53 protein-coding genes, 2 tRNA genes and 1 riboswitch (1 of these 56 cut by a window edge) are annotated in these 56,101 nt (G+C 65.3%); of the genes, 10 read left to right on the top strand and 45 right to left on the bottom strand.

Going from position 1 to position 56,101, the window contains the following annotated elements; translation table 11 throughout:
- Positions 1-58: 58 nt before the first annotated feature.
- The 7 genes from PMI04_RS02745 to PMI04_RS02775 all read right to left on the bottom strand — a co-directional run bounded on the left by PMI04_RS02745 (position 59) and on the right by PMI04_RS02775 (position 4,987).
- Positions 59-1,405 (bottom strand): ammonium transporter, encoded by a 1,347-nt coding sequence (locus PMI04_RS02745; RefSeq protein ID WP_007709513.1) that lies wholly within the window; start codon positions 1,403-1,405, stop codon positions 59-61.
- Between the two features lie 13 nt (positions 1,406-1,418).
- Positions 1,419-1,757 (bottom strand): P-II family nitrogen regulator, encoded by a 339-nt coding sequence (locus tag PMI04_RS02750; protein ID WP_004209785.1) that lies wholly within the window; start codon positions 1,755-1,757, stop codon positions 1,419-1,421.
- Between the two features lie 156 nt (positions 1,758-1,913).
- Positions 1,914-2,489: a DUF924 family protein gene (locus PMI04_RS02755; RefSeq protein WP_037486362.1), complete on the bottom strand. Its 576-nt coding sequence runs from the start codon at positions 2,487-2,489 to the stop codon at positions 1,914-1,916.
- An 89-nt stretch (positions 2,490-2,578) separates the two neighbouring features.
- The gene (gene tldD / locus PMI04_RS02760; RefSeq protein WP_007709510.1) at positions 2,579-4,021 is read right to left on the bottom strand and encodes a metalloprotease TldD; all 1,443 of its coding nucleotides are present in this window, start codon (positions 4,019-4,021) and stop codon (positions 2,579-2,581) included.
- Between the two features lie 180 nt (positions 4,022-4,201).
- Positions 4,202-4,429: a zinc-finger domain-containing protein gene (locus PMI04_RS02765; RefSeq protein ID WP_007709509.1), complete on the bottom strand. Its 228-nt coding sequence runs from the start codon at positions 4,427-4,429 to the stop codon at positions 4,202-4,204.
- 53 nt (positions 4,430-4,482) lie between these two features.
- Positions 4,483-4,662, bottom strand: coding sequence for a hypothetical protein (locus tag PMI04_RS02770; RefSeq protein ID WP_007709508.1), 180 nt, complete (start codon positions 4,660-4,662; stop codon positions 4,483-4,485).
- A 249-nt stretch (positions 4,663-4,911) separates the two neighbouring features.
- Positions 4,912-4,987, bottom strand: a tRNA-Val gene (locus PMI04_RS02775).
- A gap of 250 nt (positions 4,988-5,237) precedes the next feature.
- On the opposite strand from PMI04_RS02775, the gene PMI04_RS02780 reads away from it, so the two are divergent.
- Positions 5,238-5,372: a hypothetical protein gene (locus PMI04_RS02780; protein ID WP_274517624.1), complete on the top strand. Its 135-nt coding sequence runs from the start codon at positions 5,238-5,240 to the stop codon at positions 5,370-5,372.
- A gap of 65 nt (positions 5,373-5,437) precedes the next feature.
- Here the strand turns inward: PMI04_RS02780 and PMI04_RS02785 are convergent, their stop codons facing one another.
- Entirely contained in the window at positions 5,438-5,860 is a 423-nt protein-coding gene (locus PMI04_RS02785) for a winged helix DNA-binding protein (RefSeq protein WP_007709506.1), read from the bottom strand.
- A 22-nt stretch (positions 5,861-5,882) separates the two neighbouring features.
- Between PMI04_RS02785 and PMI04_RS02790 the strand changes: the two genes are divergently transcribed.
- Complete coding sequence (locus PMI04_RS02790; RefSeq protein WP_238535911.1) at positions 5,883-6,572, top strand: hypothetical protein; 690 nt, start codon at positions 5,883-5,885, stop codon at positions 6,570-6,572.
- 45 nt (positions 6,573-6,617) lie between these two features.
- Here the strand turns inward: PMI04_RS02790 and PMI04_RS02795 are convergent, their stop codons facing one another.
- The 10 genes from PMI04_RS02795 to PMI04_RS02840 form a co-directional block, all read right to left on the bottom strand.
- A complete protein-coding gene (locus PMI04_RS02795; protein WP_007709505.1) occupies positions 6,618-7,469 on the bottom strand; it encodes a D-amino-acid transaminase in 852 nt (283 codons plus the stop codon).
- A 207-nt stretch (positions 7,470-7,676) separates the two neighbouring features.
- Complete coding sequence (rpoN, locus tag PMI04_RS02800; protein ID WP_007709504.1) at positions 7,677-9,191, bottom strand: RNA polymerase factor sigma-54; 1,515 nt, start codon at positions 9,189-9,191, stop codon at positions 7,677-7,679.
- Between the two features lie 45 nt (positions 9,192-9,236).
- Positions 9,237-10,022, bottom strand: coding sequence for an LPS export ABC transporter ATP-binding protein (gene lptB / locus PMI04_RS02805; protein ID WP_007709503.1), 786 nt, complete (start codon positions 10,020-10,022; stop codon positions 9,237-9,239).
- Positions 10,023-10,172: 150 nt separating this feature from the next.
- Positions 10,173-11,807, bottom strand: coding sequence for an arylsulfatase (locus PMI04_RS02810; protein WP_007709502.1), 1,635 nt, complete (start codon positions 11,805-11,807; stop codon positions 10,173-10,175).
- Between the two features lie 91 nt (positions 11,808-11,898).
- Positions 11,899-12,834, bottom strand: coding sequence for a TauD/TfdA family dioxygenase (locus PMI04_RS02815; RefSeq protein WP_007709501.1), 936 nt, complete (start codon positions 12,832-12,834; stop codon positions 11,899-11,901).
- A gap of 31 nt (positions 12,835-12,865) precedes the next feature.
- Positions 12,866-14,275, bottom strand: coding sequence for an MFS transporter (locus PMI04_RS02820; protein ID WP_007709500.1), 1,410 nt, complete (start codon positions 14,273-14,275; stop codon positions 12,866-12,868).
- Between the two features lie 22 nt (positions 14,276-14,297).
- Complete coding sequence (locus PMI04_RS02825) at positions 14,298-16,733, bottom strand: TonB-dependent receptor (RefSeq protein ID WP_007709499.1); 2,436 nt, start codon at positions 16,731-16,733, stop codon at positions 14,298-14,300.
- Between the two features lie 531 nt (positions 16,734-17,264).
- The gene (gene fdhD, locus PMI04_RS02830) at positions 17,265-18,047 is read right to left on the bottom strand and encodes a formate dehydrogenase accessory sulfurtransferase FdhD (RefSeq protein WP_007709497.1); all 783 of its coding nucleotides are present in this window, start codon (positions 18,045-18,047) and stop codon (positions 17,265-17,267) included.
- A complete protein-coding gene (locus tag PMI04_RS02835) occupies positions 18,044-20,311 on the bottom strand; it encodes an FdhF/YdeP family oxidoreductase (protein WP_007709496.1) in 2,268 nt (755 codons plus the stop codon). The genes fdhD and PMI04_RS02835 overlap by 4 nt, the downstream gene beginning before the upstream one ends.
- A gap of 135 nt (positions 20,312-20,446) precedes the next feature.
- Positions 20,447-20,533: transfer RNA gene (locus tag PMI04_RS02840), tRNA-Leu, on the bottom strand.
- A gap of 140 nt (positions 20,534-20,673) precedes the next feature.
- Here PMI04_RS02840 and PMI04_RS02845 point away from each other — a divergent pair.
- On the top strand, positions 20,674-21,186 hold the full coding sequence (locus PMI04_RS02845) for a hypothetical protein (RefSeq protein WP_007709481.1): 513 nt from the start codon (positions 20,674-20,676) through the stop codon (positions 21,184-21,186).
- Between the two features lie 7 nt (positions 21,187-21,193).
- Here PMI04_RS02845 and gltB read toward each other — a convergent pair whose 3' ends face one another.
- The 5 genes from gltB to PMI04_RS02870 all read right to left on the bottom strand — a co-directional run bounded on the left by gltB (position 21,194) and on the right by PMI04_RS02870 (position 30,048).
- Positions 21,194-25,729 carry a glutamate synthase large subunit gene (gene gltB, locus PMI04_RS02850; RefSeq protein WP_283184845.1) on the bottom strand — a complete coding sequence of 1,512 codons (4,536 nt, stop codon included), beginning with the start codon at positions 25,727-25,729 and terminating at the stop codon, positions 21,194-21,196.
- A 49-nt stretch (positions 25,730-25,778) separates the two neighbouring features.
- Positions 25,779-27,230 (bottom strand): NAD(P)-dependent oxidoreductase, encoded by a 1,452-nt coding sequence (locus tag PMI04_RS02855; protein WP_007708072.1) that lies wholly within the window; start codon positions 27,228-27,230, stop codon positions 25,779-25,781.
- 166 nt (positions 27,231-27,396) lie between these two features.
- Positions 27,397-28,206 carry an undecaprenyl-diphosphate phosphatase gene (locus tag PMI04_RS02860; RefSeq protein ID WP_007708069.1) on the bottom strand — a complete coding sequence of 270 codons (810 nt, stop codon included), beginning with the start codon at positions 28,204-28,206 and terminating at the stop codon, positions 27,397-27,399.
- A gap of 183 nt (positions 28,207-28,389) precedes the next feature.
- Complete coding sequence (locus PMI04_RS02865; RefSeq protein ID WP_007708065.1) at positions 28,390-29,319, bottom strand: complex I NDUFA9 subunit family protein; 930 nt, start codon at positions 29,317-29,319, stop codon at positions 28,390-28,392.
- 150 nt (positions 29,320-29,469) lie between these two features.
- The gene (locus tag PMI04_RS02870; RefSeq protein WP_007708061.1) at positions 29,470-30,048 is read right to left on the bottom strand and encodes a TMEM165/GDT1 family protein; all 579 of its coding nucleotides are present in this window, start codon (positions 30,046-30,048) and stop codon (positions 29,470-29,472) included.
- A 7-nt stretch (positions 30,049-30,055) separates the two neighbouring features.
- Positions 30,056-30,249, bottom strand: a riboswitch (yybP-ykoY riboswitch).
- 34 nt (positions 30,250-30,283) lie between these two features.
- On the opposite strand from PMI04_RS02870, the gene PMI04_RS02875 reads away from it, so the two are divergent.
- Positions 30,284-30,700, top strand: coding sequence for a DUF1801 domain-containing protein (locus PMI04_RS02875; protein WP_007708058.1), 417 nt, complete (start codon positions 30,284-30,286; stop codon positions 30,698-30,700).
- 7 nt (positions 30,701-30,707) lie between these two features.
- On the opposite strand, the gene PMI04_RS02880 is transcribed toward PMI04_RS02875, so the two are convergent.
- From PMI04_RS02880 to PMI04_RS02930, 11 genes are all read right to left on the bottom strand, one after another.
- Positions 30,708-31,112 carry a hypothetical protein gene (locus PMI04_RS02880; protein ID WP_007708055.1) on the bottom strand — a complete coding sequence of 135 codons (405 nt, stop codon included), beginning with the start codon at positions 31,110-31,112 and terminating at the stop codon, positions 30,708-30,710.
- A gap of 111 nt (positions 31,113-31,223) precedes the next feature.
- The gene (locus PMI04_RS02885) at positions 31,224-31,784 is read right to left on the bottom strand and encodes a hypothetical protein (RefSeq protein WP_037485904.1); all 561 of its coding nucleotides are present in this window, start codon (positions 31,782-31,784) and stop codon (positions 31,224-31,226) included.
- 15 nt (positions 31,785-31,799) lie between these two features.
- Positions 31,800-32,354, bottom strand: a complete 555-nt coding sequence (locus PMI04_RS02890; RefSeq protein WP_007708049.1) for a demethoxyubiquinone hydroxylase family protein — start codon at positions 32,352-32,354, stop codon at positions 31,800-31,802.
- On the bottom strand, positions 32,351-32,845 hold the full coding sequence (locus PMI04_RS02895) for a disulfide bond formation protein B (protein WP_007708047.1): 495 nt from the start codon (positions 32,843-32,845) through the stop codon (positions 32,351-32,353). The genes PMI04_RS02890 and PMI04_RS02895 overlap by 4 nt, the downstream gene beginning before the upstream one ends.
- 73 nt (positions 32,846-32,918) lie before the next feature.
- A complete protein-coding gene (locus PMI04_RS02900; protein WP_007708045.1) occupies positions 32,919-34,274 on the bottom strand; it encodes a S41 family peptidase in 1,356 nt (451 codons plus the stop codon).
- 103 nt (positions 34,275-34,377) lie between these two features.
- Positions 34,378-34,755 (bottom strand): type II toxin-antitoxin system VapC family toxin, encoded by a 378-nt coding sequence (locus PMI04_RS02905; protein ID WP_007708043.1) that lies wholly within the window; start codon positions 34,753-34,755, stop codon positions 34,378-34,380.
- A gap of 12 nt (positions 34,756-34,767) precedes the next feature.
- Entirely contained in the window at positions 34,768-34,965 is a 198-nt protein-coding gene (locus PMI04_RS02910; protein WP_007708040.1) for a type II toxin-antitoxin system VapB family antitoxin, read from the bottom strand.
- Positions 34,966-35,020: 55 nt separating this feature from the next.
- Positions 35,021-36,259, bottom strand: a complete 1,239-nt coding sequence (locus PMI04_RS02915; RefSeq protein ID WP_037485902.1) for a peptidoglycan DD-metalloendopeptidase family protein — start codon at positions 36,257-36,259, stop codon at positions 35,021-35,023.
- A 57-nt stretch (positions 36,260-36,316) separates the two neighbouring features.
- On the bottom strand, positions 36,317-36,739 hold the full coding sequence (locus PMI04_RS02920; RefSeq protein ID WP_007708032.1) for a 23S rRNA (pseudouridine(1915)-N(3))-methyltransferase RlmH: 423 nt from the start codon (positions 36,737-36,739) through the stop codon (positions 36,317-36,319).
- Positions 36,740-36,792: 53 nt separating this feature from the next.
- Entirely contained in the window at positions 36,793-37,182 is a 390-nt protein-coding gene (gene rsfS, locus PMI04_RS02925; RefSeq protein WP_007708029.1) for a ribosome silencing factor, read from the bottom strand.
- A gap of 12 nt (positions 37,183-37,194) precedes the next feature.
- On the bottom strand, positions 37,195-37,824 hold the full coding sequence (locus PMI04_RS02930; RefSeq protein WP_007708025.1) for a nicotinate-nucleotide adenylyltransferase: 630 nt from the start codon (positions 37,822-37,824) through the stop codon (positions 37,195-37,197).
- Positions 37,825-38,035: 211 nt separating this feature from the next.
- On the opposite strand from PMI04_RS02930, the gene PMI04_RS02935 reads away from it, so the two are divergent.
- Positions 38,036-39,271, top strand: a complete 1,236-nt coding sequence (locus PMI04_RS02935) for a tetracycline resistance MFS efflux pump (protein WP_037485921.1) — start codon at positions 38,036-38,038, stop codon at positions 39,269-39,271.
- Between the two features lie 80 nt (positions 39,272-39,351).
- On the top strand, positions 39,352-40,923 hold the full coding sequence (gene guaA / locus PMI04_RS02940; protein ID WP_007708017.1) for a glutamine-hydrolyzing GMP synthase: 1,572 nt from the start codon (positions 39,352-39,354) through the stop codon (positions 40,921-40,923).
- 165 nt (positions 40,924-41,088) lie between these two features.
- Here the strand turns inward: guaA and PMI04_RS02945 are convergent, their stop codons facing one another.
- On the bottom strand, positions 41,089-41,925 hold the full coding sequence (locus PMI04_RS02945; protein ID WP_007708014.1) for a LysR family transcriptional regulator: 837 nt from the start codon (positions 41,923-41,925) through the stop codon (positions 41,089-41,091).
- A 102-nt stretch (positions 41,926-42,027) separates the two neighbouring features.
- Here PMI04_RS02945 and PMI04_RS02950 point away from each other — a divergent pair, with 102 nt between their 5' ends.
- Positions 42,028-43,488, top strand: a complete 1,461-nt coding sequence (locus PMI04_RS02950; RefSeq protein ID WP_007708011.1) for an amidohydrolase family protein — start codon at positions 42,028-42,030, stop codon at positions 43,486-43,488.
- Between the two features lie 4 nt (positions 43,489-43,492).
- Here the strand turns inward: PMI04_RS02950 and PMI04_RS02955 are convergent, their stop codons facing one another.
- Positions 43,493-44,269: a carbonic anhydrase gene (locus tag PMI04_RS02955; RefSeq protein ID WP_007708007.1), complete on the bottom strand. Its 777-nt coding sequence runs from the start codon at positions 44,267-44,269 to the stop codon at positions 43,493-43,495.
- 169 nt (positions 44,270-44,438) lie between these two features.
- Between PMI04_RS02955 and PMI04_RS02960 the strand changes: the two genes are divergently transcribed.
- Positions 44,439-45,623, top strand: a complete 1,185-nt coding sequence (locus PMI04_RS02960) for an aminotransferase (RefSeq protein ID WP_037485899.1) — start codon at positions 44,439-44,441, stop codon at positions 45,621-45,623.
- On the opposite strand, the gene PMI04_RS02965 is transcribed toward PMI04_RS02960, so the two are convergent.
- From PMI04_RS02965 to PMI04_RS02975, 3 genes are all read right to left on the bottom strand, one after another.
- Positions 45,578-46,090: a hypothetical protein gene (locus PMI04_RS02965; RefSeq protein ID WP_007708001.1), complete on the bottom strand. Its 513-nt coding sequence runs from the start codon at positions 46,088-46,090 to the stop codon at positions 45,578-45,580. The genes PMI04_RS02960 and PMI04_RS02965 overlap by 46 nt on opposite strands.
- A 66-nt stretch (positions 46,091-46,156) precedes the next feature.
- A complete protein-coding gene (locus tag PMI04_RS02970) occupies positions 46,157-46,936 on the bottom strand; it encodes an SDR family oxidoreductase (protein ID WP_007707998.1) in 780 nt (259 codons plus the stop codon).
- A 133-nt stretch (positions 46,937-47,069) separates the two neighbouring features.
- Positions 47,070-47,900, bottom strand: a complete 831-nt coding sequence (locus tag PMI04_RS02975; RefSeq protein WP_007707995.1) for an alpha/beta hydrolase — start codon at positions 47,898-47,900, stop codon at positions 47,070-47,072.
- A 130-nt stretch (positions 47,901-48,030) separates the two neighbouring features.
- Here PMI04_RS02975 and PMI04_RS02980 point away from each other — a divergent pair, with 130 nt between their 5' ends.
- Both PMI04_RS02980 and rmuC read left to right on the top strand, forming a co-directional pair.
- Positions 48,031-49,014, top strand: coding sequence for a GlxA family transcriptional regulator (locus PMI04_RS02980; protein WP_007707990.1), 984 nt, complete (start codon positions 48,031-48,033; stop codon positions 49,012-49,014).
- A 77-nt stretch (positions 49,015-49,091) separates the two neighbouring features.
- Complete coding sequence (gene rmuC, locus PMI04_RS02985; protein WP_007707989.1) at positions 49,092-50,573, top strand: DNA recombination protein RmuC; 1,482 nt, start codon at positions 49,092-49,094, stop codon at positions 50,571-50,573.
- A 23-nt stretch (positions 50,574-50,596) separates the two neighbouring features.
- Here rmuC and PMI04_RS02990 read toward each other — a convergent pair whose 3' ends face one another.
- The 6 genes from PMI04_RS02990 to rpsM all read right to left on the bottom strand — a co-directional run.
- Positions 50,597-51,223, bottom strand: a complete 627-nt coding sequence (locus PMI04_RS02990; RefSeq protein ID WP_007707988.1) for a hypothetical protein — start codon at positions 51,221-51,223, stop codon at positions 50,597-50,599.
- 67 nt (positions 51,224-51,290) lie between these two features.
- The gene (locus PMI04_RS02995; RefSeq protein WP_007707986.1) at positions 51,291-53,489 is read right to left on the bottom strand and encodes a prolyl oligopeptidase family serine peptidase; all 2,199 of its coding nucleotides are present in this window, start codon (positions 53,487-53,489) and stop codon (positions 51,291-51,293) included.
- Between the two features lie 102 nt (positions 53,490-53,591).
- Positions 53,592-54,017, bottom strand: a complete 426-nt coding sequence (gene rplQ, locus PMI04_RS03000) for a 50S ribosomal protein L17 (protein WP_007707983.1) — start codon at positions 54,015-54,017, stop codon at positions 53,592-53,594.
- Between the two features lie 121 nt (positions 54,018-54,138).
- Positions 54,139-55,200, bottom strand: a complete 1,062-nt coding sequence (locus PMI04_RS03005; RefSeq protein ID WP_007707981.1) for a DNA-directed RNA polymerase subunit alpha — start codon at positions 55,198-55,200, stop codon at positions 54,139-54,141.
- Between the two features lie 125 nt (positions 55,201-55,325).
- Positions 55,326-55,715, bottom strand: a complete 390-nt coding sequence (gene rpsK / locus PMI04_RS03010) for a 30S ribosomal protein S11 (RefSeq protein WP_004208752.1) — start codon at positions 55,713-55,715, stop codon at positions 55,326-55,328.
- 77 nt (positions 55,716-55,792) lie between these two features.
- A protein-coding gene (rpsM, locus tag PMI04_RS03015; RefSeq protein WP_007707977.1) for a 30S ribosomal protein S13 crosses the window boundary here: on the bottom strand, positions 55,793-56,101 show its 3' portion. The gene runs 60 nt beyond the window's last position; only the last 309 of its 369 coding nucleotides appear in the window; its start codon lies off the right edge, out of view; its stop codon occupies positions 55,793-55,795.

Consider the following 56,101-nt stretch of genomic DNA (forward strand, 5'->3'; position numbering starts at 1 on the left):
AGGAGGAACAAGGTGAGGCGGGCGGCCCTTGCCCGTTTGGCGGGCCGCCCTGCCAATCTCAGTAATTATAGGCGCGCTCGCCATGTTCGCCGAGGTCGAGGCCTTCATATTCGACCTCCTGGCTGACCCGCAGGCCGGTGATGGCCTTGGCGATGAAGATAGCGATGGCGGTGCCGATCGAGGCCCAGATGATGGTCACGGCGACCGCTTCGATCTGGACGAGCAGCTTGGCGCCGATTTCATAATCTTCCGCGCCGGGACCACCCAGGGCGGGCGAGTAGACGATCGCGGTGCCGATGGCGCCGATCATGCCGCCGATGCCGTGGATGCCGAAGGCGTCCAGGCTGTCGTCATAGCCAAGCTTGGGCTTGAGCACGGTGACGGCATAGAAGCAGACGATCGAGGCGACGGCGCCCAGGACGATCGCACCGAACGGACCCGAGTTGCCGGCGGCCGGCGTGACCGCGACGAGGCCGGCGATGATGCCCGAGCAGAAGCCCAGAGCCGAACCCTTGTGGCCATTGACCTTTTCGGCAAGCATCCAGAACAGACCGGCCGATGCGGTGGCGACGAAGGTGTTGATCATCGCGAGAGCCGCCGAGCCATTGGCTTCGAGTGCCGAACCGGCGTTGAAGCCGAACCAGCCGACCCACAGCAGGCCGGTGCCGACGGCGGTCAGCGTCAGGCTGTGCGGGGCCATCGGTTCCTTGGGATAGCCGATACGCTTGCCCAGGATGATGCAGGCCACCAGAGCCGAAACGCCCGCATTGATGTGGACGACGGTACCGCCCGCGAAATCGAGCGCGCCGGCCTTGAAGAAATAGCCCGAAGCGGCCCAGACCATGTGCGCGATCGGGAAATAGACGATCGTCAGCCACACGGCGGCAAAGACCATCACGGCCGAGAATTTGATGCGTTCGACCACCGAACCCAGCACCAGCGCGACGGTGATCGCGGCGAAGGTCATCTGGAAGGAGACGAAGACATATTCCGGGATCTCGACGCCGGCGGTGAAGGTTGCGGCCTGCGAAGCGGGCGTGATGCCCTTCAGGAAGGCCTTGTCGAAGGTCGAGATGAAGTTGGAGAGGCCGCTGGTATAATCGGGGCCGAAGGCCATCGAATAGCCATACATGACCCAGATCAGCATGGCGAGACAGGCGGCGGCGCCGATCTGCGTCATCACCGAGAGCATGTTCTTGCTGCGGACGAGACCGCCATAGAACAGGGCGAGGCCCGGCAGGATCATCGCCAGGACCAGGATGGTCGAGGTCATCATCCAGGCGGTATCGCCCTTGTCCACGGTCGCGGCCGGCGCGGCCGCGTCCTGTGCCCAGGCGGGCAGCGCGGCGAACAGCGAGAGGCCACCAGCCCCCAGCGCGCCGCAGAATTTCTTGGAAAAGGTCATTATTCCCCCCTTCTTACAGCGCGGTTTCGCCGGTCTCGCCGGTGCGGATGCGCACGGCCTGGCCGACATCGAGGACGAAGATCTTGCCATCGCCGATGGCGCCCGAATTGGCGGCGGCCTGCGTCGCTTCCACCACGCGCGGCGCGAGGTCGTCATCGCAGACCACCTCGATCTTGATCTTGGGAACCATGTTGGTGGAATATTCGGCGCCGCGATAGATTTCGGTCTGGCCCTTCTGGCGACCAAAGCCCTTCACTTCGCTGACCGTCATACCGGCGATGCCAAGCGAGGAAAGAGCCTCGCGGACATCGTCAAGCTTGAACGGCTTGATGATAGCCATGACAAGTTTCATGTCGCCCCCTTATTTGGTGTGCGGACGACTACCAGCAAGAGGCGTGCCAATTTGCTAATGACGCATTAACGCGGAATTTCCACTAGGGGAGATTGTTGCGCCGCCGAAAAAATGTGCAGATGCGCAGGCGTGCCTAAAAAACAGGCATGTTCCCGCCTACCATTGCGATCCTTCGACGACCGCTGCCGCCTCGGCGGGCAGGGTGGCGCGGCCGAGCGCGGCGTTGCGATGAGGGAAACGGCCAAAGCGCGCGATGGTTGCGTGATGTTGGCGCGCGAAGTCGAGCGACTGGACGTCGCCGGCGCCCTCGAACAGCGCTAGCGACAGTTCCTGGTCGGCCAGATCCTCACTATGCTGGAAGGGCATGTAGAAGAAGAGCCGGCCAGCGCCGCCGATCTGGACGTCATAGCCCAGAGCAATGGCGCCGCGCGCCACATTACGGGCGAGCCCGTCGCTGGCAAAAGCCTGCGCCTGGCCGCGGAACATGTTGCGGGGCAATTGGTCGAACAGCAGCACGGCGGCGAGGGCATCGTCGGCGCGGTCGAGGAAGGTTTCGGGGGCAAATGCCCGCTTTTCGTTCCACAGGACGGCAAACCGATCGACGCAATGCTGGTCGAGCGCCGGATCATGGCTGTACCAGCCTTTCTCGCCCACCTGGTTGAACCAGAAGTCGAGCAGGGCGGCCGCCCAGTCGGCGGTCACGGCATCATGGCTGTCGGTCAGCATGTTCATGACCTTGATAAGTGCCGGAAAAGGCCAAGGGTTCCTCGGCCCGTGGCAGCGCTGCGTCAGCTTGCCGCGCTACCACGGAGCGGAGCGGGTCAGGCGGCGGTACCGCCGACCGTAAGGCCTTCCAGCAGCAGTGTCGGCTGGCCGACGCCGGCGGGGACGCTCTGGCCACCCTTGCCGCACATGCCGATGCCTTCGTCCAGCGCCCAGTCATGGCCGATGCCAATCACCTTCGTGAGCGCGGTCGGGCCATCGCCGATCAGGGTTGCACCCTTGATCGGATCGGTGAGCTTGCCATTCTCGACCTTGTAGGCTTCGGTGCAGGAGAAGACGAACTTGCCCGAGACAATGTCGACCTGACCGCCGCCGAAGCTCTTGGCGAAGATGCCGGACTTGACGCGCGACAGCAGCTCTTCCGGATCGTCCTGCCCGCCCTTGATGAAGGTGTTGGTCATGCGCGGCATCGGGGCGTGGGCGTAGGATTCACGGCGGCCATTGCCCGTCGGCGCCACGCCCATCAGCCGGGCGTTGAGGCGATCCTGCATATAGCCCTTGAGGATGCCGTCCTCGATCAGGACATTTTCCTGGGTCGGCGTGCCTTCGTCGTCGATCGACAGCGAGCCGCGACGATCGAGGATGCTGCCATCGTCGACCACGGTGACGCCGGGGGCAGCGACGCGCTGGCCGATGCGGCCGGAAAAGGCGCTGGTGCCCTTGCGGTTGAAGTCGCCTTCCAGGCCATGGCCGATCGCTTCATGCACCAGCACACCGGGCCATCCCGGCCCACACAGGACCGTCATCTCGCCGGCGGGTGCGGCGACCGAGCGGAGATTGACCTGCGCCTGGGCCAGCGCCTCGTCGATGGCGCGGTTCCAGACCTTGGGGTCCATCACCTGGTCGTAGAGATAGCGGCCGCCAATGCCGAACACGCCGGTCTCGCGCCGGCCATTTTCTTCCAGGATGACCGAGACGTTGAGGCGGACGAGCGGGCGGATGTCGCTGGCGGTGAAACCATCGGCGCGGACGATCTCGACCACCGACCAGCTACCGGCCAGGCTGACGGACACCTGCGCGACGCGCGGGTCGCGGGCGCGGGCGGCGGCGTCGATTGCGGCGCATAGCGTCACCTTCTCGGCGAAGGGCACCAGTTCGAGCGGATTGGCGTCGGTGTAGAGGTGGCGGTTGGTGCGCTGGGGCGGCGGCGCGGGCTGGCCCTTGGCCGGATCGAGCAGGGTCAGCGTCTCCGCCGCCTTCCGGATTGCCGCTTCGCTGAGGTCGTTGGCATGGGCAAAGCCGGTCATCTCGCCCGACACACCGCGCAGGCCGAAACCGGCGTCGGTCGAATAATCGGCGGTTTTGAGGCGGCCGTCGTCGAAGCCGAAGCTCTCGCTGGCACGATATTGGAGATACAGCTCGCCATCGTCGCAGGCCTTGAGTGCCTGCGCGGTCAGGCGCCGCGCGCCATCGGGATCGAGCAGGCCCGGGCGATAAAGCAGGCCGCGGGCGTCAGTGAATTGCGAAGCGAGATCGGTCATGCCGCCCGATATAGGCGCGGCATGACGGATGCCCAATGGAAATTTTAGAGCGAGCCTTAGTGCCTGATCGTTTGAGGTGGAAGCGCGATGCGCTTCCGCCGATAACCTGAATCAGGCGCTATTCTCTAGCTTAGACCTTGATTCACACTTCAGGCCGATTCAGCCTGAAGCGATCAAGGTCTAGAGACTGGCGCCCGAGGCGATGTCCGGCTTGCTGCCGATTTCACCATTGTCGGCGACGCCGCCGGCCAGCACGAAGCGGCGATCGCAATAGCCGCAATCGACATAGCCATGCTCGTCGATTTCCAGGAAGACGCGCGGATGGCCAAGGGCGGCGGGAATGTCACCCGAACCGTCGCAGGAGACGCGGGACTTGGTGACTCGGATGATTTCGGGCGGCTGGATCATGGGAGGCGGAATTAGCAGTGGCAGCGCTGCGCCGCAATATGCGTCGCGTGCGATTACATCAGGGGGAAGCGGGGGGCGGTGCAGCCGGCGTCGGCGGTGGGCTTCGGCGCGATCTTTGCGCTCTGTATCGTGGGTTGCCAGTCGGCGCAGTCGCCGATCGCCATCACCGCAAAGGGCGAGAGCATCAGCAGGATCGGCGCGACGGAGCCGCCAAGGAAGAAGCTGATCGGCATGGGTGGAAGAATGCCGTACCCATGCTTGCTGCAGGATGAATGTTACGGGTGCGGAGTGGAGCTTGTCCTGCCGGGCGGCTGGCCTTGCTGTCGCTTGGGCCGGCTCTAAAGGCCGAGCGCTTCGCTGTCGCTTGGAAGTTTCGCCGGAAGCCGTCCCCGGACATCATGTCATATCTGGTGTCCTCGCAGCATAGCTGCTCGGAGTTTTTCGGCCGCCCGTCCCCCGGACGGGCTCTAAAGGCCGAAAACTGGTGGGCGATGACGGGCTCGAACCGCCGACATTCTCGGTGTAAACGAGACGCTCTACCAACTGAGCTAATCGCCCCCGTCGTGGGAATTTGGCGCTTCTAGGTGTTTTATACGGGCGGTCAAGCGTCGTTTCGCCCCGGATTGCACACATTGCGCCGTTAACCCTATTCCCAATTGCCCATGCCTGCCCGCAGAATCGGGATCATTACGCAGGCTTAACCTCTTTGAAACCGTTTAGAGGGAAAAGTGTTGCTTATATAAGACAAGATAAGTCTGAAGGGTTGCACATGATTCATATCGGCGTTTTACCCCAACAGGAACCAAGCGTGACTGCGGCTGATGTAGAGGCGTGGATTCGCGTGCAGCGGACCATCATCGAACGGCAGTTGACCCAGAAGGCGGCCGATGAGGATATCGTGCCACCGCCCTCCATCGGGACAATGCCCCAACCGGACCGGTGATGCGCGGGACCTTGACCGCGTCGGACTGAAGCAATCTGACGCCTGAAAAGGTCCTTAGTCAGGTTCTACACGGCCAGATAGCGTCGGCTTGCGCCGAACCACGCGATGAGCGCGTCCGCCGCCTCCTGTGCCAGGGCGATGAAGACGCGACGGCCATCCTGTGGGTCGGCCTGCCGCACGACCAGCCCCTTGTCGGTCAGTGTCCCGATCCAGCGCAGTGCCGTTGTCGGCGGCACAGCAGCGGCGATACAGAGGCTGGATACCGAGACCCTTTCCTGCTCCAATTGCGCCGCGAGCAAATCCAGTAGCATATCCCATGCCGGGTCGGCGAACAGGTCGCCAGGCAGAAAGTCGGCCCGGATACGCCTGGCCCGCAGCAGGTCGCGTACCTGTGATGCGTGAACCGGGGAGGCGCCAACTGGCGCACTGGCGCTGCCGATCGGCGCAAAGGTCGGGATACTGGCATAATCGCTTGCCCGGTCCGCCATATATGGCGCGGGGTCGTGACAGGTGCGCGGATTGACGGGTCAATGCTTCCAGCGTGCGGGCCATGCGGCCGACATCCTCGCTCAACTGTTGCAGGCGAAGGCTGTCGCGATCCATTTCATGCACCCGACCAGCCGGCGCCGGGCTTTGCGCGGCGAGCAGCAACGCGGCGGCCAATTCGGTCGGGTCGGGATTGCACAGCAACTGGGTCTGCCGACTGCGCAGACTGGCAAAGGCAAGGTCGACCGTGTCCCAGCCGGCGACCAGGATCATATGGGTACCGTCCCGCGCCGCCTGCGCCTCAATCCGGGGCAACAGGTCGGCCAGAGCGGCCGTCGGGGAAGGGCAGAAGAGCAGCAGCGCATCGCACCGGACCTGGGCTTCCAGCCGGGCGGGAGCATCGGCAAGCGTGCTGATACCCAGCAGGCGCATCCCTGCCGCCTGGGTCACGGGCGCCAGTTCCTGCACATCGAACCGATCCGCCACGATCAGAAGATTGGGCTGCGGCCCGGCATGACATGCCGACGCGGCGGGTTGAGCGTAGGAAAAATCTTCCACGATGATGCTCCTGTTCCGTCTTCGTTCCGATGGAATACAGCAAGAACGGAGCGAATCATCCGGATAAAGCGCCAATATGAACAGGAGCGCGGATTTTGCGGTCGGTTTGGTGTCGATCCCGACCGGATTGGAGCAGGTATGAAGGAAATTTCCTAGGGCTACACCGGCGCCGAACCATTTCCTCCATTACGGATCATATCGTCAGACGGCGGTCGCCCGCGCGAAATCGATATAGAGTGTGCGCAGGCGCGTGGCGATCGGCCCTGGAACCCCGTCGCCGACCGGCTGGCCGTCGATCTGCACGACGGACAGGCAGAAGGTCGAGGCGCTGGTGATGAAGGCTTCCCGTGCGGCCAGCGCTTCGGCCAGGGTGAAGGGACGACGGATGACGGCAAGGCCGCTTTCCTCCGCGAGGGCGGCCAGTGCGGCGCCGGTGCAGCCGGCGAGCACCGACTGGCTGTAGGGGCGGGTGAGGATGCCTTCGTCGGTGACGATGAAGGCCGTGGAGGAGGCGCCCTCCGTGATGAAGCCATCTTCGATCATCCAGGCTTCCTGGCAGCCGGCCTGCTTGGCGGCCATCTTGGCCATCGCCTGGGCGAGCAGACCGACGCTCTTGATATCGCGGCGCGCCCAGCGCAGGTCGGGCATCGAGGCGACGGCGATGCCGGTCGTCGCAGCGGGAACGTCAAGGAAGGCCTTGTTCTGCACAAACATGAACAGGGTCGGCTGGAGTCCGGCGGGCGGGATGAAGTCCCGCGTGACATCCGCGCCGCGCGTGATCTGGAGATAGACCAGGCCTTCGCCAAGGCCGTTATGCGCGACCAGGGCCTTTTGCGCCGCCTCGATCTCGTCCAGGGTCAGCGGCAGGGCGATGCCGATTTCGGTGCAGGAACGTTCCAGCCGGGCGAGATGGCTGGCACTGTCGACCAGCCGGCCATCGATCACGGCCGCCACTTCATAAATGCCGTCGGCAAACAGGAAACCGCGATCGAGCGGCGAGATGCGGACATCGTCGAGCGGCAGATACTGGCCGTTGAGATAGGCGACGGACATGGCAGAGGGCGATCCTTGGTCTGATGATTTGCGCCGCCGCTTTTGCCGCCGCGACGGCCGGGGTCAAGGCGGCGAAATAGGATTTTGCCCGCTTAACTTCGCATATTTCCCGTACATTATGACATTATCTTGCGCTGGCTTGATCCTATCGGAAAGCGAGGGGATGGCGCCGCCGATGATAGGGCAAAGCGCCGCCGTAGGACAGGCTCAGGCGGCCTTGCCCTTGAGCGCCTTTTGCCGGCGACGCTGGACCGAGGACCCGATGCCCATCGCCTCGCGATATTTGGCGACGGTGCGCCGTGCAATGTCCATGCCCTTGGCACGCAGCAGGTCGACCAGCGTGTCGTCGGAGAGGATCGCATGGGCCTCCTCGGTCGCGATCAGCGCTTTGATGTGACTCTTGACCGCTTCTGCTGAAACCGCGCCGTCCCCGTCGGATGCCGCGACGCCGCTGGTGAAGAAATATTTGAGTTCGTAGAAGCCGCGCGGGCAGGAGAGATATTTGTTCGAGGTGACCCGGCTGACGGTCGATTCATGCATCTGGATCGCGTCGGCAACGGCCTTGAGCGTCAGCGGCTTGAGATGGGCGACACCCTTGCGAAAGAAATCCTCCTGCTGGCGGACGATCTCGCTCGCGACCTTGATGATCGTCTTCTGCCGCTGATCGAGCGCCTTCACCAGCCAGTTGGCACTGGCAAGGCAGTCGGCGAGCCAGGCCTTGGAAGCGCGATCCTGCGCGCCGCTGGCCAGTTCGACATAATAGGTCCGATTGACCAGCACGCGCGGCAGCGTGTCGCTATTGACCTCTATGCCCCAGCCCGCCGCCGTCCGTGTCACGAACAGGTCGGGCGTTACGGGTGTCGCCCGGTCGCTGGCGAAGCGCAGTCCGGGCTTGGGATCATAGCCGCGCAGTTCGCGGATCATGTCGGCCAAATCCTCTTCGTCCACGGCGCAGATCCGGCGCAACTGCGGCAGGGCACCCCGGGCCAGCAGGTCGAGATTGGCGAGCAGGCGCTGGATGCAGGGATCATAGCGGTCGGCTTCCCTGGCTTGCAGCGCGAGGCACTCGGCAAGCGAACGGGCGCCCACCCCCGTGGGATCGAAGCTGTGGATAACCGTCAGCACCCGTTCGACATCGAACAGGGCAATGCCCATGGCATGGGCGGTTTCCAGCAGATTGGCTTCGAGATAGCCGGCCTCGCTGATCTGGCCGATCAACTGGGCCGCGATCAGCAGATCCATGCCCGACAGCGCGCTGCGGGCCTGATCCATCAGATGTTCCTGCAGGCTGGGTTCAGGGTTGGCAAAGCTGTCGAAATCGGGCGCCTCGCCGCTGGCGCTGCCACCGAGCATGTCGAGCGAGCCCGATCCGCCGCCGCCCGCCATGCGATCGCCCGGGCCATCGTCGATGAAGGTGTCGGCGCCATGATCGACGTCGAGCGGGCTATCGGCGCCGCCCAGCCCCTGGGCGATCAGGTCGTCGCTGCCGCCGGTTTCCGCCGACAGAAGCGGGGGTTCGACGATATGGTCGACCCCGCCGGCGTCACGGGGCGTTTCTTCGACCGGCAGGGTGTCGAGAAGCGGGTTCTTTTCCAGCTCTCCCGCGACGAATGCGTCAATTTCCAGATTAGACAGCGCCAGCAGCTTGATCGCCTGCTGCAACTGCGGCGTCATCACCAGAGACTGGCTCTGGCGGATGTCGAGGCGCGGTCCGAGCGCCATCAGCCCTGCCCGCCTTGATCTGCAAAGGGGCGGCGCATGATCATGTCAGAGCGAGAAATTCTCGCCCAGATAGAGGCGGCGGACATCGGCATTGGCCACCAGCTCGGTCGGGCTGCCGGCGAACAAGACCTGGCCGCTGTAGATGATGCAGGCGCGATCGACGATTTCCAGCGTCTCGCGGACATTATGGTCGGTGATGAGGACACCGATGCCGCGCGTCTTGAGCTGCTTCACCAGGTCGCGAATGTCGGCGATCGAGAGCGGATCGATGCCGGCAAAGGGTTCGTCGAGCAGCACGATCGAGGGATCGGCCGCGAGCGCGCGGGCGATTTCGCAGCGGCGCCGTTCACCGCCCGACAGCGCCATCGCAGCAGAGTCCCGCAGGCGGGTGAGACCGAATTCATCGAGCAGCTGTTCCAGCTTGGCGGCACGGGCCGCCTTGTCCGGTTCGGCCATTTCCAGCACCGCGCCAATATTCTGTTCGACCGTCAGGCCCCGGAAGATCGACGTTTCCTGCGGCAGATAGCCCAGGCCCAGGATCGCGCGGCGATACATGGGCAGGCCGGTAATATCCTGGCCATCGAGGATGATGCGGCCCTGGTCGGGACGGACGAGGCCCATCACCGAATAGAAACAGGTCGTCTTGCCCGCGCCATTGGGGCCGAGCAGGCCGACCACTTCGCCCTTGCCCACGGTCAGCGACACGTCGGACAGCACGACGCGCTTGTCATAGCTTTTGGCGATCGAGATGACGGACAGCCCCTCGCCCACTTCCTGCGGGGCGAGCGCGCGCGCCGAAGCGGCCCTGTCCTGGATCGTCACATCGTCCATCACATCATCCTTGCGCCGCCAAATTCGGGTGCGGGGGAAATGGGTCCGCCAGCGGCAATTGGCAAGCTTTGTGCATGGGATCGCCGTCGGAGCAAGGGGAAAATGCGTTGAAGATGAGAGGGGTGGCGCAGCCACCCCTCTCGGGCCGGGTCATTCGACCATGATGCGCGGACTGGGCAGGACCACGCCGACATCGCTGGCATAGGCGTCCCATGCCTGTTCCAGTGCCGCCTTGCGCGTGGGTTCACGGCTGGAAAGATCGGTGGTTTCGCCCGGATCGGCGGCGATGTTGAACAGATGCCATTGGCCATCGCCGGCATCGGTGATCTTCCAGTCGCCCTGGCGCAGCGCGCGCGAACCGAACAATTCGGTGCCGATCGCCTCGCTGGCGGGGTGGACGGTTGGCGCCTTGCCGGCGAGCCAGGGTGCCCAACTGGTCCCCCGGATCGGCTGAACCGTGCGGCCCTGGAACGTCCCCTTGGGCTGGGCGATGCCGGCCAGGTCGAGCAATGTGGGGGCGACATCCATGACATTGAGATAATCATGGGCGATGCTGCCGGGCTTCTTCACCGCCGGGCCGGAGAGGAAGGCGGTGGTGCGAGTGCCACCCTCGGTCGCGAATGCCTTGTACAGCCAGGACGGCGTGGTCGCCGCCTGCGCCCAGCCGGGGCCATAGCTGATATAGCTGCTGTCCTTGCCGAGATTGTCATAGCTGTTGTCGGCCGCCTCGGCGCGGGCGCGGAAGCGGGGATTTTTGGCGTGGACCAGATCCATCCCCTCGGCGCCATTGTCGGCGAGGAAGAGGATGACGGTGTTGTCGAATTCGCCGCTGGCCTTGAGCGCATCGATCACCCGGCCGACATTCTGGTCGAGCCGGTCGACCATCGCGGCATAGATTTCCATCGTGCGCGATGCGGTCTTCTTCTCGTCCGGGGTCAAGTTCGCCCAGGGCTTGCTGTTTTCAAGCGGGTGCTGGGCGGCATTGGCCGGGACCAGGCCGAGCGCGACCTGCTTCTTCAGACGCGCGGCCCGTAGTGCCTCATAGCCCGCTTCATAGCGGCCCTGATATTTGGCGATGGTTTCGGCCGGGGCCTGCAGCGGCCAGTGTGGCGCGGTGAAGGCGAGATAGGCGAAGAAGGGCTTGTCATCCTTCGTGGCCTTGATCTGGTCGATCAGCTTGGTCGCGAAGGCGTCGGAGGAATAATAGTCGCTGGGCAGGCTGACGAGCGTGCGGCCATCCTCGCGATAGGTCGTCGCGCCCAGCTTGGGCGTGGCCGAAATATCGGTGCCATAATGATTGCCCGCCCCTTGCAGCAGAGCGAAGCTGTGCTGGAAACCGCGCGCATGAGGATCCTGCTCGGGCGTGAGGCCGAGATGCCATTTGCCCGAGAAAAGGGTGCGATAGCCGCCGGCGGTCAATATTTCGGGCAGGGCAGCGATATCGGTGCGCAGATAGCCCTCATGGCCGGGCTTGCCGACCTGATTGGGGGCCTGCATTTCCGCCATGGTGCCAAGGCCGGCGCGATGATTGTCGGTGCCCGACATGAGCATCGACCGGGTCGGCGAGCAGGTGGGCGCGGTGTGGAAGCCGGTGAGGCGCACGCCCGAGAGGGCCAGGCGATCGAGATTGGGCGTGGCGATTTCGCTGCCGAAGGCGCCGAGATCGGAATAGCCGAGGTCATCGGCGACGATCACCAGGAAATTGGGCCGCTTTTCCCGCGCCGCCGCAGGCGTGGTGAGGGCGGTGGCCAGTGCCAGGCTGGCAAGGACAGTGCGTAGCTTCATCATGGATTCCGTGAAAAGGGGCCGCGTCCGGAAGGAGCGCGGCCCAGTGTACCGAAGTTCAGGGGCGGGGTTGGGGGTGAGCGATCCCCGCTCAGGCCGCTTCGGTGGCCTTGGGTTCCTTCTTGATGTTGCGGCTGTTGCGACCGTCGATCGATACGGGGACGGTGCCGGCGATGGTGGCACGGCGCAACTGGCGATGTTGGGTACCGAAATCGGCGATCGCGCGATGCTGGGTGGCGCGGTTGTCCCAGATGGCGACGTCGCCGGGCTGCCAGCTCCAGCGCACGGTATTTTCCGGCTTGGTGATGGCATCCTGGAAGGTGGCGAAGAGGCGCTGGCTATCGGCCTGGTTCAGGCCGACGAACTGCTTGAAGAAATGGCCCAGGATCAGCGAGCGTTCGCCGCTTTCGGGATGGACATGGACCAGCGGGTGTTCCGTCTCATAGACGGTCGAGGCAAAGACTTCGCGATAGCGCTTTGCCGCTTCCTCATTGCCGTCGTTGATGACTGCGGCATAGTCGTAGAGGTTGGTGTGGACCGCCCACAGGCTGTTGGCCAATTGGCGCAGGGGTTCGGACAGTTCCTCATAAGCGGCGACCGCATTGGCCCAGAGCGTGTCGCCGCCGGCCTGCGGGATGACGATGGCGCGCAGGATCGAGGATTCAGGATAGTTGGGAACGAAGGTGACGTCGGTGTGCCAGCTCGATGCGGCGCGGCCTTCCTTGGAATCCAGTTCCAGCAGATATTTGGAGCCGGGCACGACCGGGACGGTCGGATGGGCGACCGGCTTGCCGAAGCGTTCGGCAAAGGCTTCCTGGCCGGCATCGTCGAGATGATGCTGGGCGCGGAAGAAGATCACCTTGTGGCGGACGAGCGCGGCGCGGATCGCGGCGATGGTGGCGTCGTCGAGGTCGCCGCCGAGCGCGACGCCGCGAATCTCCGCGCCGATGCGGCCGGCGACGGGAACGACATCGAGCGGACCGTCGGCATCGGCGGCGTTGAGGAAGCTCTGGGTCAATATGGTCATGGCAGGTCTCCTTGAGATTATGCGTGGACGGTCAGGCGGGGATCGCGTCGCGCTGGTCTAGGGCGCGGCGGATTTCGGCATGGGCGGCTTCGTCGAGCGGGAAGCGCCAGATGATGAGGGTGGCGATGATGTGGGCCAGGGCCGGGCCGAGGGCGAAGACATATTTCAGCCCTTCGAGCGCGGCCGGATCATTGTGGGGACCGGCGGCAAAGCCGAGCCAGGCGATGAGGGGCAGGGCGATGCCGATGCCGATCGCCGGGCCGAGCTTGGCCGACAGGGCGAAGACCGAGAAGAACAGGCCGGTGCGGTCATGGCCGGTGCGCAGGCGATGGGCGTCGGCGACGTCGGCGACCATGGCGCGCAGCATGAGGTTGCCCGATCCCTGGGTCAGCCCCTGGGCGATGGTGAGGGCGAGCAGCAGCGGCAGGCCGCCGGGGAAGACGAAGAGCAGGCCGATATTGATCGCCGCCTGCGCGATTTCGCCGGTGATCGCCGCCTGGCGCTTGCCGATGCGGGTGCCGATGCGCAGCCAGATCGGCGCGGCGGCGACGCCGAAAATGAACTGGAGCAGATAGAGGCCGCTGGCCCAGGCGGGCAGGCCCATATACCAGACGGCGAAGAAGACGATCAGGCTGGCGCGGATCGACTGGCCGGCGGTGACCACCGCGTCGGAGGCGAGGACGCGCAACAGCAGCCGGTCGGAGAAGATGACGCTGGTGGCGCGCCAGAAGCTTTGGCGGACCGGCGGGGTGGCGGGCACGGGCGGTTCGGGCACGGAAAAGAGGGTGAGGAACAGGCTGGGGATCAGCGTGGCGATGATGAAGCCGCCGACCAGCTGGAGCTTCAGCGTGCCATTGCCCGGTTCGAACTGGTCGAGAATGGTCGGCAGCACCAGCACGGCGAGCAGACCGATGGCGCGCAGCAGCGCCTGGTAGCTGACGACCCGGGTGCGGCCATGATAATGGCGCGACAGTTCCCCGGCCCAGGCGGAGGCCGGTATCTCGATCATCGACCAGCCAAGATAGAAGAAGAAGAGGGCCGCGCCGAGATAGGCGGGTGTCACCAGCGCGGCGGGCGGGAAGAAGAGCAGCGCGGAGGACAGGCCGAACAGCAGGCCGCCGGCCGCGATCCACGGGCGGCGCCGGCCAAAGCGGCTGCGGGTGCGGTCGCTGAGCGCGCCGACCAGCGGATCGGCGCTGACATCCCAGATCCGGCCCAAGAGGAAGATGAAGCCGATGGCCGCGAGCGACAGGCCGAACTGGGTGGCGTAAAGCTGCGGCACGAACAGGGCGAGCGGCAGGCCGGCGCCGGCGATCGGCACCGCGATCGAGGCGAAGCCGGTGAGGCGCAGGCGCGAGAGCTCCCCCTCCCCGACGCGCGCGGGTTCCGGTCGGACGATGCTCCGGTCATCCAGATAGTCTGCGTAGGGAAGGGTAGCCATGATCTTGCCTCCTGATTGGGGGTCAGAATTTGCTGCGCAGGGTGACGCCGATGGTGCGGGGGTCGCCGACGGTGGCGGTGACGAGGCCGGTGTTCGCGACCGAGAGCGTGTCGACATAATCCTTGTCGAACAGGTTCTTGGCCCAGAGCGACAGGTCGATCAGGCCATCGTCGAGCCGCACGCCGATGCGCGCATTGGCGACGCCGTAGCTCGGCACCAGCGAATAGCGGCTGTCCGACACGGCGGTGTAGTAGGAGGAGCGCCAGCTATAGTCGGCACGCCCGTACAACTCCGCATCGCCCCATTTGGTGGCGCCGAGCGGGATGGCGAAGTCGCCGCCGGCGCTCCACGACCATTCGGGCACGCCCGACAGAGGCTTGCCGCTGAGATCGGTGACCGGCGAGCCGCCGGTGGTGGGATTCAGCGCCTCGACCGGAGTCGGGCCGTTCTTGAAGTCGACATAATAGGCGTCGGTATAGGCGACCGAGGCGTTGAGGTTGACATGGCTGCTCACCGCCAGCGCGCCGTCCAGCTCAAAGCCGCGCGCGCGCGCCTCGGGAATGTTGGTGATATAGTTGCGGGTGCTGTTGGTGCCGACAATCTGTTCGGTGATCGCGGTCTGATAGTCGAAGATATTGGTCCAGAAGGCGGCGGCATTCAGCGTCGCGCGCCCACCCCAGAACTGGCTCTTCACCCCGGCTTCATAATTGTCGACCTTTTCCGGGCCGACATCGGGGCTGACCCCGGCGGGGATGTTGGTGAGGTTGAGGCCGCCCGACTTGTTGCCGCGCGAATAGCTGGCATAGACCAGTATGTCCGGCGTCACCTTGTAGGACAGGGTGGCCAGGCCCGAGAGGCTGTCGTCGGTGAAGCCGGTCGAATAGCTGGCGACGGGGTTGAGGCTGTTGCGCAGCGCGATCGCGGCGGTGCGTTGGGCGGCGGTCAGGGTGGAGAGGTCATTCCCTTCCGCCCACCACTGGCTGTAGCTGCCCTGTTTCTTCTCATGCGTGTAGCGCAGGCCGAGCGTGACCGACAGGCTGTCGGGGATGATGGCGTAACTGGCCTGGCCGAACAGCGCGGCGCTCTTGGTCTCCGGGTTGGAGCTGGAGCGGGCGACGAAGCCGTTGACCGCCGCATTGCTGACCACCGGATCGGCGGTGGGGAACAGCCAGAGCGGCGCATCCACGCCATAGCCCGCCGCGCCCGATCCCTTGATGATCTGCCAGAAATAATAGGCGCCCAGCACATAGGAAAGACGGGTGTCGCCATTGGAGGCGAGGCGGAATTCCTGGCTGAACTGGCGCTGGTTATTTTCCTGATGGTTGAGCGTGTTGACCGACAATGAGGTGACGTCGCTGTCGTTGCGCGGATACCAGTTCCAGGCGCGATAGGCGGTGATGGAGCTCAAAGTCACCGGGCCGACATCCCAGTCGGCCTTGGCCGAAACGCCCCACTGGTTCATGTTCGCCTGGAACTGACCGTCGACATCGACCTTGCGGGCGAAGGGATCGGTCGGCAGCGGGGTATAGCCGGCGCGCGCGGCACGGACGTTGAAATTATTGGCGATCGTGCGCCCGTCATCATAGGTGGTGAAGACCGTGCTGGGCAGGCGGGTGCAGCAATTGAGCGTCTGCTTGGCATAGTCGCCGATCAGGCGCAGGCTGAACCCCTCCCCCTGGGTCAGCAGCAATTGGCCGCGCGCGGTGAAATTGTCGTAATCATGGACTTTCTTGCCGTTGTAGACATTGGTCAGGAAGCCATCGCGATGGGTGTCGGCGATGCTGACGCGCACCGCCGCCCAGTCGGTGAGGCCGCCGGTGACCGTGCCGCGTAGCTGATGAAAGCCATAGTCGCCCAGCGTCGCTTCCACCTGGCCGCCGAAATCGAAGCTGGGCTGGCGGGTGGTGATGTTGATCGCGCCGGCCGTGGTGTTCTTGCCGAACAACGTGCCCTGCGGCCCGCGCAGCACCTCGATCTGCTGCAGGTCGACCAGGTCGAACTGGCTGGCGCCGACACGGCCATAATAGACATCGTCGATATAGACGCCGACGCCATTTTCCAGGCCGTCATTGGTCAGCGCGACATTGGAGCCGAGGCCGCGAATGTTGATGTTGGTGTTGCGGGGATTGAAGCTGAACAGCTGGAGGCTGGGCGCGACCTGCTGCACGGCGGCGAGCGTATAGTCGCCGCGCTGTTCCAGCAGTTCGCCACCGACGACGCTGAGCGCGACCGGCACGTCCTGTGCATTTTCGGCGCGGCGGCGGGCGGTGACGACGATCGGTGTCCCGATGTCGCCTTCATCCAGCGCGGCTTCAGGGGCTGGGGCGGCAGCATTTGCTGTCGGGACATCGGCTGCCTGGGCGGCGATGGGCAGTAGGCCGGTGGCGACGCCGGCGAGCAGCAGGCGACGCAGAAAAAGGCCGTGCCGGGGTCGGCTGGGCGCGGAAAGATCGGACATGAAGAAACTTACTCCCTGAATTTTTTGTCTGTTTTTCGCGTGGCGCAGGGCTGCGGGCGCAACGCATCGTCGCGCACGGCGCTGGGGCCGTAGAGCGCGGCGGCCGCCTGCAGCAGCGACACGGAATAGGCCGGGCGTGGTGACGGGCGCCGGCCATGTGGGTCCACGGGCATGCAATCCCCCTTTCCCGCGCGAGCGAACGGCGGAAGGACGGGCGGATGGAGGCGCGCTGATAAGCAGCGCGCTGCGTGGCGGGCGTCAGCCCCTAATGTCTATGTGGATGGCACATCGTTTCATTCCCCGTTCCAAGTTGGGGGGAACACGAAGCTGGCGTCGTCGCCCGGGCATCGTGCGCTTTAGCTGTTGGTCACGCGGAGCAAGCTGCATCCCAATCAAAAGCCGCGGGTCCGATGCCGATGTCGTCATCCGGGCGGGGACCAGTCCGCTCCGTTCAGGCAATCTCTACTTATAAGATAGAGTGTTTGGCTCAACCAAGTTTTGCTTGGCCGTGCCCAAATTGCGCTGCGCCGCTCAGTCGGCGGGCGTGAGCATGGCGTCACGCCGGGCCAGAGTGACCAGGCGCAGGCCAGCATCGCCGGCGCGATCCAGCGCGAGGCTGGTGGGGGCGGAGAGGGTGACGAGCAGGGGGCAGCCGGCGAGCGCGGCCTTCTCCACCAGTTCATAGGAGCAGCGCGAGGAAAGGAGGGCGAAGCCGCCATCCCAGCCAAGGCCGGCGCGGGCCATGGCGCCGATCAGCTTGTCGAAACCATTGTGGCGGCCGACATCCTCGCGCGCGAGGCGGAGCGTGCCGTCGGGTGCGGCGAGCGCGGCGGCGTGGAGGGCGCCGGTGCGCTGGTTGCCCGGCTGGCGCGCGTCGAGCGCATCGAGGGCACGGAACAGGGCGGCATCGTCGGCCTGGGTCACGGCGGTGACACGCGGCAGCGGGCGCAGCGCCTGTTCCAGATTCTCTATGCCGCACAGGCCGCAGGCGGATTCGGCGACGCGGTGGCGGACGCGCGCGAGGATACGGTCATGGCGATCGGCGATCAGGCGGATGCGCAGCAGCAGACCCTGGGGCGCTTCATGGATATCGATGTCGATGATGTCGGCGGCCGTATCGATCAGCCGTTCGGACAGGGCGAAGCCGGTGGCGAGATCGTCGAGATCGGCCGGGGTCGCCATCAGCACGGCATAGCCGATGCCATTATATTCGAGCGCGACCGGGCATTCGACCGCGACCGCACGGGTGACGGGCGCGCGGCCGCCGTCCGGGGTGATCCGGGTGAAGCGGACGGGCCGGTCGGCGTCGCTCATCGGGCGGTGCGCACCGTCACGGCAATCGACTTGTAGGCGGGGGTGCCGCTGGCCGGATCATAATCGTCGAGCGGGACGAGATTGTTCGCCTCGGGATAATAGGCGGCGAGCGATCCGCGCGCGATGGCGTGTCTGACGATGGTGAAGCCGCGCAATTCGCGGCCCGCCGGCGTCGTTACATCGACCTTGTCGCCATGGGCGAGGCCCATTTCGGCGAGGTCGATCTCGTTCGCGAAGATGATGTCGCGCCGGCCATGGATGCCGCGATAGCGATCATCATAGCTGTAGATGGTCGTATTATACTGGTCATGGCTGCGGATGGTGGTGAGCAGCAGCGGCAGCGCGCCCTCGTCCGGCGCGGCCGGGTGGGTGATGAACTGCGCCTTGCCGCTGGGCGTGTTCCAGATGCGGTCGCTGGGGCCGATGGTCAGGCGAAAGCCGCCCGGATCGCGCACGCGGACGTTGAAGTCGCGGAAATCGGGATAGACCGCCTCGATCCCGTCGCGGATGCGGTCATAATCGGCGACCATGCCGTCCCAGTCGGTGCGGCTGGCGGGCATGGCGGCTTTGGCCAGGCCGGCGACGATCGCCGGTTCGGAGCGGACATGGGGCGAGGGGGGCTTCAGCTTCCCGCGCGAGGCGTGGACCATCGACATGCTGTCCTCCACCGTCACCCATTGCGGGCCGGCGGCCTGCAGATCCAGTTCGGTGCGGCCAAGGCAGGGCAGGACCAATGTCTCGCGCGCGGTCAGCAGGCAGGTGCGGTTGAATTTGGTGAGGATGTTGACCGACAGGTCGAGCCGACGCACGGCGGCGAAACAGGCGTCGGGATCGGGCATGGCGACGGCGAGATTGCCGCCGAGCGAAATCAGCGCCTTTGATTCGCCGGCGTGCATGGCGGCCAGTGCTTCCACCGCATTATGGCCATGCTTGCGCGGCGACTGGATGGCAAAGGCGGTGTCGAGCCGTTGCAGCATCGCTTCGGTCGGCAATTCGGTGATGCCGACGGTGCGGTCGCCCTGCACATTGCTATGGCCGCGCAGCGGGCAGATGCCGGCACCCGGCTTGCCGACATTGCCGCGCAGCAGCAGCAGGTTGGCGAGCGCCTGCACATTCTGCGTGCCGTGGCGATGCTGGGTGATGCCCATGCCATAGCAGATGATGACCCGGTCGGCCTTGGCATAGACATGGGTCATGCTCTCGATCGCCTCGCGGGTGAGGCCGGACAGGCGCTCGATCCACGGCCATTGGGTCGCCTCGATATCGGCGCGCAGGGCGTCGAAGCCCTCGGTATGCTGGGCGATGAATTCGTGGTCGATCGTGCCGGGCTGCTGCGCCTCGATCGCCAGCAGTGCCTTCATCATGCCCTTGAGCATTGCCATGTCGCCGCCGATCCGCACCTGATGATAGGCCGAGGCGAGCGGGGTGGCGCCGGTCGAGAGCATTTCGGTCGGGTGCTGGGGCGACTTGAAGCGCTCCAGCCCGCGTTCGCGCATCGGGTTGGCGACGATGATCGGCACGCCGCGCTTGGAGGCGGCGGCGAGCGTGCTCAGCATGCGGGGATGGTTGGTGCCCGGATTATGGCCGATGCAGAAGATCGCGTCGGCATGGTCGAAATCCTCCAGCGTCACCGTGCCCTTGCCGATGCCGATCGATTTGGGGAGGCCGGTGCTGGTCGCCTCATGACACATGTTCGAGCAGTCGGGGAAATTGTTGGTGCCGAATTCGCGGGCGAACAATTGGTAGAGGAAGGCGGATTCGTTCGAGGCGCGGCCCGAGCAGTAGAATTCGGCCTGATCGGCATGGTCGAGCGCCTGGAGCGCAGCGCCGGCGCGGGCAAAGGCCTCGTCCCAGCTGATCGGCACGAAATGGTCGGTCGCGGCATCATAGCGCAGCGGCTGCGTCAGGCGGCCGGCATCTTCGAGCTTATGGTCGGTCCAGGTCCACAATTCGCTGACGCTGTAGCGGGCGAAGAAATCGGGATCGACGCGCTTGACCGTCGCTTCCCAGGTGACCGCCTTGGCGCCATTTTCGCAGAACTCGAACGAAGAGGTGTGCTTGGGGTCGGGCCAGGCGCAACCGGGACAGTCGAAGCCGTCGGGCTGGTTCATCTGGAGCAGGGCGCGAGTGTCGGGACTGGCGCGCATCTGTTCGGCGACCGTCTTTGCCACCGCGCGCAAGGCGCCCCAGCCGCCGGCGGGGCCGTCATAATGGGATACGCCCTCGACCGTGTCAGGGATCAGGTCGTCGGCGGATTTGTCCATGGTCATGTATCCCATATCAGCTGGGTGCCCCACGACGGATATAGGAAAATTCGCCTGAATAACCAAGGCCGCAGGGATGCAACGAGGCACGCCGGGTGGGGCGTGATCTCGTCATCTACTGCTGTCATGAAATGATGGTGCGGTCGAGAAGACTCGAACTTCCACGGCCTTTCGGCCACAACGACCTCAACGTTGCGCGTCTACCAATTCCGCCACGACCGCACATCAACAGGGAAACCGGCGGGGCCGGTGTCTTGGTAGGAGGCGGCCCTTAGCAAAGGCTTTTGGGTCATGCAACAAGTGATCGGCATCGACGTTATGTTTGTTTGATCGGACGACGCGCGCGGAAAGGGACTGGACCCATGTCCATACATTTCTGGATCGGATCGGGCGCGACCATTATAGTGGCCGCTGCGATGGGCTTGGGCCTGGGTTCCTATGTCACCAGCCCGCAAAGGCCGGTAAGGGCGGCGATGGATGCGGATATCGGCGGTATCGACATGGCGGCATCGCAGGATCTGCCGCCCGTCGAGCGTGGGCCGGCAATCGTCAATTGCACGGGATGCGGGCCGACGCTGGAGGAGCGGCGGATGAAGGCCGATATGGCGGGACTGGATGCCGATGGCATGATCGGCGGATCGCATGATTCGGCTGTACGCGATTATCTGGCGCAGGATGATGTGCCGGTTGAAACGGTGGCGCTGGGCGATCCGCCGCTGCCGCCGCCGACGGTAAGGAGCCATCGCCTGCCGCCGCAGATCGAGCGATTCGCGGCGGGCGAGGCGGAACCGCAAGCGGTGATGACGCCGGTCGCGACGGCATCGCCGCCTCCACCGGTTCCCGCAGAACCGGCAGAGGCGGGCTTGCCGCAGTAGAGACAGGCTATTCGGCGGCGACCACCGCCGGAGTGTCGCTCAACGGATGGGCGAGTCGATTGACCATTTCCTTCGGGCAGACCTGCCAGATGTAGCGGCGCCAGCGATCCCAGTCGTCCAGGATGGTGTTCGACCATTTGCTGTCGGTCGCGACCGCATGTTCGGCGATCAATGCCTTCAGCTCGCCTTCCCAATGGGCACTGTCCAGCCGCTGCCAGACAATGCTTTCGGGGTTGGCGCGCGACGGGAAGCTGCCATCCTCGTCGAGGATGAAAGCCATGCCGCCGGTCATGCCCGCGCCGAAATTGGCGCCGGTCTTGCCCAGGATCACGGCGGTGCCGCCGGTCATATATTCGCAGCCATTGGCGCCGCAGCCTTCGACCACCACCTTCGCGCCCGAGTTGCGGACCGCGAAGCGCTCGCCGGCCTGGCCCGCCGCGAACAGCTTGCCGCTGGTCGCGCCGTAGAGGACGGTATTGCCGATGATGGTGTTGTCCTTCGACGACAGCGGCGAGGAGACGGTCGTGCGCACCTTGATGATGCCCCCCGAAAGCCCCTTGCCGACATAGTCATTGGCGTCGCCGAACACTTCAAGGGTGATGCCCTTGCAGAGGAAGGCGCCGAGCGACTGGCCGGCCGAGCCGCGCAGACGCACGGTCAGATGGCCGTCTGCCAGCGTCGACATGCCGAACTTGTCGGTTACGGCCGAGGAGAGGCGGGTGCCGACGGCGCGGTGCGTGTTGCGCACCGTGTAGGTCAGCTGCATCTTTTCGCCCCGCTCGAACACGGCGCGGGCATCCTTCATCATCTGCGCGTCGAGACTGTCGGGTACTTCATTGCGCCAGGCGTCGAGCGAGAAGCGGCGCTGCTCGTCCGGCGCATCGACCTTGGCCAGGATCGGGTTGAGATCGAGATCATCGAGATGCTCGGCGCCGCGATTGACCTGCTTCAAGAGTTCGGTGCGGCCGATCACCTCATCCAGGCTGCGGAAGCCCAGACGCGCCAGGATTTCGCGCACTTCCTCGGCAATGAAGGTCATCAGGTTGATGACCTTTTCCGGCGTGCCAGTGAACTTCTGGCGCAGCTTTTCATCCTGCACGCAGACGCCCACGGGGCAGGTGTTGCTGTGGCACTGGCGCACCATGATGCAGCCCATGGCGACCAGCGACAGCGTGCCGATGCCGAACTCCTCGGCGCCCAGGATCGCGGCGATGACGATGTCGCGCCCGGTCTTGAGGCCGCCATCGGTGCGCAGCTTTACCCGGTGGCGCAGGCCGTTGAGGGTCAGCACCTGGTTCGCTTCCGACAGGCCCATTTCCCAGGGGGTGCCGGCATATTTGATCGATGTTTGCGGGCTGGCGCCGGTGCCGCCGACATGGCCGGCGACCAGGATGACGTCAGCATGCGCCTTGGCCACACCAGCGGCCACGGTGCCGATGCCGGCCTGGCTGACCAGCTTGACGCAGACGCGGGCGCGCGGGTTGATCATCTTGCAGTCATAGATGAGCTGCGCGAGATCCTCGATCGAGTAGATGTCATGGTGCGGCGGTGGCGAGATGAGGGTCACGCCGGGCGTCGAGTGGCGCAGGCGGGCGATGAATTCGGTCACCTTGAAGCCGGGCAGCTGGCCGCCCTCGCCGGGCTTGGCGCCCTGCGCGACCTTGATCTCGATTTCCTCGGCCGACCCCAGATATTCGGCATGGACGCCGAAGCGGCCCGACGCGATCTGCTTGATCACCGAGTTGGCATTGTCGCCATTCTCATAGGGCTTGAAGCGCGCGGCATCCTCGCCACCCTCGCCCGACACCGCCTTGGCGCCGATGCGGTTCATGGCGATCGCCAGCGTCTCATGCGCCTCCGGGGAGAGCGCGCCCAGGGACATGCCTGGCGTCACGAAGCGCTTGCGGATCTCGGTGGTGGCTTCGACCTCGTCGATCGGCACCGCTTCGCGGGCGAAGTTGAACTCCATCAGGTCGCGCAGATAGACCGGCGGCAGGTCGCGCACGCCGCGCGAGAATTGCAGATAGGTCGAATAGCTGTCGGTGCCGACGGCGGTCTGCAGCAGGTGCATCAGCTGGGCGGAATAGGCATGGGCCTCGCCGCCGTTGCGCTGGCGATAGAAGCCGCCGATCGGCAGGCGCACGACCGCACTGTCATGCGCCTTGTCGTGGCGCAGCATCGCCGAATAATGGAGCGAGGCATAGCCTTCGCCCGAAATCTTCGCCGGCATGCCGGGGAAGAGATCGTTGACGAGGGCGCGCGACAGGCCGACCGCCTCGAAATTATAGCCACCACGATAGGAACTGATGACGGCGATGCCCATCTTGGACATGATCTTCAGCAGGCCTTCGTTGATCGCGGTGCGCTGACGCTCGAAACACTGGTCGAGGGTCAGGTCGCCGAACAGGCCACGGGCATGGCGATCGGCGATGCTGGCTTCGGCCAGATAGGCGTTCACCGTGGTCGCGCCGACGCCGATCAGCACTGCGAAATAATGGGTGTCGAGCGCTTCGGCCGAGCGCACGTTGATCGACGCATAACTGCGCAGGCCCTTGCGGACGAGATGGGTGTGGACGGCGGCAGCCGCCAGCACGCCCTGGATCGCGACCCGGTCCGGCCCGACGCGCTCGTCGGTGAGGAACAGTTCGCTACGTCCTTCGCGTACCGCCTGCTCTGCCTCCTCGCGGATGCGGGCGATCGCCGCGCGCAGCTGTTCCTGGCCGCCGGTCGAGGGGAAGGTGCAGTCGATTTCCGCCACGGCCGGGCCGAAATAGGCCTTGAGCCGCGCCCATTCGGCGCTGTTGAGCACCGGGGATTCCAGCACCAGCACATGGCTGTTCTGCGCGCCTTCCTCCAGGATGTTGTGGAGGTTGGAGAAGCGCGTCTTGAGGCTCATCACATGCCGTTCGCGCAGACTGTCGATCGGCGGGTTGGTGACCTGGCTGAAATTCTGGCGGAAGAAATGGCTGATCGTGCGCGGCTTGTCGGAGATGACCGCCAGCGGCGTGTCGTCGCCCATCGAGCCGATCGCTTCCTTGGCATCCTCGACCATGGGCGCGAGGATCAGTTCCATATCCTCCAGCGTCATGTTGGCCGCAACCTGGCGGCGAGTCAGTTCCGCCTTGTCCCATGCCGGCAGGGCGGTGGGGACGTCGGGCAGGTCGCCGATGTCGAGGAAGTCCTTGATCAGGTCGCCATAGGGGCGCTCGCCCGCGATGCGGTCCTTGATCGCGCGATCGTCATAGATCTCGCCTTCCTGAAGATCGATCGCGATCATCTGGCCCGGACCCATGCGGCCCTTCTGGACGATGGTGGTTTCGGGCACGACGACCATGCCGGTTTCGGAACCCACGATCAGCAGATTGTCGCCGGTCAGCGTGTAGCGCAGCGGGCGCAGCGCGTTGCGATCGACGCCGGCCACCACCCAGCGGCCGTCGGTCATCGCCAGCGCGGCCGGGCCGTCCCACGGCTCCATCACGGAGGCGAGATATTCATACATGTCGGCATGCGCCTTGGGCAGTTCGGCGCTTTCCGCCTGCCATGCCTCGGGCACCAGCATCAGCTTGGCCGTGGGCGCATCGCGGCCCGATCGGCAGATCGCCTCGAACACGGCGTCAAGCGCGGCGGTGTCCGACGCGCCGGCCGGGATCACCGGCTTGATGTCCTCCGACTGCTCGCCAAAGGCCAGCGACGCCATCTTGATCTCGTGGCTCTTCATCCAGTTCTTGTTGCCGCGGATCGTGTTGATCTCGCCATTATGGGCGAGGGTGCGGAACGGCTGGGCCAGCCACCATTGCGGGAAGGTGTTGGTCGAATAGCGCTGATGGAAGATGGCGACGCGGCTCTCGAACCGCTCGTCCTGCAGGTCGGGGTAGAAGACCGACAACGATTCGGCGAGGAACAGCCCCTTGTAGATGATCGAGCGGCACGACAGCGAGCAGATGTAGAAGTCGTTGATCTGTGCCTCGATCACCTTCTTTTCGATGCGGCGGCGGATCAGGTAGAGATCCTTCTCGAACTCGCCGACGTCGCGTTCCTCCGGCATCGGGCCGGCGATCATGATCTGCTCGATCTCGGGACGGGTGCGCTGCGCCTTCTCGCCGATGACCGAGACGTCGACCGGCACCTGGCGCCAGCCATAGATGGTGTAGCCCGCGTCGATGATTTCCGATTCGACGATGGTGCGGCAGGTTTCCTGGGCGCTGAGGTCGGTGCGCGGCAGGAAGATCATGCCGACGGCGAGGCGGTTGGGCAGCGGCTTGTGGCCGGAGTCAGCGATGGCATCGTCGAAGAAGCGCACCGGCAGGTCGACATGGATGCCGGCGCCATCGCCGGTCTTGCCATCGGCATCGACCGCGCCGCGGTGCCACACCGCCTTGAGCGCATCGATCGCCGAGGCGACGACGCGGCGGCTGGGCCGGCCATCGGTGGCGGCGACCAGGCCGACGCCGCAGGCATCGCCTTCCATCTCGGGATGATACATGCCCTCGGCAGCGATGCGTGCGCGCTCTTCGGGGCTGGCCATGAAATTATCGTGGGTCATATCGGGCCTTCCTTCCGATAATGAAATTCAGAAATGGACGAGCGCGCGCTTACGCGGCCTGTCGTTCGCCCGCCGCCGCCTTGGCCTTGGCCTTGAGATATTTGTGCATATGGTCGGTCACGTCGCGGCCGTCGCGGATCGCCCAGACCACAAGGCTTGCGCCGCGCACAATGTCGCCGGCGGCGAATACGCCGTCCATGCTGGTCATCATCGTCTTGTGATCGACGCGCAGCGTGCCCCAGCGGGTGACCGACAGATCGTCGGCACCGAACAGGCGGGGCAGGTCTTCGGGGTCATAGCCCAGTGCCTTGATGACCAGATCGGCTTCCAGCGTATGCTCGCTGCCCGGATCGGGTTCGGGCGCGCGGCGGCCCGATGCGTCGGGCTGGCCAAGGCGCATCTTGGTCACCTTGACGCCGGTGACATGCTCCGTGCCCTCGAAGGCGATCGGCGCGGTCAGCCAGACGAACTCGACGCCTTCCTCCTCGGCATTGGCGACTTCGCGCTGCGAGCCGGGCATATTGTCGCGGTCGCGGCGATAGAGGCACTTCACCGACTTGGCGCCCTGGCGAATGGCGGTGCGGACGCAGTCCATCGCGGTGTCGCCGCCGCCGATCACGACGACATTCTTGCCGGTGGCGAGCAGGGTGCCATCCTGATGGCCGGGTACGGCATCGCCGAAGCCCGCCTTGTTGGAGGCGGTGAGATAGTCGAGCGCCTTGACCACGCCCGGTGCGCCGACGCCCGGCGCCTTGATGTCGCGGGCCTTGTAGACGCCGGTGGCGATCAGGATCGCGTCATGCTTGGCGCGCAGCTGTTCCATGCTGGCGTCGCGGCCGACCTCGAACCCTTCGTGGAAGATGATGCCGCCATCCTTGAGGCGCTGGACGCGGCGCATGACGACGTCCTTTTCCAGCTTGAAGCCGGGGATGCCATAGGTCAGCAGGCCGCCGGCGCGGTCGTGCCGGTCATAGACATGCACTTCATAGCCCGCGACGCGCAGATATTCGGCGGTGGTGAGGCCGGCGGGGCCGGCACCGATGACGCCGACCGACTGGCCGCGCGCGGCGCCGGGGACGAGCGGTTCGACCCAGCCTTCCTTCCAGGCGGTGTCGGTGATGAATTTTTCCACCGAGCCGATGGTGACCGATCCGTGGCCGGAAAATTCGATCACGCAATTGCCCTCGCACAGGCGGTCCTGCGGGCAGATGCGGCCGCAGATTTCCGGCATGGTGCTGGTCAGGTTCGACAGCTCATAGGCTTCGCGCAGGCGCCCTTCGGCCGTCAGGCGCAGCCAGTCGGGGATATGATTGTGCAGCGGGCAATGGGTCGAGCAATAGGGCACGCCGCATTGCGAGCAGCGCGACGCCTGTTCCTCGGCCTTGTCCAGGATGAAGGACTTGCTGATTTCCAGAAAGTCCTCGGCGCGGGCGTCGGCGCCGCGCTTTTCCGGATAGGCCTGTTCCTTGCCCACGAACTTCAGCATCGGATTTTCAGCCATGGCATTTCCCTGCAGATGATTATTTGCAGTGCGCATAGCAGGAAAACCCACGGAGTCACGCGGATTCTGGCAATTAAGACAGCAAAACTGACCTATTATCTATCGTTATTGGAAAGGACTGTCGCGGCGCTGTAATTTTCTTTCAATTATTGCGGCCGATATGGACCTATCTCAAGGTGAGCCAGATCAGAGCACCGATGCCGGCAATGATTCGATACAAAGCGAAGGGCGCGAAGCCGTGACGCGACACCAGGCCGACGAACCATCGGATCACCAGCAGCGCGACGATGAAGGAGACGATGAAGCCGAGCGCGATGCTGTCCCAGCCGACCTGGGCGCTGGTGAGCTGGTCGCCCTTCTTGAGCAGTTCGAGCGTCGAGGCGCCGAGCATGGTCGGGATGGCGAGGAAGAAGCTGAATTCGGCGGCGGTGCGGCGTTCGACGCCGAGGGCGAGGGCACCCATGATGGTCGCGCCAGAGCGGCTGACGCCCGGCACCATGGCCAAGCACTGGATGAAGCCGATGCCGATGACGCGGACCAGCGGAATGTCGGCAATGCCGTGGAAGCGCTGGTCCTTGATGAGGCGCTCGATCACCAGGATGGCGACGCCGCCGACGACCAGCGCGCAGGCCACGACCCGGGGTGAGCCGAGCAGCGTGTCGATATAGTCGTGCAGGGCGAGGCCGATGACGACGGCGGGGATGAAGGCGACCAGCAGGTTGCGCACGAAGCGGATGCTGACCGGGTCGAGGCGGAGCAGGCCCATGGCGACAGCCCAGAAGGTGCGCCAGTAGAGGACGACGACGGCGAGGATCGCGCCGAGCTGGATCATGACGTTGAACATCGCCCAGACCGAGGCATCATAGCCGAGCAGTTCGCTCGCCAGGATGAGGTGGCCGGTCGAGGACACGGGGAGAAATTCGGTCAATCCCTCCACGATGCCGAGCAGGATGACCGTCAGATAGTGCATGTCCATGGGGATGTCGGATCCTCAAGCAGGGGGCGCATAAGCCAAGCCCTCCCCCCGCGAAGGGAGAGGGCCGGGCAATGCCTATATGTCAGGGCTGCACCATGCCGCAGTGCAGCGAAAAGGCAAAGCGGCATGGCCACGGCCGGTCGCGGCCGATCATCGGCCCGTCGAGCCGATGGCGGGAATGGATCAGGCCTTCACGCGGCCGGCGAAGCGGCCATGGCTGCGATAGGGGATCATCCAGCGTTCGGCGACGGCCACCATGGGGGTCGGGGCGACGCCCAGTGCTTCAAGGCCCGGCGCGCCCGGTGCGGCGACATTGTCCTGGCCCAGCATGGCGAGCTGGTCGCGGGTGATCGGGCTGCCGGGCAGCAGGGCCAGCAGCGAGGCGAAGGCGCCGGGCACCTCGACCAGCGGCTTGCCGCCACGGCCGATCGCCTTGGCGACCCAGGCGTTGATCTCCTTCATGCTCATGATCTGCGGACCGGCGAGCTCGAAGGTCTTGCCGCCATGGACGCCCGGCTGTTCCGCCGCGTTGGCGATCGCCTCGGCGACGTCGCCGACATAGACGGGCTGGAATTTGGTGTTCGCACCGATCACCGGCACGACCGGGCCGCTGCTGGCGACGCCGGCGAAGCGGTTGAGGAACTGGTCCTCCTGGCCGAAGATGATCGACGGACGGACGATGGTCGCGGTCGGGAAGGCGGCCAGCACGGCGGCTTCGCCCGCAGCCTTGGACCGACCATAAGCCGAGGGGCTGCTGGCATCGGCGCCGATCGCCGAGACATGGACGAGGGCGGTGACGCCCGCAGTTGCGGCTGCCTTTGCGACATTGGCCGCGCCCTCATGCTGGACCGCGTCGAAATCGCCGCTGAGGATGCCGACCAGATTGATGACGATGTCGCTGCCATGGAGCGCGCGGGCGACGGTATCGGGCTTGCGGATATCCGCCGCGACGAACTGGGTCTGGCCCAGATTGCCGAGCGCCTTGACCTTGAAGGCAGAGGCCAGGTCGCGCTGGGCGATGCGCACCCGCGCGCCGCGCGCCATCAGCGCCTGGGCGACCTGGCGCCCAAGAAAGCCGCCGCCGCCGAAGATCGTTACCAGATTGTCCTGCATCACGCGCGTCCCATGCTGTTCGAAAAGGGGAAAGATCGTGCCGTTCCCCTTGCAACTTCCGCCGCCCGCTGACAACCGCCCGCTGGCGGCGGCGTTCCGTTTTCTAATCGGGTGGTATCACCCGATGGCTCGGAAAACGCGACCAGCCAATCAGCCGATCCAGCCCTGCAGTCCGGCGATCATCCACAGGCCCAGCAGCAGGAAGAGCAGGGCCGCGCCGATCTGCAGCGCGCGCATCGGTACCCGCTGCGCCAGCGCTTCGCCGAACAGCACGGCGGGGACATTGGCCAGCATCATGCCGCAGGTGGTGCCGGCGGTGACGGCGAGCAGATTGTCGAACTGGGCGCCCAGCGCCACGGTCGCGACCTGGGTCTTGTCACCCATCTCGACCAGGAAGAAGGCAACCAGCGTCGTCACGAACACGCCGGCCTTCGACGGGGCCTTGAGCGGCGCATCCTCGTCGATCTTGTCGGGTACCAGGGTCCAGAGCGCCATCGCGATGAAGCTGGCTGCCACGGCATAGCGGAACCAGGGCTGCGTCAGCACGCCCGCGATCGAATGGCCGACCAGTGCGGCAAGGAAATGATTGGCGATCGTGGCGACGAAGATGCCCAGGATGATCGGCACCGGCTTGCGAAAACGGGTGGCGAGCAGCATGGCGAGCAACTGCGTCTTGTCGCCCATTTCGGCGAGCGCGACGAGAGCGGTGGAGGTGAGGAAGGCTTCCATGAATATCGTCCGGGCCGGGCTAAAACCAAAGACACAATGCCACCGTCTTCCCCGCCCGGCCGGACTGGGAAGCCGATGCCATTGGTCTCGCCCGATGCGGCTGATACCGCGTCCCATATGCCATGACCTCTCGGCCAAATATGTTGACATATGGCCCGTCCCGTCAGCGGAACGGCTGGCTACTCCCCAGATGACGCGCTAGCCTGTAGCCGGACAGGCCGCGAAAGGCAAGCCGATGAGGACGGGCGACAACAAGACGACGGAGACGGCGGTGGACGTCGCCGCCTATCTCGACGGGGTGGAGCCGGCCGAGCGGCAAGCGGATGGGCACATCGTCGCGGCGCTGATGGCGCGGCTGTCGGGCGAGCCTGCACGCATGTGGGGGCCGAGCATCATCGGCTTTGGCCGCTATCATTATCGCTATGACAGCGGGCGCGAGGGCGACATGTGCCGGATCGGCTTTTCGCCGCGCAAGGCGGAGCTGGTCTTCTATCTGGCCGGCCTCGACGACGCCGATCTTGTCCCGCTGGGCAAGTATCGGCGGGGCAAGGGCTGTCTTTATGTCAAGCGGCTCGACAATATCGACATGGCGGTGCTGGAGGCGCTGATCGGCAAGAGCCTTGCCCATATGGATGGACTCTATCCGCGATAAAGGTGGGTCAGGGTGGTGTGTCCTGGCTTTCCTTCATCCGTCGTTCGGCAAACCATTGGGCCATGGTCTGGGCAAAGCAGCCGGTATTGGCGCCACCGATTGCCGAACAGCCCATCGGGCCGGAATTGCGCTGGACCTGCTCCATCGTCGCGACCTGGCTGCCCCAGCCGGGACCGCCCGCCGGTTCGGGCTTTTCACGCAGCTTCTTGGGAATGCGATAGCGTTCCGATTCGGGCTTGCGGGCACAGACGACGATCTCGTTGGGGTCCGCACCCTGTGGGCAGGGATCGTCGCCATAGACGATCAGGTTGAAAATCTTGTCCGGTGGCGGTTCGGCCTGGGCTGCGGCCGGCGCAGCGGGCAATGCCAGGGTGAGCAGGCCGGCGAGCAGGAGGGGGTGGGGCAGACGCATTATGGCAATTCCTTCATTCGCCCCTATCATTCATCCCCGTCCCGCATTTCCCTGGCGCGGCACTATCTCAACTGACGTCGCCGCGACGCCCAAACCGTCGCGGCAGGCCCGTCAGTGCCTGGGTGGCGTTTCCTGATCCTGCGCTTTCTTTGCATCGGCATCGGCCTTTTCCTCGGCCTTGACGCGCTTTTCGATCGCCTCGCTGTCTGCGTCGATCGTCGACAGGCGCTTGGTGCGCTCCGCTTCAACCAGGTCCTTCCAGCTGGCGTTGTCGGCCTGCTGTCGTTCCGCCTTGGCCAGACGCGACAGCTTGGCGAAGCAGCCGGTGGCGCCGCCGCCGCCGGTGGGCGAACAGCTTTCGATACCATCACGGCCGATATATTCCATCGACTTCACCCGCTCGCCCCAGGCCTGGTGGCTGGGCTGGTTCGGGTCACCACGCAGCGGCTCTGGAATGCGATAGCGTTCTTCCTCGCCCTTGCGTGCGCACACGACGATGTCATCGCCCGCGCTCTGCGGGCAGGCATCGTCGCCATAGACGATGACCAGATTGACCTTTTCGGACGCGGTGCCTGTGGCGGCCGTGGGGGCGCTGTCCTGCTGCGCCAGTGCCGGGACGGCGGTGCCCAGCATCAGGCCGGCGGCGAGGGTGATCAGCGGAGTTTTCATCATCGGTCCGTCCCTTGTTCAGACGCGCTTCGAGAGCGCAATGGCAGCGCGGCACCCCAGGCGGATCGCGCCGGACAGCAGTGGATAGGCCGGGGCCTGCTGCGCGCCATGGGCGATGGCGGCGTCGCGATGCTCGACCTCCTCCGCCTGGAAATCCCTGATCAGCGCGGACAGTTCCGGGTCGTCCTCGCCCAGTTGCTGCAGCTGTTCCTCATAATGGAGGTCGATCTCGGTCTCGATCGCGGCGGTACAGGCCATGGCGGCCTTCGGCCCCATCGCGGCGGTCACGGCGCCCAGCGCAAAGCCGGCGACATTCCAGATCGGATGGATCGCGGTGGGACGCACGCCACGCCGGGCGATCAGCGCGTCGAAGGCGGCACGGTGGCGCTCCTCCTGCGCGGCCATGCCGGCGATCAGTCGACCATAAGGGTGGCGATCGCCCATCACGGCGAGCTGCCCGGCATAGATGCGCACCGCGCCGAATTCGCCCGCCTGGTCAACCCGCACCATGGAGGCGCGATCGACCTTGTCGGTGCGCCGTCCGGGACGCGGGAAATCCTTGGTGGCGCTCATGCCTTCCTCGCTTTCAGCAGCAGAGCCAAGATGGCGAGCGCGGCCGCGCCCGACAAGAGGCCGTTATAGCCTGCCAGCGAAATGCCGAAGAGGCTCCAGGGCGCGACATCGCAGCGGGTGATCGGCGTGGCCATGATCTGGCTCAAAATATCGGCGCTGCTGCCGCCGGTCGGCGTGGTCGAGCAGGCGGTCAGTCCTTCCCACCAGCCATATTCGACCCCGGCATGGAACAGGCCGATGGCGCCGCTGATGCCGATGGCGATGCCGGCGAAACCGGCGAACAGCCCGCTGATGCAGGCGCGGCCACGCAGGGCATAGGCGACCAGCGCCAGCGGGATCGCCGCCATATGGGGGTAACGCTGCCACCAGCACATGTCGCACGGGTGCAGCCCGCCCAGATATTGGGAGGCGTAGGCCGTGCCCAGCGCAATCACGGGCACAAGCAATGCAAGCAGACGGGCGCGGCCCAAGGCGGGGGACAAGCTGTTCATATCGCCCGCTTAAACCCTTGTCCGCCTTTCGTCATGCTGAACTTGCCCGTCCGGTCATCCGAACGGGCACGACTCATTTCGCGCCGGGCTTGCGCGCGGCGGCCTGCTGGGCTTGGGCGATGGTCGCGCCCGGCGTGCCGGCGAGGCGGGAAATGGTCTTGAGCGCATAATCGAGCTGGAAGTCCTCGACCCCCTTCTTCTTCAGATCCTCTGCGGACATGGCGAAGCGCGGATCGTCCTTGGCATCCTCTTCCAGCGCGGCGTCGTCGGTCTTGATCTCGTTGATCAGGTGGCGGCGCAGGTCGCTCTCGCGGAACTTGGGGCGATTCTTGTAGTCGGGGTCGCTGAGCTGCGGCACCTTGATGTCCGGCTGGATGCCGCCTTCCTGCACGCTGCGACCCGACGGGGTGAAGTAGCGGGCGGTGGTCAGCTTGAGCGCGGTGGTGTTGGACAGCGGCAACATGGTCTGGACGCTGCCCTTGCCGAAGCTGCGTTCGCCCATGACGAGCGCGCGATGCTGGTCCTGCAATGCGCCGGCGACGATTTCGGAAGCCGAGGCGGAACCCGCATCGACCAGCACGATCACCGGCAGGCCCTTCGCGTCATCGCCCGGCTTCGCATAATAGCGCTCGACATCGCCCTTGTTGCGGCCGCGCTGCGACACGATCTCGCCGCGTTCCAGGAAGACGTCGCTGGTCGACACCGCTTCGTCCAGCAGGCCGCCGGGGTTGGAGCGCAGGTCGAGGATATAGCCGGTCGGCTTGTGGCCCAGGCTCTTGTCGATGCTGCGGATCGCCGAACGGACATCGGCGCCGGTATTGGCCGAGAAGCTGACGATGTTGATGACACCGATATTATTCTTCACTTCCCACTTCACCGGCTTGATCTCGATGATCTCGCGGGTGAGGGTCAGTTCGATCGGCTTGTCGCGGCCGGTGCGCACGATGGTGAGCTTGAGGCTGGTGCCGGGCGCGCCGCGCATCTTGTCCACCGCCTCGTCCAGCGTGCCGCCATAGATGAGCTGGCCATCGATATGGGTGATATAGTCGCCCGCCTTGATCCCGGCGCGCCAGGCCGGCGTGTCCTGGGTGGGCGCAATCACCTTGACCGCGCCATCCTCCTGCGTGACCGACAGGCCAAGGCCGCCATAGCTGCCCTCGGTCTGGGTGCGCAGATTCTGGAAATCGCGGGCGTCGAGGAAGCTGCTATGGGGATCGAGGCTGGCGAGCATGCCGTCGATCGCGCCCTTGATCAGCTTTTCATCGTCGACCTTCTCGACATAGTCGCTGCGGACTTTCTGGAACACGTCCATGAATTCGTCGAGCGCCTTGTAGCTCGATGCCTCGCCATCGGCGAGCGCCGCGGTGGTGGCGGGGATGAGCGCAAGCGCGCCGAGCGCGACCGCGCCCTGCAGGAAGGTGGATTTCATGGCTGTCCTTGGAGTCCGCATCAAGGGATCGATATACGTCGATTCGCTATCCAACGCAAAAGCGCGCTTCGACCAATGTTGCCTGGCGTCGATGAGCGGGGGGTTAATGGGGCCGGTCCATGTGGCGATCGACACCCAATAATGCAGCTGCTTGCAACAATCTGCGATCCCGTGTCCAGATCGACGAGCCGGGCGTCAGGCGCGCCGAAACCAGCAGATGCGCGTCGATATAGCCAATGCCAAGGTTGAACAGGGGGATTTGCTCGATCAGCATGTCCACCTCGGCATTGCGCGCCTGAACGACTTCCGGCAGGCGACGCAACATGTGGAGGATGGTGCGCCGGTTGCGCATGCTGCCCAATGCGATTTCGCCGATGATGAAAGGATGCGTCAAAATACGGCCAGCGTTCAGCATGGCGGCCATGTCGCGATCCGTGTCGCGCAGATGATCGATCCAGATCGAACTGTCGGCGAGGATCATGCGATTCCGGTGCTACGCAATAGCAGTGCGGCGGCGCGGGGGCAGTGCCAGATCGGGTTCCGTGCCACCCAATAGCGCCAGGCGCCGCGCGGCTTCGCGCTGAATCAGGGCTTTGAGCGCTTCTCGAACGAGCGCCGATTTCTCTGTCAGGCCTGTCAGTTCCTGAGCTTCGGCTAGAAGTTCATCATCAAGGGCCAGTGTCGTGCGCATGTGTCATGCTCCTTAGGCACGATATTTATCATCATATGATGATGATTTCAATGCTTCAGCCCAGTCCCACCAGCGGCACGATGTCCACCGGGCGGCCGTTGCGGCGCAGTTCGATGGTGACGGTGGGGCGGCCCTGAGCGGCGGTGAGGCCGACCGGGTCGCCCTGGCGCACGGTTTCGCCGACCTGGGCGGTGACGCGGTGCAGGCCGGTGATGAGGGTGGTCCAGCCCTGGCCATGGTCGATGATGAGGATCTGGCCATAGCCGCGATAGGGGCCGGCAAAGGCGATGCGGCCGGCGGTCGGCGCGACCGCCTGAGCGCCGGCCTGCGTCACCAGGGTCAGCCCGCGCGATCGCACGCCGCCGTCATTCACTTCGCCCATGCCGGTGACGAGCTGGCCGACGACCGGCAGGCGATAGGGCGGCGGGCCGCTGTCCAGCGTCTCGCGGTCGGGGGCGGGGGCACCGGCCTGGTCGGGGCGGGCGGGGCGCAGCACCGGGCCGGACAGTTGCGCCAGGCGATCGCGCAGGTCGCTCGCCACCTCCAGCTGGTCCATCAGGTCGACAATGTCGCGCGCCTTTTCGCCCAGTGCCAGCGCGCGTTCGCTCTCCAGCCCGGCATTGGCGCGATAGTCGCGGGCGGCGACGCGCTTTTGCGTTTCGAGTTGGCGCAGCGCGGCCTGGCGATCGGTGAGGGCGCGGCGGCTGTTTGTCAGGGCGTCGGCGGCCTGCTGCGCGGTGGCGCGGATCGCGCGGCTGCGGTCCAGCTCGGCGCGCAGGCCGGCGGTGCGCTGCTCGATCACCGGCAGCACCTGTCCCAGCACCGCGCGCATATGGACGGCGTCGCTGATCGATCCGGGCTGGACGAGGGCAAGGGCGAGCGGGCGGCGGCTCATCATCTGCAGCGCGGCGGTCAGGCGCACCACCGGTTCCTGCCTGGCGGCGAGGCGCGCGGCCTGGGCGCGCTGCATCCGGGCGATGATGGCGATGCGCGCCTGGGCGGCCTGCACATCGGCCTCGGCCTGCTGGATGCGGGCGGCCATGGCGGCGGCGCGGCGGCCGGCCTGTTCGGCCTCGTCACGGGCCATGCCGGCCTGACGCTCCAGCCGGACCGATCGGTCGGCGGCCTCGGCCGACTGGCTGCGTGCATCGCGCAGGGCCTTCTGCTCCTGCGCCAGGGTCGTGCCGGCGGTACCGGACAGGATGATGGCACTGTCGTCGCTGGCGGGCAGGCGCGTAGCGGCGAGGGTCACGAGGCCCGCCAATGTCATGCTTGAGATGATGTTGCGCTTCAACCGCTTGTCCCGCCCGATAGGGCTTTGACTAGGCATAACTGCCCTGTCTGTCGAGCCTCAGCCTTCGCGGTGATAGGGGTGGTTGGCGAGAATGGAGCAGGCACGCCACAGCTGTTCGGCCAGCATGGCGCGGGCCATCATGTGCGGCCAGGTCATGGCGCCAAAGGCGATCAGCAGGTCGGCATTGGTCCGTTCGGCATCGTCGAAGCCGTCGGCCGCGCCGATCAGGAAGCGGATCTCGCGCGTACCGGTGTCGCGCCAGCCCTCGATCCGCCGGGCAAAGTCCATCGAGGCGAGCTGCTTGCCCTTCTCGTCGAGCATGACCGTGACGGTACCGGGGCCGATGGGCGGCAGCTTGCCGCCCCGGTCCGGCATCTCGGTGATCTTGTGCGGCATGGTCAGCCGCTTGACATAGCGGTCGACCAGATCGGCTTCGGGCGATCGCCCGATCTTGCCGCGCGCGATGATGTGGAGGAGCATGGCTCCTCCCTAGCCTGTCATCGCGCCCATGTCGAAGGGCGCGACGGCAAGGATCAGGCGTTACCCGCGACCGGCGCGTCGACGAAGCCCCACATCCGTTCCAGATTGTAGAAGCTGCGCACTTCCGGCTTGAACAGGTGGACGATCACGTCGCCGGCATCGATCAGCACCCAGTCGGCGACCGGCAGGCCCTCGACTCGTGCGGAACGACCGGTTTCCTTCTTGATGCGTTCGGCCAGATGCTGGGCGATCGCCGCGACCTGACGCGACGAACGGCCGCTCGCGATCACCATGTGATCGGCGATGCTGCTCTTGCCTTCCAGCGGGATGGAGATGGTTTCCTGTGCCTGGTCGTCGTCGAGCGACTGCATGACAAGGGCGTGCAGGGCGGCCACGCTATCGGCGGCGGGCGCCGTATCGTTGGCAGGGGCGAGGTTAGTCAATTAAACTCCAATCTAGACGATCAACCGGCGCGTGAGCGGATCGCGCACACACGTTGCTTCATATTCGCGATGCCAGAGGGGGTCCGCCTGCCGCAGCAGGGTTGCCGATCTTGGATCAGGGCGAAAGCGCAATAGCACGAGCGCCGGTGGTCTCCAATTCGTCCAATCTGCACTCTGGCGCGCGGACCGGACGAAGCGCCGCAGCCAGCTCATGGCCGTAGAGCCACGGGCAACGTCATCATAGCCCGGACGGGCGATAACGGCAATGGGTATCTGTCGGGCAATGCCGCGCCAGTCCTTCCACCGGGCGAACTGGGCCAGATTGTCAGCGCCCATCAGCCATATGAAGCGGTGACGGGGATAGCGTTGGCGCAGCGCATGGAGCGTATCGGCGGTGTAGCGTGTGCGCAGTTGACGCTCGATCGCAGTGGCGCGAATCGGGGCGCGGCGGGCGATCTTGCGCGCGCGGGCAAGGCGGGTGGGGAGCGGCGCCATGCCCTTGGCGGGCTTCAGCGGGTTGCCGGGCGAAACCAGCCACCACACTTCATCCAGCCCTAACGCCTTGCACGCGAACAGCGAAATGGTGCGATGCCCGCCATGTGCCGGGTTGAAGGAGCCGCCGAGCACGCCGATCTTTTTCATGGGATATGCCATGCCAGCGCCCGGAAGGGGCGGCAATGGGTTTGGCAGATACTTGATGTCGCGAAATAGGAAATGGGCTGTTTAACTCCGCATGTTCCGACCGATCGAATGGGATCTGGCCCCTTTTGCGGTCGGTCTTGGGATGCGACCGCGCGATGGGAATGGGGGCCGGCCCTTGGCATCGGTGTCCTGGCACGATAGCCCCACCGCCATGACCGTTCCCGCCCATCCGCGCCGCACCGCCGCCATCGCCTTCATCCTGGTGACGGCGTTGCTCGACGTCATGTCGATGGGCATCGTCATTCCGGTGTTGCCGCAGCTGATCGAAGCGCTGTCCGGCTCCAGTACCAGCGCGGGCCTGTGGAACGGTCTCTTCGTGGCGCTGTGGGCGGCGATGCAGTTTCTCTGCTCGCCGGTGATCGGTTCGCTGTCCGACCGGTTCGGGCGGCGGCCGGTAATCCTGATCTCGGTCGCGGGGCTGACGCTCGACTATATCCTGATGGCGCTGGCGCCCAATCTCTGGTGGCTGGCGCTGGGACGGATGCTGGCCGGGGTCACCTCGTCCAGCTTCACCTCCACCTTCGCCTATATGGCCGACATCACCCCGCCCGAAGGACGCGCGCGCGGCTATGGCCTGATCGGCGCGGCGTTCAGCGCCGGCTTCGTCGCCGGACCGCTGCTGGGCGGCGTGCTGGGCGAAATTTCGCACCGTGCGCCCTTCTGGGCAGCGGCTGGCCTGTCCGGCCTCGCCTTCCTATACGGCCTCATCGTGCTGCCTGAATCGCTGCCGGTGGACAAGCGCATGGCCTTCAGCTGGCGCCGCGCCAATCCGTTCGGTGCATTGCAACTGCTGCGCTCCCACCCCGAGCTGTCGAGCCTGGCGGTCGTCAATTTCCTCCTCTATTTCGCCCATCATCTCTTCTCGGCCGTGTTCGTCCTCTATGCTGGCGACCGTTATGGCTGGGGGGCGTGGCAGGTCGGCACCCTGCTGGCGCTGGTCGGGCTGATGGACATGGGGGTGCAGGGGCTTCTGGTCGGTCCGGTGGTGAAGCGGTTGGGCGATCGTACCACGATGGTCGTGGGCTTAAGCTTTGGCGCGGTCGGCATTGCTGCCATGGGCCTGGCGCCCACCGGCTGGCTATTCGTCGCCGCCATGTTCCCCAATGCGCTCTGGGGCCTGGCCATGCCGACCATCCAGTCGCTGATGACCCAGCGGGTGTCGGAAAGCGAGCAGGGCCAGTTGCAGGGCGCCAACAACAGCGTTGGCGCGATCGCCGGTATCGTCTCGCCACTCTTCTTTGGCGCCATCTATTCCGCCTCGGTCGGCGCCCGGCCGATCCTGCCCTTCATCGGCAGTGCTTTCCTGATTGCGGCGCTGGTGCTGGCTGGCGCCGCGCTGCTTGGCCGGGCGGCTGCGCACATGACGGCCTCGCCCTCTCCTGCCTGAGCGGGGAAAACTGGACATATCGGGGCGGGGCGACTAACCGGGCGCGAATCCCTTCCACCGCTCGATATAAAGGCGATTCGATGACGCTGCCCCTTCAGGATTCCATCCTTATCGTGGACTTCGGCAGCCAGGTGACCCAGCTCATCGCCCGGCGCGTCCGCGAAGCCGGCGTCTATTCCGAGATCGCCCCCTTCACCCAGGCCCAGGCCGCGTTCGACCGGATGAAGCCCAAGGGCATCATCCTCTCCGGTTCGCCCGCCGGCGTGCCGGAGGAAGGCAGCCCGCGTGCGCCACAGGCGCTGTTCGACGCCGGTGTGCCGATCCTGGGCATCTGCTACGGCCAGCAGGTGATGAGCCATCAGCTCGGCGGCGAAGTGCGCCCCGGTCACGAGACCGGCGAAGGCGGCGAATTTGGCCGCGCTTTCCTGACCGTGACCGAACCCTGCGCCCTGTTCGACGGGCTGTGGGACGTCGGCGAACGGCATCAGGTGTGGATGAGCCATGGCGACAAGGTCACGAAATTCGCGCCCGGCTTCAAGATCGTGGCGGTGTCGGATGGCGCGCCCTTCGCGGTGATCGCCGACGAGGAACGGAAATTCTACGGCACGCAGTTCCATCCGGAAGTCGTGCATACGCCCGACGGCGGCAAGCTGATCGCCAATTTCGTCCGCCATGTCTGCGGCCTGGCCGGCGACTGGACCATGGCCGAATTCCGCCAGGTCAAGATCGCCGAGATCCGCGAACAGGTCGGCACCGGCCGGGTCATCTGTGGCCTGTCGGGCGGCGTCGATTCCGCCGTGGCAGCGGTCCTGATCCATGAAGCGATCGGCGACCAGCTGACCTGCGTGTTCGTCGACCATGGCCTGATGCGTCTGGGCGAAGCCGAACAGGTGGTCAGCCTGTTCCGCGAACATTATGGCATCAAGCTGGTCCATGTGAACGCGGAAGAGCGCTTCCTTGGCGGCCTTGCCGGCCTCACCGACCCGGAAAAGAAGCGCAAGTTCATCGGCGGCGAATTCATCGCCGTGTTCGAGGAAGAAGCCGCGAAGATCGGCGGCGCCGACTTCCTGGCGCAGGGCACCCTCTATCCCGACGTGATCGAATCGGTCAGCTTCACCGGCGGCCCCTCGGTAACGATCAAGTCGCACCATAATGTCGGCGGCCTGCCCGAACGCATGAACATGAAGCTGGTCGAACCCTTACGCGAACTGTTCAAGGACGAAGTGCGCGTGCTGGGCAAGGAACTGGGCCTGCCCGACATCTTCGTCGGCCGCCATCCCTTCCCCGGACCCGGCCTTGCCATCCGCATCCCCGGCGAAGTGACCAAGGAGCGCTGCGACATATTGCGCAAGGCGGACTTCATCTATCTGGAGGAAATCCGCAACGCGGGCCTCTATGACGCGATCTGGCAGGCCTTTGCCGTGCTGTTGCCGGTCCGCACCGTCGGCGTGATGGGCGATTACCGGACCTATGACAGCGTCTGCGCGGTGCGCGCGGTCACCTCGACCGACGGCATGACCGCCGACATCTACCCCTTCGATGCCGCTTTCCTGAGCCGCGTCGCGACCCGCATCATCAACGAGGTCAAGGGCATCAACCGCGTGGTGTATGATTACACCTCGAAGCCCCCCGGCACGATCGAGTGGGAGTAAAGCCGAAATAGCGAATGTCCGGGGGACATTCGCCGGCTTTACTCGGCCGCGCAAGCGGCCGTGGGTATCGAACTCAACCGCCGTCCGGGGGACGGCGATCCGGTTTATTCGGCACCGCAAGGTGCCGCACCGTTTAGACCCAGATGCAGCGGCGCAAGCTGCCGCTTACCGCTCCGCCAGCACCGCCGCCATCTGCGCCACCAGTTCGGCCGTCGGCCCGGCATCGTCCCAGGCATAGAGCGACACGCGCATTGCGGCCTCTTCCCCGAACGGCGCATAGGGTCGCACCGCACGCCCGGCCGCCGCACGCATCGGCACCAGCGACAGGCCCATGCCGGCCTCCACCGCAGTCAGCACGCTGGTGAGGTCGCTGCCGGTGAAGGCGACATGGCAGCGCCGTCTTTCCCGTCCGATCCGGTCGAACATCGCGTCGCGATAGAGGCCGCCCGCGGGAAAGGCGACCAGCGGCAACGGATCGGGCCAGTCGCCCTGCCGGTCGGTACTTTCATACCAGCCGATCGGTTCGGGGAAACTGGCGCGACAATCTGCGCTCGGCGTCGCTTCCTTGACAGCGATGATGTCGAACTCGCCCGCACGATAGCGGCGGGTGAGGTCGCGGCTGAGCCCGGTCGTAACGTCCAGCCGCACGGCGCGATATTGGTCGGAAAGGCGGGCGAAGACGCGCATCATCGCACCGCTGGCAATGTCGTCCGGCAGGCCGATGCGGATCGATGCGCTGCCGGCCGGATCGGCGAGCAGGCTTTCCGCCTCCTGCTGCAGCGACAGGATGCGCCTGGCATGGCCCAGCAGCCGCTCGCCCGCGGCCGTCGGCCGCACCGGCCGCGCCGCCCGATCAACCAGCACATGCCCCACCGCTTGCTCCAGCCGACCCAGCTGCTGGCTGATGGTCGACTGGGTCATGTGCAGCCGCTGCGCCGCGATGGTGAAGCTGCCGCTGTCGGCGATCGCGACGAAGGCCCGGAGCAGGCGCGGATCGAGCATGATACTCCATTTAAATTATGAATGATTGCCATTCATATATGTTGTTTGTCGATGATGCAGCCCCTGCCTATCCTGCGCGCCGCACAAGAACCGGGGATTTCCATGAAGACGCTTCTCGCCGCGCTGCTGGCCGCCACCGCCCTGTTGCCCCTGCCCGCCGCGGCAAAGACCGCGCCGGCCCACGCTGACCTGCTGATCCGCCACGCGACGCTGGTCGATGTCGAGCATGGCCGTCTGGTCCCCGATCAGGCCGTCGCGACCAAGGGCGACCGCATCGTCGCGGTCGGCGACGACGGGACGATCGCCGCCGCCTGGCGCGCGGGCAAGAGCGTCGAGGCCAAGGGCCGCTATCTGATCCCCGGCCTGTGGGACATGCATGTGCATTTCGGCGGCGGGCCGGACCTGGTCGAAGAGAATAAGGCGCTGCTGCCGCTCTATATCGCCAATGGCATCACCACCGTGCGCGATGCGTCGGGCGACCTGCCCTATGATGTGCTGCGCTGGCGCGGCGAGATTGCCGACGGGCGGCTGTTCGGCCCGACCCTGCTGAGTTCCGGTCCCAAGATCGAGGGGATCAAGCCGGTGTGGAAGGGCACGCTGGAAACCGGATCGGAGGCGGATGTCGATCAGGCGATCGCCAAGCTCAAGGAACTGGACGTCAATTTCGTCAAGATCACGGACAGCACCCTGAAGCCCGAGCTGTTCCTCTATGCCGTGCACCAGGCGCGCGGCGCCGGGCTGCGCGCGTCGGGCCATATCCCGATGGCGCTGACCGTCGGCCAGGCGATCGACGCCGGGATCAGTTCGATCGAGCATATCGACTATGCGCACAAGGCGGGCGTGAAGGACGAGGCGCGGATCACCGCCGATTTCGCCGCCGGCAAGATCGACCGGGCACAGGCGAGCGCGCAGCTGGATGCCGGCTTTGACGAGGCCACCGCCATGGCCGCCTATCGCGACATGGCTGCGCGCGGCGTGTTCGTGACGCCCACGCTCAGCATCTCGCGCACCGTCGCCTATCTCGACCAGAACGATCACAGCACCGATCCCGAACTGGCCTATATCGGCCCGCGCCTGCGCAAGACCTATGACTGGCGGATCGAGCGCGCGGCGAAGGCGACGCCCGATCAGATCGCCCAGCGCCACGCCATTTACGAGCATAATGCCGCGATCCTGCCGCTGTTGCAGCAGGCCGGCGTGACGATCATGGCCGGCACCGATGCCGGCTTCCTCAACAGTTTCGACTATCCCGGCTTTGCCCTGCATCAGGAACTGGCGCTCTATGTCGATCGCGGCCTGACCCCGGTCCAGGCGCTGGCCAGCGCCACCCGCGCCGGCCCGGCCTGGTTCGGCCTGCTCGACCGCTATGGCGCGGTGGCGGAGGGCAAGCAGGCGGATATGGTCCTGCTGACCGCCAATCCGCTGGAGGATATCCACGCCACCAAGGCGATCGACGCGGTGATCCTGCGCGGCACGCTGCAGGACCGCGCCCGGCTCGACGCGCTGCTGGCAGAGACGAAGGCGAAGGTCGCCGCCTGGAATGCGGCGGCAACCCGGCCCTGACGGGTCAGCCGCGCATCAGCATGTCGGCCGGCACCGGCAGCATATCGACCTTGCCGGTCGCCACGTCATAGACGGCGGCGACCACCTTCAGCGTGCCGGCCTTCACCTTCTCCTCGATCACCGGTGAGGCGTTGACCAGAGTCGCCGCCTGCACCAGCGCATTGGTGCGGGTGACGATGGCCGCGTCCTTGCTGCGGGCGAGATAGAGGGCGGGCAGGATCGCGGGGAACAGCGCGCTGATCTGGCCCGGTACCTCGGGATTGTCGATCGCCGCCTTCACCGCGCCGCAATTGCTGTGGCCCATGACGACCAGCGCCTTCAGCCCCAGCACCGCCACGCCATATTCCAGGCTGGCAACGATTTCGGGCGTGGTGATGTTGCCGGCGATGCGGGTGACGAACAGCCGGCCGATATATTCGTCGAACAGCATCTCCACCGGCACGCGCGAATCGGCACAGGAGAGGACGCCGACCACCGGCCATTGCCCCTCGGCCGCGCGTGCCTTGATGATCGACAGGTCCTGCAGATGGGCGGTCGGCTTGCCGGCGACGAAACGGGCGTTGCCGGCCATGATCTCGGCCAGGGCGGCGTCCGGCGTCATCGACGCATCCGGGCCGTCGGCGGGCGGGGCCGCTATCGCTCGCGCAGTTGGCAAGGCGGCCATGGCCACCCCGCCCGCCATCGTCATCGCTGTCAGAAAGGCGCGGCGGGACGACGCGCTGCCGTCGTCCTCCTGCGTCCTGTGTAGCTGGTCATACATGCCATCGACGTCCGAACACATGGGTCTGTCTCCCTGTGATGAGGAGGTGCCATGATGCCGGACCCGTTTGCGCACGGCAATGGAAAGACCTGGATCAAGACGCAGAGCCTGATTCACGTCATCGGTAGAAGCGCAAGGCGCTTCCACCTCAAACGATCAGGCTCTAGACCAAACCATCGCCGCCGATCCGATGGAGCCCCGCTTGCCCGACACCCAAATTGGCCATCCCGTCTATCGCGACATGCCGACCACCATCTTCGAGCATATGTCGGCGCGCGCGCGCGAAACCGGTGCGATCAATCTGGGCCAGGGCTTCCCCGAAGGGCCGGGACCGCAGGCGGTGTTGCAGGCGGCGGCGGACGCGCTGCTGACCCGCTCCAGCCAATATCCGCCGATGCCGGGCCTGATCGAATTGCGCACCGCGCTGGCCGATCATTATGCCCGGCGTCAGGGCCTGGACCTCAGCCCGCTGGAAATCATCGTCACATCGGGCGCGACCGAGGCGATCGCCGCCAGCCTGCTGGCGCTGGTGCGGCCAGGGGACGAGGTGCTGATGCTGGCGCCGCTCTATGACGCCTATCTGCCGCTGGTCGAACGGGCGGGCGGCGTGGCCAGGGTGGTGAAGCTGACCCCGCCCGACTGGCGCGTCACCCGCGACGCGCTGGAAGCGGCGATCACACCCCGGACCCGCATCCTGCTGATGAACAATCCGGTCAATCCGACCGGCATCGTGCTGCGCGAGGAAGAACTGGCGCTGCTGGCCGACCTGTGTGTCAGCCATGACCTGATCGCGCTGTGCGACGAGGTATGGGAGGAGACCGTCTATGACGGCGTGCCGCATCGCCCGCTGATCGGCTTTCCCGGCATGCGCGAGCGTACGGTCAAGATCGGGTCGGCGGGCAAGATCTTCTCCGTCACCGGCTGGAAGGTCGGCTGGATGTGCGCCGCGCCGCCGATCGCCACCCTGCTCGCCCGCGCGCACCAGTTCCTGACCTTCACCACCCCGCCCAACCTGCAATGGGCGGTGGCGCAGGGGCTGGGCTGGCCCGAAGATTGGCTGAACGACCAGCGCGCCGCCTATCAGGCGTCGCGCGATCGGCTGGCGGCGGGGCTGAGCCAGGCGGGCTATGTCGTGCAGCCGAGCGGCGCCACCTGGTTCCTGTCAATCGACCTGCCCGCGTCCGGCATCGCGATGGACGATGTGAGCTTCTGCAACCGGATCATCGACGAAGCCGGGGTGGCGGCGATCCCGATCTCCGCCTTCTACCCCGACGATCCGGTCACCCATCTGGTCCGCCTGTGCTTCTCCAAGTCGGACGCGACGCTGGATCAGGCGATCGAGCGGCTCGCCGCCTTTCGCGCCAGCCTGGACTGACGCAGGATCGCCGCGCCCAGGATCAGCATGAGGATCAGCACAAGGCCTTGTGCGGCCAGGAAGGGCGGCTCGCTGCCGGTCGGTGCGAGCCGATTGAGGGCCGGCACCTTGAGGAAGCCCTGCACGACAGCCACGAACAGGTTGAGCCACAGGGCGATGGTCGCCGTGACCGCATAGACGCCCCGCGTCCGGCCCCGCAGGCCAAGGCCGTAAAAGGCAACGAAGGCGATAATCAGCACCAGCGTCGAGAGGGTGCCGACGCCGATCGCCGGGGTGAAGCCGCGAAAGGGAAAGAGGAAGCCGGTGAGGCTGGTGAGCAGAGTCGTCACCAGGAACAGGCCCTGCACTTTTGGCAGGACATGCCCCTTGGCCATGGCCGGCAGGGCAACAAGGCCGCTGGCGATGCCGATCAGGCTGATCGCGACATGCAGGGCGATGAAGGCGGGAATGGAAAGACCGAGGATCATGATTTTTCTCCTAGTTTCCAAAAATCCGTTCGGCTCTCGACACGCTCGAACCGAACGGGGGTAGGTTCACACCCGATAACGGGGCGCCGCATCCTTGAGCGACAGGTTGGGCCGAAGCGCGGCCCGCGCGTCGAGATAGGCGTCGAGATCGGCCCGGTCCGGCAGGGCGGGGATGGTGATCGCCTCGCCCATGTCGAGCCCGGCCAACGCCGCGTCGACCATCACCTCGACATCCATCACCATATGCGGCGGCAGGCTGGCAATCTGTTCCGCCGTCCAGATGGCGGTGCGGGTGATGCCGGGCAGCACCGCCTGCACCTTCACGCCCTTGCTGCCCAGTTCGACCTGCAGCGCCTCGGTAAAGGCCAGCACATAGGCCTTGGTCGCGGGATAGACGGCGGTGAAGCCGTCCGGCATCAGCGCCGTGACCGATGTGATGTTGACCAGCGTGCCTGCACCCTTGGCCGCCAGCCGCGGGGCGATCGCACGGGACAGCCGCGTCACCGCCAGGATGTTGAGGTCGATGAGGCCGGTGAGATAGGCCGGGTCGGTCTCGACAAAGGCCTGCTCCCCGGCGATGCCGGCATTGTTGACGAGGCCGGTGATCGCGTCATCGTCGCGCAGCCGCGCCTCGACCCGCGCCAGATCATCGGCTTTGGCGAGGTCAGCGGAGATCACTTCCACGCTGACGCCGCTGTCGGCGCGCAAGCTGGCGGCCAGCGCCTCCAGCTTGTCGGCGCGACGGGCGACCAGGATCAGATTGGCGCCGCGCCTGGCGAAACGATCGGCATAGACCGCGCCGATACCGTCCGACGCGCCGGTGATGAGAATGGTGTCTTTGGTCATGGGATGTCTCCTTTGAAAGACTATTTTCCCGTTCGGGCTGAGCGAAGTCGAAGCCCTTGCCTGAGCGAGGCGAAGGCACCTCGCTCCGCTCGGTGGAACCCTTCGACTTCGCTCAGGGCGAACGGTATCTGTGTCAGCCGTTGATGAAATCGAGCAGGTCGGCGTTGAACCGGTCCTGGTGAGTCTGCGTCAGCCCATGGTCGGCGCCTTCATACACGATCAGCACCGCATCCGTAATGATCTTCACCGTCGACAGGGCTGCCGCGCCGATCGGCACGATCTGGTCGTCATCGCCATGCAGGACCAGAGTAGGCACATCGACCTTCGCCAGGTCGGCATGGAAATCGCTTTCGGAAAAGGCGCGGATCGAGTCGAGCTGGCCCTTGAGGCCACCCATCATCCCCTGCCGCCAGAATTCGTCGCGAATGCCCTGGGAGATGACCGCGCCGTCCCGGTTATAGCCGTAGAAGGGCGTGGTCAGATCCTTGAAGAACTGGCTGCGATTGTCGAACGTGCCCTTGCGGATGCCGTCGAACACATCGATCGGCAGGCCGCCCGGATTGGCTTCGGTCTTCAGCATCAGCGGCGGCACCGCGCCGATCAGCGCCAGCTTGGCGACCCGGCTGGTGCCATGGCGGCCAATATAGCGGGTGACTTCGCCGCCGCCGGTCGAATGGCCGACCAGGATGACGTCGGACAGATCCAGCGCCGTGATCAGGTCGGCCAGATCGTCGGCATATTGGTCCATATTGTTATTGTCCCACACCTGGTCCGACCGGCCATGGCTGCGGCGATCATGGGCGATGGTGCGAAAGCCCTGATTGGCGAAATAGACCATCTGCGCGTCCCAGGCGTCGGCGCTGAGCGGCCAGCCATGGGAGAAGAGGATCGGCTGGCCGTCGCGCGGTCCCCAATCCTTGTAGAAGATGCGGGTGCCGTCCTTGGTGGTGACAAAATTGCTCATGTGAAATTCCCTTCTCGTTGCAGAGAGGGCGTCCCTCACGCCCTGTGCTTGCAGAATTAGGGGCAATGGCGGACAAGCGGGATTGGCGGTTCCGACATTAAGCGGGCCGATTCCGACAAAGGATCAGGAGATGGGCGACACCAGCCTTCCGCGCGCCGAGGTGGGCATATTGCTCTACCGCAACTGCCAGCAGGCGATGGTCCATGGCATGACCGACCTGATCGCCATTGCCGGCCAGTTTTCGGTCGAGCATGGCGGCCCGCTGGTGCGCGTCAGCCATTGGCAGATGGGCGATGACGGCTGCTTTGCCCGCAGCCATGACACGCATGAAGGATTGAGCGGCACGCCCGACATCTGGCTGGTCCCCGGCCGCCTGACCGGCGTGCCCGAGGCGGACGAAGCCGCGCCCTATGCCCGCTGGCTGCTCGATCGCCATGCCGCCGGCGCCACCCTTGCCTCCAATTGCGGCGGCGCCTTCCTGCTGGCGGCGACCGGCCTGCTCGACGGCCGCCCAGCGACGACCCACTGGTGGTTCGCCGACGCCTTCCGCACCCGCTTCCCCGCCGTGAAGCTCGATTGCGACCGGATCGTCATCGACGATGGCGACATCATCACCGCTGGCGGGCTGATGGCCTGGACCGACCTTGGCATGCGGCTGGTCGACCGGCTGCTCGGCCCGACGGTGATGCTCGACACCGCCAAATTCCTGCTGATCGACACGGCCGGGCGCGAACAGAAGCATTTCGCCCGCTTCCTGCCGCGCCTGACTCATGGCGACGAGCCGATCCTGAAGGTCCAGCACTGGCTCGCCGCGCGGGAGGCGAAGGCGGTCAGCGTCACCGAGATGGCGGCGCAGGCCACGCTGGAGGAGCGCACCTTCCAGCGCCGGTTCAAGGCGGCGACCGCCATGACCCCGATCGAATATGTCCAGCATCTGCGCGTTGCGCGGGCGCGCGAGCATCTGGAATTTACCCGGCGCACGATCGACCAGATCGCCTGGAGCGTCGGCTATGAGGATGCGGCGGCCTTCCGCAAGCTGTTCCACCGCCTGGTCGGCCTGTCGCCCGGCGACTATCGCGCCCGCTTTGCCGCGCCCAGCGCACAGGCGGCATGACGGCACGCACAAGGAAGCTTCTTGCGGCCGCCTCCTTCGCCCGCTAAGTTCCCGTTTCGTTCCCAAAAAGGATAGTTATGGACAGCCTCGCCGCCCTTCTCATTCCCGTCGCGCTGCTGATCGGCCTGGCCGTCGGCTGGCTGCTCAAGGGCAAGGCGCTGGCGCCGCTGACCGCCGAAAAGGCCGATCTGGCCGGCAAGCTCGACATCGCCACCGCCCAGCGCAACGGCGCGATCGCCGAATTGGCGGTGGAGAAGGAACGGGTCGCGCAGGGCATGAGCCAGCTCGCCCGGCTCGAATCCGCGCAGGCCGCGTCCGAACAGCGGATCGAGGCGCTGCAGGCCGCCGCCAGCCAGCGCATCGAGGCGATCCAGACCGAGCGCGAGGCTGCATTGCGTGACCTCGCCGCGCTCCAGTCCGACATCCACGCCCGCACCCAGGCGTTCGAGCAGCAGATCGCCGCGCTCAAGGATGCCAAGGAACAGCTTTCCGCCCAGTTCAGCGAGATTGGCGGCAAATTGCTCGAATCCGCCCAGACCCAGTTCCTGACCCGCGCCGACCAGCGCTTCGCCCAGGCGAGCGAGAAGAGCGAAGCGCAATTGAAGACGCTTCTCAATCCGGTCGAAACGACGCTCAAGCGTTATGAGGAGGGCCTCGCCCGCGTCGAGAAGGACCGGGTCGGCAGCTATGCCGAACTGCGCGAGGCGGTGCAGCAGGTCCATCTCGGCCAGGGCCAGGTGCGCGAGGAAACCGCCAAGCTGGTCAACGCCCTGCGCGCCGCACCCAAGACGCGCGGTCGCTGGGGCGAGCAGCAGTTCAAGAATCTCATCGAAACCGCCGGCCTGTCCCCCTTCGTGGACTTCAAGGAGGAAGTGTCGGTCGCGGTCGAGGACGGCCGCCTGCGCCCCGACTTCGTCATCAACCTGCCCGGCGACCAGCAGATGGTGGTCGACGTCAAATGTTCGCTGGTGGCCTATCTGAACGCGGTCGACCAGGTCGACCCCGCGCAGCGCGACGCCCATATGCTCGACCATGCCCGCGCGATGCGCACCCATGCCGACGCGCTGGGGCGCAAGGCCTATTGGGAACAGTTCGACAAGGCGCCCGACTTCGTGATCATGTACGTACCCGGCGACAATTTCGTCACCGCCGCGCTGGAAGCGGACATGGAGCTGTGGGAACGCGCCGCCAAGAATCGGGTCATCATCTGCGGTCCGGCCACCTTCCTGCCGCTCGCCCGCACACTGGCGGGCCATTGGCGCCAGGCCAAGATGCAGGAACAGGCACAGCAGGTGGGCCAGCTCGGCAAGGAGCTGTATGAACGCCTGTCGGTCGCCGCGACGCACCTCAAGCGTCTCGGCTCCGGCCTCAACAGCGCGGTCTCCAATTACAACAGCTTCATCGGCAGCTTCGAGACGCGTGTCCTGTCCACCGGCCGCAAGTTCCGCGACCTCGACATCGAGACCGGCGGCAAGGAGATTGAGGCGATGGAACCGCTCGACGTCCTCGCCCGCGACGCCCAGGCCGACGAGGCAAGAGCGCTGCCTGCGGCGCAGTGAGGCAGGCGGCCTAGGCGCTCGCCTTAGTGCAGCGCTACATCGCGGCTGAGATAGACCTGTGCCACGCGGCCCTCCGTCATCGTGCAGGTGAAGCGGCGGGTGGTCCCGGTGCTGGCGCGATAGCTGGCGCGCGTCTCGACCTCGCCATCGATATTATAGCCGCCCTGTGTGGGACGGGGCTCGTCGATATGGCGGATTTCGGCATAGCCACCGGCCCGGCCCTGCGCTTCGTCCCGCGCGGCGAGGGCACAGGCATCCGTTAGCTGGTCATTGTTCTGGTCGCCAGCGTTGCCATCATTTGCCCGTGTTGGCGCGCTGACGGTGCCAATATCCGTGCCATAATCGGTACCGCTGGCCGGGGGCGGCGCGACATTGTCCGCATAGGGACGGCCGGATTCGCTGTCATATGGACCGGGGGCGGGGGGTGCCTGCTTGTCCTTCGACACCGAGGTGGCGACCACCGCCACAGCGCCCAGCAGCGCGGCAATACCGACTGCATCGCCAAAGCCGAACCCGTTGCCGCGATCATGCCGATGATGCCAGCCGCGATCGTCATAGCGTGGCCGTGCATATGCTGGCGTGACACTGCTCATCAGTAGCCCCGCACCGACCAGTGCACCTGTCAGCCACCGCGTCCTGTTCCCGATCATCTACCTGTCTCCTGCGCTGGATGGAGCTATAGATGCGTTCGACTGTCCATAGGCTGAATGGCCGCCATCATGGCTTGGCGCTGATCGTCAGACCCGTGAAATGGGCAACAAAGGCATAGCTGTCGGCATATTCCTCGATGAGCTTGTCGATCGGCTTGCCCGATCCATGACCTGCGCGACTGTCGACACGCAGCAGATGGGGCCGATCACCAATGGCGGCGGCCTGTAGCGCGGCAGCATATTTGAAACTATGTGCCGGTACGACACGGTCATCGGTGTCGGCCGTCGTTACCAAGATCGCCGGATAATCCCTGCCGCTCAAGATATTATGGTAAGGCGAATAGCTGTAGAGCAGTGGGAAGTCCGCGGCATTGTCCGGCGACCCATAATCGTCGACCCAATAGCGGCCGGCGGTGAAACGGTCGAAGCGCAGCATGTCCATGACGCCCACGGCCGGCAAGGCGGCGGCAAACAGGTCGGGGCGCTGGTTTACCACCGCACCAACCAGCAGGCCGCCGTTGGAGCGACCCTCGATCGCCAGCCCGTCTTGCGGGGTATAGCCCTGTGCCTTCAGATATTCGGCTGCGGCGATGAAATCGTCGAACACATTCTGCTTGTTGGCGCCACGCCCGGCGTCGTGCCAGGCCTTGCCGAACTCGCCGCCGCCGCGCAGATTGGCGATCGCATAGGCGCCGCCCTGTTCCAGCCAGGCCAGCCGCGTGGCGGAATAGCCGGGCGTCAACGCGATATTGAACCCGCCATAGCCATAGAGGATGGTCGGTGCCGCAACCGCATGGTCGGCCAACAGCTTCTTGCGGATGATCGTCATCGGGATCAGCGTACCGTCTTTCGACGGATAGCTGACCTGCTCCACACCGAAATCGGCGGGATTGAAGGGCAGGTCGGGCTGGGCGAACAGCTGGGTCTGCAGCGTTGCCGTGTCGAAGCGATAGATGCTGGGCGGCGTCACGAAGCCGGAAAAGCTGAAAAATGTTTCCGCGTCGCCATCCCGGCCGCCGAATCCTGCTGCCGTACCCATGCCGGGCAAGGGGACGTCACCGACCTTGCGCCCGTCCAGTTCGACCAGTTCGGCCACGGTTTCCGACTGTGTCATATAGGCAAGGATCAGCCGGTTGCCCACCAGTGAGCCGCCTGCCAGTGTATCCGGCCGTTCGGCCACCAATTCTGTTTCGCGCCGTCCCGGGCGCTGGGCATCAAGTGTGACCACGCGCATATGCGCAGCCTTGCGATCGGTGATGAAATAGAGGGTGGAGCCCCGGCTGCCGACCAGGCGCCAGTCGTTGGCAAGACCCTTGACGAGCATATGCATCTGCACGGGACCGCCATCGAGCGCGGCGATGTGCAGTTCGCGGCGCGGATCGATGCCGGCGAACGAACTGACGATCAGCCAGCGCCCGTCGCTGGTGACCTGCGCGGTGTGGCTGAGTGCCGGCCGATCAGGCGTGGCGTAGATGAGTTGGTCCTGATCCTGGCCCGTGCCGATGCGGTGGTAAAAGAGTTGCTGGCCGCTGCTGGCGGATTGATAGGCCTGCCCGGGGACCGGTGCGGCAAAGCGCGAATAGAAGAAGCCCTGGCCTCGTCCATCCCAGGCGGTTTGGGAAAATTTGACCCATTCGATCTTGTCTTCGAGTATTTTGCCGGTGTCGACGTCGAGCACGCGCAACGTACGCCAGTCGCTGCCTGCGTCCTGGATGGCATAGGCGAGGTAGCGGCCGTCGGGTGATGGCATCCACTCCGCCAACGCGCTGGCACCATCCCGCGTCCAGCGATTGGGATCGAGCAACAATCGTTGCTCGCCGGCCAGCCCCTCGCGAACATAGAGGGGGGTCTGGTTCTGCAGCCCTTCATTATAGCCGTAGAAATAGCGACCTCCGGCCTTGCGCGGGACGGTGAACCGGCCATGGGCGAACAGGGTTTCCATCCGCCGCTTCAGGATGTCCCGGCCGGTCAGGTCGTCGAGATAGCGACGGGTCAGCCTGTTTTCTTGGTCGACCCAGGCACGCACGGCCGGATCATTGCGGACATCGCCTTCCAGCCAACGATAGGGATCGGTGACCTTCACGCCGAAATGATCCTCGACCAGATCCTGGCGGCGGGTGAGGGGATAATGGAGATCGCTGGCCGAAGGGGTAGCGTCGATCACCGCCGGCGTGGCATCCCCGGCGGCGGCGGCGGCGGCCGGCGCGGCGGCGATCGCTACCAGCAGGGCTGGCAGCGGCCAGATCAGGCGACGGAGCGCGCGCATCCTCTCGAACCCATTATCCTGGAAAGAAAACAGGCCGCGGCTTCGGATGAAGCCGCGGCCTGTTCGACTATCGTCTATCCACCGTTACCGGTGGAACCGCGATCAGGCGGCTTCGAATTCGTCTTCGTCGACGGTGTTGACCGGACCGGAGTCCTGGCCCTTGGCGGCGACGTCACGATCGACCAGCTCGATGATCGCGATCGGCGCGGCGTCCGAAGCGCGGAAACCGGCCTTGATCACGCGGGTGTAGCCACCGTTGCGATCCTTGTAACGCTCGGCCAGGACTTCGAACAGCTTGGTCAGCTGCGCGTCATCCTTCAGGCGGGCGTCGGCCAGACGACGGTTGGACAGGCCACCCTTCTTGGCGAGGGTGATCAGCTTCTCGACGTAGGGACGCAGTTCCTTCGCCTTCGGCGTGGTGGTCAGGATCTGCTCATGCTTGATGAGCGAGGCAGCCAGGTTGCGAAGCAGGGCGGTACGATGACCGGTGCTGCGCTGAAGCTTACGATGACCAACTTTATGACGCATGTCTCATTCCTTCGTTCGTTAAGGGGCCGGATGAGGTACCCCAGACCAGGCAGCGATTAAGGGGCGCCGCCCATTGCCCCACAAAGGAAGCGGGTCGAAGCGCTGCTTCGACCCGATCCTCTTAGCCCAGCAGCTCCTGTTCGAGCTTCTTGGCCATTTCCTCGATATTTTCCGGCGGCCAGCCGGGGATGTCCATGCCCAGGCGCAGGCCCATGGACGACAGCACTTCCTTGATTTCGTTCAGCGACTTGCGGCCGAAATTGGGGGTGCGCAGCATCTCGGCTTCGGTCTTCTGGACCAGATCGCCGATATAGATGATGTTGTCGTTCTTGAGGCAGTTGGCCGAGCGGACCGACAGTTCCAGTTCGTCCACCTTCTTGAGCAGATAGCGGTTGATCTGGTTGGTGTCGCTTTCGCCTTCCGACGCAGCGGCAGCGGCATGGCCGGCAGCCGGGGCAGCGGCAGGCAGCGCGTCCTCGAAGTGGACGAACAGCTGGAGCTGGTCCTGCAGGATGCGGGCTGCGTAAGCAATCGCATCTTCCGGCGTCACGGTGCCGTCGGTTTCCAGCGTCAGCGACAGCTTGTCATAGTCCAGTTCCTGGCCGACGCGGGTGTTATCCACCTTGTAGGCGACCTGGCGGACCGGCGAGTAGAGCGCATCGATCGGGATCAGGCCGATCGGTGCGTCAGCCGGGCGGTTGGCGACGGCGGGGACATAGCCCTTGCCGATGTCAGCCGTCAGTTCCATGTTCAGCGTCGCGCCCTGATCGAGGTGACAGATCACCAGATCGGGGTTCATCACTTCGATGTCGCCGACGACGGCAATGTCGCCTGCCTTCACCACGGCCGGGCCGGTGGCGGACAGCTGCAGACGCTTGGGGCCTTCGCCTTCCATCTTCAGCGCGACCTGCTTGATGTTCAGGACGATGTCGGTGACGTCCTCACGCACGCCGGCGAGCGACGAGAATTCGTGCAGGACATTCTCGATCTTGATCGAGGTGACCGCCGCGCCCTGGAGCGAGGAGAGAAGAACCCGGCGCAGCGCGTTGCCGAGCGTCAGGCCAAAACCGCGCTCAAGCGGTTCGGCAACGAAGGTCGCCTTGCGCTTGCCGTCGCCGGTCGGCTTGATCTCGAGGGCGTTGGGCTTCTTCAATTCCTGCCAGTTCTTCATGTTGACAGTCATGTACTTCCCCTGGGGATGTGGCCGTAACGGGTAGATCCTGGACCCATCAGGACGTTCCGGCCGATGCAAACGGGTAAGCGGGCGACGCGTCCGCCGCCCGCCTTCAAGCCTCTAGCGAAGCTTAATTAGACGCGGCGGCGCTTCGACGGACGCACACCATTGTGCGGGATCGGCGTGACGTCGCGGATCGAGGTGATGTGGAAGCCGACGGCCTGCAGTGCGCGCAGGGCCGATTCACGGCCCGAACCGGGGCCCTTGACTTCGACTTCGAGGGTGCGGACGCCGTGCTCGGCGGCCTTGCGGCCGGCGTCTTCGGCGCACACCTGAGCGGCGTACGGGGTCGACTTGCGGCTGCCCTTGAAGCCCATCATGCCGGCCGAGGACCACGAGATCGCGTTGCCCTGGGCGTCGGTGATGGTCACCATGGTGTTGTTGAAGCTGGCGTTGACGTGCGCGACGCCGGCCGAGATGTTCTTGCGTTCGCGGCGCTTAATGCGCTGGGGTTCGCGTGCCATTTTGCTCTAATCCTACAAAAATCGTTCAAAAGCAGAAGTCACCGGAGGGTCGGTCCAGAGGACATGACCCTCGACGATTACTTCTTCTTGCCGGCGATCGGCTTCGCCTTGCCCTTGCGGGTGCGCGCATTGGTGTGCGTGCGCTGGCCGCGGACCGGCAGGCCCTTGCGATGACGCAGGCCGCGATAGCAGGCCAGATCCATCAGGCGCTTGATGTTCATCGCGGTTTCGCGACGCAGATCGCCTTCGACGGTCAGATCGGCGTCGATGGCTTCGCGGATCTGCAGGACTTCGGCGTCCGACAGGTCCTGAACGCGGCGGCTATGGTCGATGCCCAGCTTGTCGGCGAGGTCAACGGCAGTCTTGCGACCGATGCCGTGGATGTA

The organism is Sphingobium sp. AP49 (assembly GCF_000281715.2).
In the GTDB taxonomy this organism is placed as follows: domain Bacteria; phylum Pseudomonadota; class Alphaproteobacteria; order Sphingomonadales; family Sphingomonadaceae; genus Sphingobium.

Coding starts and splice junctions, on each gene's coding strand:
- PMI04_RS02745 (WP_007709513.1), bottom strand. CDS start 1,405: ATGACCTTTTCCAAGAAATTCTGCGGCGCGCTGGGGGCTGGTGGCCTC.
- PMI04_RS02750 (WP_004209785.1), bottom strand. CDS start 1,757: ATGAAACTTGTCATGGCTATCATCAAGCCGTTCAAGCTTGACGATGTC.
- PMI04_RS02755 (WP_037486362.1), bottom strand. CDS start 2,489: ATGAACATGCTGACCGACAGCCATGATGCCGTGACCGCCGACTGGGCG.
- tldD (WP_007709510.1), bottom strand. CDS start 4,021: ATGACCGATCTCGCTTCGCAATTCACTGACGCCCGCGGCCTGCTTTAT.
- PMI04_RS02765 (WP_007709509.1), bottom strand. CDS start 4,429: ATGATCCAGCCGCCCGAAATCATCCGAGTCACCAAGTCCCGCGTCTCC.
- PMI04_RS02770 (WP_007709508.1), bottom strand. CDS start 4,662: ATGCCGATCAGCTTCTTCCTTGGCGGCTCCGTCGCGCCGATCCTGCTG.
- PMI04_RS02785 (WP_007709506.1), bottom strand. CDS start 5,860: ATGGCGGACCGGGCAAGCGATTATGCCAGTATCCCGACCTTTGCGCCG.
- PMI04_RS02795 (WP_007709505.1), bottom strand. CDS start 7,469: ATGTCCGTCGCCTATCTCAACGGCCAGTATCTGCCGCTCGACGATGTC.
- rpoN (WP_007709504.1), bottom strand. CDS start 9,191: ATGGCGCTCGGACCGCGCCTCGACATCCGCCAGAGCCAGTCTCTGGTG.
- lptB (WP_007709503.1), bottom strand. CDS start 10,022: ATGGACGATGTGACGATCCAGGACAGGGCCGCTTCGGCGCGCGCGCTC.
- PMI04_RS02810 (WP_007709502.1), bottom strand. CDS start 11,807: ATGAAGCTACGCACTGTCCTTGCCAGCCTGGCACTGGCCACCGCCCTC.
- PMI04_RS02815 (WP_007709501.1), bottom strand. CDS start 12,834: ATGACCATATTGACCCAGAGCTTCCTCAACGCCGCCGATGCCGACGGT.
- PMI04_RS02820 (WP_007709500.1), bottom strand. CDS start 14,275: ATGGCTACCCTTCCCTACGCAGACTATCTGGATGACCGGAGCATCGTC.
- PMI04_RS02825 (WP_007709499.1), bottom strand. CDS start 16,733: ATGTCCGATCTTTCCGCGCCCAGCCGACCCCGGCACGGCCTTTTTCTG.
- fdhD (WP_007709497.1), bottom strand. CDS start 18,047: ATGAGCGACGCCGACCGGCCCGTCCGCTTCACCCGGATCACCCCGGAC.
- PMI04_RS02835 (WP_007709496.1), bottom strand. CDS start 20,311: ATGGACAAATCCGCCGACGACCTGATCCCTGACACGGTCGAGGGCGTA.
- PMI04_RS02845 (WP_007709481.1), top strand. CDS start 20,674: ATGTCCATACATTTCTGGATCGGATCGGGCGCGACCATTATAGTGGCC.
- gltB (WP_283184845.1), bottom strand. CDS start 25,729: ATGACCCACGATAATTTCATGGCCAGCCCCGAAGAGCGCGCACGCATC.
- PMI04_RS02855 (WP_007708072.1), bottom strand. CDS start 27,230: ATGGCTGAAAATCCGATGCTGAAGTTCGTGGGCAAGGAACAGGCCTAT.
- PMI04_RS02860 (WP_007708069.1), bottom strand. CDS start 28,206: ATGGACATGCACTATCTGACGGTCATCCTGCTCGGCATCGTGGAGGGA.
- PMI04_RS02865 (WP_007708065.1), bottom strand. CDS start 29,319: ATGCAGGACAATCTGGTAACGATCTTCGGCGGCGGCGGCTTTCTTGGG.
- PMI04_RS02870 (WP_007708061.1), bottom strand. CDS start 30,048: ATGGAAGCCTTCCTCACCTCCACCGCTCTCGTCGCGCTCGCCGAAATG.
- PMI04_RS02875 (WP_007708058.1), top strand. CDS start 30,284: ATGAGGACGGGCGACAACAAGACGACGGAGACGGCGGTGGACGTCGCC.
- PMI04_RS02880 (WP_007708055.1), bottom strand. CDS start 31,112: ATGCGTCTGCCCCACCCCCTCCTGCTCGCCGGCCTGCTCACCCTGGCA.
- PMI04_RS02885 (WP_037485904.1), bottom strand. CDS start 31,784: ATGATGAAAACTCCGCTGATCACCCTCGCCGCCGGCCTGATGCTGGGC.
- PMI04_RS02890 (WP_007708049.1), bottom strand. CDS start 32,354: ATGAGCGCCACCAAGGATTTCCCGCGTCCCGGACGGCGCACCGACAAG.
- PMI04_RS02895 (WP_007708047.1), bottom strand. CDS start 32,845: ATGAACAGCTTGTCCCCCGCCTTGGGCCGCGCCCGTCTGCTTGCATTG.
- PMI04_RS02900 (WP_007708045.1), bottom strand. CDS start 34,274: ATGAAATCCACCTTCCTGCAGGGCGCGGTCGCGCTCGGCGCGCTTGCG.
- PMI04_RS02905 (WP_007708043.1), bottom strand. CDS start 34,755: ATGATCCTCGCCGACAGTTCGATCTGGATCGATCATCTGCGCGACACG.
- PMI04_RS02910 (WP_007708040.1), bottom strand. CDS start 34,965: ATGCGCACGACACTGGCCCTTGATGATGAACTTCTAGCCGAAGCTCAG.
- PMI04_RS02920 (WP_007708032.1), bottom strand. CDS start 36,739: ATGCTCCTCCACATCATCGCGCGCGGCAAGATCGGGCGATCGCCCGAA.
- PMI04_RS02930 (WP_007708025.1), bottom strand. CDS start 37,824: ATGAAAAAGATCGGCGTGCTCGGCGGCTCCTTCAACCCGGCACATGGC.
- PMI04_RS02935 (WP_037485921.1), top strand. CDS start 38,036: ATGACCGTTCCCGCCCATCCGCGCCGCACCGCCGCCATCGCCTTCATC.
- guaA (WP_007708017.1), top strand. CDS start 39,352: ATGACGCTGCCCCTTCAGGATTCCATCCTTATCGTGGACTTCGGCAGC.
- PMI04_RS02945 (WP_007708014.1), bottom strand. CDS start 41,925: ATGCTCGATCCGCGCCTGCTCCGGGCCTTCGTCGCGATCGCCGACAGC.
- PMI04_RS02950 (WP_007708011.1), top strand. CDS start 42,028: ATGAAGACGCTTCTCGCCGCGCTGCTGGCCGCCACCGCCCTGTTGCCC.
- PMI04_RS02955 (WP_007708007.1), bottom strand. CDS start 44,269: ATGTGTTCGGACGTCGATGGCATGTATGACCAGCTACACAGGACGCAG.
- PMI04_RS02960 (WP_037485899.1), top strand. CDS start 44,439: ATGGAGCCCCGCTTGCCCGACACCCAAATTGGCCATCCCGTCTATCGC.
- PMI04_RS02965 (WP_007708001.1), bottom strand. CDS start 46,090: ATGATCCTCGGTCTTTCCATTCCCGCCTTCATCGCCCTGCATGTCGCG.
- PMI04_RS02970 (WP_007707998.1), bottom strand. CDS start 46,936: ATGACCAAAGACACCATTCTCATCACCGGCGCGTCGGACGGTATCGGC.
- PMI04_RS02975 (WP_007707995.1), bottom strand. CDS start 47,900: ATGAGCAATTTTGTCACCACCAAGGACGGCACCCGCATCTTCTACAAG.
- PMI04_RS02980 (WP_007707990.1), top strand. CDS start 48,031: ATGGGCGACACCAGCCTTCCGCGCGCCGAGGTGGGCATATTGCTCTAC.
- rmuC (WP_007707989.1), top strand. CDS start 49,092: ATGGACAGCCTCGCCGCCCTTCTCATTCCCGTCGCGCTGCTGATCGGC.
- PMI04_RS02990 (WP_007707988.1), bottom strand. CDS start 51,223: ATGATCGGGAACAGGACGCGGTGGCTGACAGGTGCACTGGTCGGTGCG.
- PMI04_RS02995 (WP_007707986.1), bottom strand. CDS start 53,489: ATGCGCGCGCTCCGTCGCCTGATCTGGCCGCTGCCAGCCCTGCTGGTA.
- rplQ (WP_007707983.1), bottom strand. CDS start 54,017: ATGCGTCATAAAGTTGGTCATCGTAAGCTTCAGCGCAGCACCGGTCAT.
- PMI04_RS03005 (WP_007707981.1), bottom strand. CDS start 55,200: ATGACTGTCAACATGAAGAACTGGCAGGAATTGAAGAAGCCCAACGCC.
- rpsK (WP_004208752.1), bottom strand. CDS start 55,715: ATGGCACGCGAACCCCAGCGCATTAAGCGCCGCGAACGCAAGAACATC.